Origin of the sequence: Chryseobacterium geocarposphaerae (assembly GCF_002797535.1) — a bacterium.
GTDB classification, from domain to species: Bacteria; Bacteroidota; Bacteroidia; order Flavobacteriales; family Weeksellaceae; genus Chryseobacterium; species Chryseobacterium geocarposphaerae.
On record NZ_PGFD01000001.1, the window covers coordinates 1 to 57,671 of the forward strand.

A 57,671-nucleotide genomic window follows, 5' to 3' on the forward strand; every position below is an offset into this window, starting at 1 on the left:
GGGCTCACCTGTTCCCATTCCGAACACAGAAGTTAAGCCCACCAGCGCCGATGGTACTGCGACAAGCGGGAGAGTAGGTCGCCGCCAGTTTTTTTTAAAGTCTCATTCAATTACATGAATGAGACTTTTTTGTTTTTAGACATTTTCCTTACTTCCATATAAGTAATAAGTAGTGATAAAATTTATAGAAAAGCCTTATACAGTTAGAAGTATAAGGCTTTCAAATATGTGCAAATAGTATTTAAATATTAGCTCCAATGAGGATCAGAAACTGAGGTTTTTCCTGTTTCAATTCTACCTGAAAATTGCCAATCTTGATTTTTCATATTTATCTTTAGATCATACCAACCTTTCATTTTACTAACGTCAATTAATATTTTCTCTTCAGAATGTTTTAAATCAATCTGCTTTTTTGTTTTTTCATAGAGATTCTCTACCATTATAGAAATGTTTTCTTTTTTCTTCTTTTTAAACACCAGCTCCACTTCATTTTTAGATAGAGAATTATTGAGTATTATCTCTATCTCAGAGTTATTCTCTCCTTTAAAATGCCTATAAAAACCATTAGGTCCAAAAACTTCATAATCATATTTTTCATGCTGGATAGCATGTGATAACTCTTGCTTTGAATATAGTGCATAAGAAAAATGGAAATCCTTACTTTGAAATTGATTCCTGTCGTAGATGAGCAAAGGGACTCCTTTTTTATTAAGATTGACCATTTTTATTTTCCCATCCTGAAAATTGACAAGATAGTTATATGGAAGCGCATTGGATGGCTTTAATCCTCTTTCCTGAATATCTAGCAAACTATTATTTAATTCGTTTTCAGAATACCATTTTAAATTCGGAACGGGTTTGTTTTTAGCAGAATTAATGGTTTTAGTATAATCTTTTTGATCCAGATAATCCATTTTTGGGATTTTTGTACTGGCTGCGTTGAATGCTGAAGTCAAATCTCCACAAATTGCTCTTCTCCAGTCGCTAATATTTTCTACGGTAACATTTTTATTAAATTTTTTCTTAATAAATGTTTCCAGAAACTGTAAAACAGAAGTATGATCTGAAACTTCGGAATTTACATAACCGCCTTTTGTCCAGGGAGAAGCGATAATCATCGGAACCCTATATCCCAACCCGACTGTACCTTCTACTTTTTCATGATCTTTCAGCCTTTGAGAGGTCATATATTCCTGATTTTTATTTACGTATTCAACCCCTTCTTTTCCATTCATATCAATACTGGGATTCATCGGAGGTGAAAATGGCAGAACATGATCGAAATATCCATCGTTCTCATCATAATTAATAATGAAAATCGTTTTTTTCCAGGTTTCAGGATCCTGGGTTAAAATATTTAATACTTCAGAAATATACCACGCTCCGTACCAAGGTGAACCAGGGTGGTCGGAAAAATGTTCGGGAGCAATCAGCCAGGATACTAACGGTAATTTTTTTTCATTAACGTCTTTTCTGAACTGGTATAAAACATCACCTTTCGGAATCACTAATCTTTCACCATTTTCATCCTGCCCAATTTCCAAATTCCAATAATCGGGGTCGTTTGAATTGGTGGTAAATGCTTTTTCATGAAGATTTTTTTCAGTTTGAGAAAGTTTGGCAAAATTTTCAGGCTTATATTCTTCCCAATCATTTTGAAGTTCTGTAATTATTTGTTCCAATCTTTCTTTCTGTTTCGGATTTTTTTCAATTTCTTTTTTTAAGGAAGCGATTATATTTGGGATATTTTTATGATAACCATCCGAGAATTTCACATTGAATTTCGTAAACCATTCAATTGGGTTATCAGTAAAATTGCTTAGCCAAGCTTCTTGTTCACCGGACATTCCTTTTGGAAGACTAATTTCATTTTGATAGATTTTCCAGGAAACATCTTGTTCTTCCAGTATTTCCGGGAAGCTTTTCCATCTTGCCTGTCTTGCTTTATCGTAATCTATATTTTCATTGTAGACATTAGCTTTTACTTTGCCGTTTTGCTGTTCACGAAGTGTTCCCGACCAATGGAAAAGCCGGTTGGGCGTCGTGCCCGTTAACGATGAACAAAAATATTGGTCGAAAATTGTAAAAGCATCTGCCAGTTGATAGTAAAATGGTAAATCTTCACGATTGTAATATCCTAATGTAAGCGGAATTTCTTTGTAATCTTTATTTCCCGAAGCTTTTGCCTGTAGCCATTGATCATATTTTCCATTGTTTAAAGCCTTTTGCTGGTTGTCCCAGGAATGCGGAAGAGAGCTCATCCATGTAGATTTTGTGTTTCTTAGATCCAAACGGGCAGGGGCAGCATATTTTCCATCATTATTTTTTTGAAAAAATACGGAATGGCCGTCCGGTTTCCTGAAAGCTCTCTGATCTAAAAATCCTCTTACTCCTTTCATAGTTCCGAAAGCATGGTCAAACGAGCGGTTTTCCTGCATCAGAATTACGATATGTTCTGCATCATAAAAGGTAGACTGGGCATTTGGTTCTATGGTTAAAGCTTTTAAAATAGAAGGATGCAACATGGTGGATGTCCCTAATCCCGCTAAAAGTAAACTAGATTTTTCTAAAAAAGTTCTTCTGTTCATATTCCAATCATTAAATAAAGAAACCGCAAGAAAGTGAATTTCCTGCGATTTTTAAAGTTAGTAAGTTTTTACTGTAACCACCAAGGTTTAGAATTGATATTATCATTTCCTCCGTATTGGGATGCTAATGCAGCTTTAAGGTTTGCACTATTGTAATTGTATTCTGTCTGTGGGTATCTGAATCTGTAAGGTGCTGAAACTCCCGTTTGTAAAGGGTAATTCGGGTAACCGGTTCTCAGATAATCATAATAAGAGGTCCATTGTGACTGGTGAAACATCGTCATGTACTTTTGGGTCATGATTTTTTCCAACTGAGCAGGCAGGGTCGCAGAATTATCATACATCACCAAAGGTGTTGCTAGATACTGATTCACATCAAATCCGGCAAAATACTGATTCGGGTTTTTAACATAGGTCTGATAAAAGGTAAAGCTTGCCTTAATAGCATTGTCATAATGCGTTTTCGTGGAACCAGAAATCCAGCCTCTTGCCGTAGCTTCCGCCAGAATGAATTCTAATTCGGAATAGCTTAAAACGCTGGAAGGCTCATTTGTAGCATCTTTATAGAAACGGTCGTTTACTTTAGAAATATTTTTTGCAGTAATTAAAGCAGCATTGTCAGAATAGGGTGAAGTCGGGTTTCCTCCGTTGTAAGCTGTGAAATCCGTAAGCGGTTTTCCAGCTTCTTTTGCTCCTGTGGTTTGCGCTGCAAAAGTAAATAAACGAGGGTCTTGTCTGTCTTTAAACAAATTGATAAAATAATTGGCCATGTATAAACTTGAACCATAACCGCTGTTATTGAACATCGTATATCTGCTGTCAGCAGCGTCTGCGAATTTCAGTTCTCCGTTGTCTGCAATAGAAGTCATTAATGGCTGGTTTCCTGCTACGGAAGCAAATTCCGTTGCAATATTGTAATTTCCAACAGTAGGCTTTTTAGAAAGCGTAATTAAAATTTTCAGACGGAAGGAGTTGATCAGTTTTTTCCATTTTGAAGCGTCACCTTTATAGATAATGTCGCCTTCAATTTTATCATTCGTATTGATCAAATCATTCGCTTCTTTCAATTCGGATAAGATTCCTGCCATTACAGCTTCCTGGCTGTCATATTTAGGTTGGGTAATTCCCGATTCACCTTTTACAGCTTCTGAGTAAGGAATACTCCCGAATTTTAAACTTAAATTGAAAAAATAATAAGCTCTGTAAAATTTGCCGATCGCCTGATAATTTTTATTGTTAATTTTCTCAGCTTCCTGCATCATTTTTCCTGTATTCAAAAGCCCTTTTGTATATACATCGAAAGAAGCGTCATTCCATTTCATATATTGATACACGTTTTCTCCGTCTGTTCCGATCATCATTCTGGAAGCATACATATTGTCGCCATTTACCTGAAAAGCGTTTTGAGAGACATAGGTTAACAGAAATTTAGGATCTACACTTGCCTGATCGTTGGGGTTTTCATTAATTGTATCAAGATTTGTCTCACAGGAAGCCAAAGCCAATAATCCTGCAACACTTAATAATTTTATAATATTTTTCATTTGATTGAATGTTTTTAGTTAAAATTTAAGGTTAAAACCGATTCCGAACCATCTGCTGGAAGGGTCCTGGATGTCATTTCCTGACTTGATTTTGTAATCAGGATCCGAGTACAGGTTTTTAGATTTTTTCCACATGGCAAGATTGTATCCTGAAATATTAGCTGTAAAACCTTTTACCATTCCTTTCGGGTTCAATAAGGAAGAAAAATCATATTCAAGGATTACTGATCTCAATTTCACGAAAGTCCTGTCGAATACGTTAGCAAATAATCCGCTTTCATCCTCAGTAACTCTTGCCTGATAAGGATAGTTCTGTGCCCAATCCTGGAAACTGATTGCTTTTGTGTGTGGCGTATATGTTCCGGTTGCAGGATTATAATTTACACCATCCGGTACAAAATAATATGTTCCCGGGTTTGCATATTCCAAGTCTCTGAACATGGTGGAATTCGGATGTTTTCCTCCCCACCACATTTTTTCAACGACCTGAGATCTCATGACACCGCCGATGCTTCCGTCGATACCGATACTTAGGGTGAGTTTTTTATATTTGAAGGTATTGTTGAAGCCAAATGTCCAGTCCGGGTTAAAATGCCCTAAATTTGTAGGAGTTGTTGCTCTTGTCGGCATTCCGGTATTGGGATTAAGGATAACTTTCCCGTCCGGAGATTTCTGCCATGTATAATCATAAAAGCTATCCATTCTTTCGCCTAGTGTGATGTTATTATAATTCGGCATATCTCCGTAGATGGAAGTCAGCTTTTGTTCGTAAGTACTCCAGTTAATCAAAGACTTCCAGGTGAAATTATTTGTTTTCACAGGAACAATGCCCAATGAAATTTCAACCCCTTTTGTTGTATACTCATTACCGTTTACATATTGAGAAGTGAATCCTGAAGACGGCGAGCTTGGGAACTGAAGAATATTATTATAATCCAGCGTTCTGAAATAAGTGGCATCTAAGGTAATGCGGTTATTCAAAAAACCTGCGCTTAGTCCAAGTTCATAAGATTTTGTCTGTTCCGGTTTTAATGAATTCTCATAGTTCAATACGGTCGGATAATAATAGGTAGGATTTCCGTTGAAGGTAATGCCGCTGTTATTCAGATAATAATTTCTGATTGAATAAGGCTGGAAGTCATAAGCGACTTTTGCCCAAGAAGCTGATAATTTTAACAGGCTGACTGCTTTAGGCATGTTCACCAGATTAGAAATCACGGCACTTAGTGAAGCAGAAGGGTAGAAGTACGATCTGTTGGCTTTGGGTAATGTTGAAGACCAGTCGTTACGCCCTGAAACGTTGATAAAGAAAGCATTGTATAATCCAACGTCTATGGTTGAATAGACACTGTAGATCAGTTTTTCTTTCAGGTAATCGTAATATTTTACGGAACCGATTGAATTGTCCAGTGAATACACTTCCGGAACTTTTAAACCGTCTGTGGAAGCATTATCAATATCATTTTTATAGTAAAATGTTGAGCCTCCCGCATTGATGGTGAAATCAAAATTATCAGAAATTTTCTTTTTATAAGTTGCTAAAACATCCGAGTTGAGATTCCATGTTTTGGTATCGTTCAAAATATAACCGCCGCTTCTCGGAGCACTGTAGTTAAAATAGGAATAAGGGCTTTGGATTTCCTGCTTGTTATGATTTTCAACCATTGAAATCTTACCTTTTACCGAAAAATCCGGAGTGGCTTTGTATTCCAATCCCGCCTGAGCATTGATGATGTCGGTTCTGTTTTTATTTTTATAATATTCAGCACCGAACCATGGATTGTTATACCAGGCGTAATTCCAGTTGGCTTGTGTTTTCCCTTCCTGTCCCGGAACCCATAAATGATTTTTCAAATCTCTGCCATCTACATCGCCTCCCATCCAGATTAAGATGGTATACATGTGACCACTTGGGTTATAATCATAGTTAGGAATATTGGGTGTGAAAGTTTGGTTGAAATTAAACTTCGTATCAAAAATCAATTTGTCGCTGATATGGTTTTCTGATGAAAAATTGACACCATAGCGTTGAAGGTATGCTCCCGGAATACGGTCATCATAATTCATGAAATTTCCGGAAAGCCGGTAGATATCTTTATTGTTTTTATAGCTTATCGAGAAATTGTTGTTGTTAATTACAGCCGGTTTCATGAATGTTTTTAAATTATCATGATATTTCCAGTCGATAGGAACTCTTTCATATCTCGATTTGTCGTTGTACTGACTTCCTGCAACGGTTCCGTACCAGGGAATAATTTCTCCGGTCTGCTTGTCTCTGATGGGGCTGTTCCACTGGGCAATCTTGGTTCCAGGAACAAATTTAGGCCCCCAAATCATATCTCCGTCATTTACACCACCGTCAGCTCCGTCCCAGAATTCATATTTTCCGTGCGAACCGTTTCCGTATTCCGTTTGTGTTTTCGGAAGGTTGGTAAATCCTGCGGTAATCATTGTATTTTGAGAGAATTCTACGGTAAAGCCTTTCTTTTTGGCACTTTTTGTGGTAATTAAAAGTGCACCGTATCTCCCTCTGGACCCGTAAAGAGCGGAAGCGGTCGCTCCTTTCAGTACGTTGATATTATCAATATTATTCGGATCTAAATTCTGAAAAACTTCTTTCTCAACAATGACTCCGTCAATAACAAAAACCAGATTTGAATTTCCTCTTAACGTAAATTCCGGAGCCTGCTGCATTCCTGTAGGGTTGGAAACGTTTAATCCGGCAACCTGTCCGGAAAATAGATTACCAATACTTGGTGTGGTAATGGTCTCAAACTGTTTGGTTCCTACTTCCTGAGTAGAATATCCTATTTTTTCTTTCTTTTTGGCAATTCCTAAAGCGGTGATCACAACCCCTTCAATTTGTTTTTCGGAGACCTTTTTTAAAACTACCGAATAGTTTTTTCTGTTGGAAACTTCAATGGTATAGGTTGAAAAGTCGGGAGCATAAAACTCTAAAATATCTTTTGGATTTGCTGAAATGGTAAAATTTCCGTTTGCATCAGTGATGGCTGTTTTTCCTGTATTTTTATCGGTAATACTTGCGCCTGAAACACCAGAGCCGTTTTCGGATTTTACATTTCCGGAAATGGTAATTTCTTGGGCAGTAAGATAGAGAGGGAGTAAAAAAATAGCGAAAGTAGCTAATGTTTTTTTCATTTTTTTTGATGCCAAATTTAGCGGAGCATTGTTACAATGATTTTAAGGCTGTATTAAAATAAAAATATGATTTCGGCCTTAAACAGAGGAAAAATTAATACAATGATAAAGCAAAAAATACGGCTTGTTTTGGAAAATTTTACTTTTTTATATTATTATAAGAAAGGCTTTACAGCAGGGAATTGAGACTGATGTAAAGATTTTTTTTAATTGGATATTTTATCTGTTTTTAGATGGACTACTAAAAACGGTTGTTAACTCATATAAAAATAAAAAGACTGCCTAAAAAAGCAGTCTTTATTGTGTATAAAATAATGTGTATTAGGGATTAGAAATAATCAACGTAGAAGGAATATCAGAAAGCCATAAACTTTTGGTATCAATCAGATTTTTCCAGCTTTTACTGCTGATCAACATGAGATCCTGAGAATTTAAAAATTCTTTCTCGATTTTCTTCTCGTTATATAGGGTGATGTGATTGGGTGCAACTTGTTCGATACTTCTTATAATTTCTTTTACCTCAATATTATTCCTTATTTGTCCTGCAACATCTAAAATAATAATTTGAGAATTGTTGTTATTAATCAGTCTTTTTGCATATTCAAGCAGATAAAAGTCACTTAAATTAAAGATCGGAACAAAAACTTTATCAGCTGATTTGAAATCTTTTTCAACTAAAATTCCTACAGGAATATTGGTTTTATCCAGAATTTGCAACGTGAAATCGTCAAAAGGAGAGTTGTTGAAAATGTTTCCTTTACCCTTTACAGTATTGAGAAGTTTTTCAGGATTTATAATTTTTGTGGTAAAACCTAACAATCTCCCCAATAAGCTTCCCTCATACATGGATTTACCCAGCATGATGAGAAGGAGATCATAGTTTCCTTTATTGGAAATACTGGTTAAATCATTTTCAATGTCAGTAGAGGCTTTGAAAAGAGTAGTAACTTTTAATTTTAAATCATGAGAGGTGTCGATCACGTTTTTAAACTGTTCATTCTCGTATTCATTAATATCATAAGCATGCATTTCTTCAACGGGAGCGATGTTCATTGCAGTAATGCTCTTGTTTCCGTTCATTTTGCTGGTAAAATCATGAGCAAGTTTTAATAAGGTACTGCCTGATTCCGGATTATCAAAAGAAAGAAGAACTCTATATTGTGCATCATTATGGTCCGAATTTTCTTCGTGTTCAGATTTTTTAGATTTAAAAATAAAATTAATGAAATCCAATGCGGGACCTGTCATAAAGGTTGTAAATAAAGCCATAATAACCATCATTGCAAAGATTTCAGGGCTTAATACCCCTAAATCGTATCCTATATTTAATACAATGAGCTCCATTAATCCTCTGGTATTCATTAAAGCCCCTATAGTCAGACTTTCTTTCCAGTTAATTCCCAAAAATTTGGCGGTCAATGCACTTCCCGCAAATTTCCCGATTACTGCGGTAAGAATTATAAACCCGGCTGTCATCCATAAATGACTATCATTTAAAAGCCCTATTTGGGTACGGAGTCCGGTAAACACAAAAAATAATGGAAGTAGAAGTACCAAGGCAACATCTTCTACTTTATCAATAAACATGGTACGGAATTTAGTATTTTCAGGCATAATTGCACCTGCCATAAATGCTCCGAATAATGCGTGAATACCAATAACTTCAGTTGCATATGCTGAAAGAATCAGCGTTAAAAAGAAAATAGCAACCATTGGTTTATTGATGGTATTTTTTCCGGCTTGGAGATCACCAATCCTTTTCAGGAATGGTCTTACAATTTTAATCATTAAGAAAACATACCCGATTGCCATTAAGATAACATAAATAGAACTGGTAAAAGATCCTGCTTTTACAATAGCAATTACGGCTGCCAAAATACACCATGCTGTAATATCGTCTGCTGCTGCACATGTAATCACGACGGTTCCCAGCTTTGTTTTTTGAAGGTTTCTTTCCTGAACAATTCTTGCTAAAACAGGAAATGCCGTTATACTCATTGCAATAGCAATGAATAAAGCAAAAGATGTAAACTGAATTCCCTGTGGAGCAAATTCCTGATAGATATAATATGAAAGCCCGATTCCTAAAGCGAAAGGAATGATAATACTCGCATGGCTGATTACAACGGCATCATGAGCTTTCTTTCTTAAAACACTCAGATCCAGTTCCATTCCGACGATGTACATAAACAGAATTAATCCTATCTGGCTCAAAAACTGTAGATTACCTAAAGATTCTTTTGGAAAAAGAAATGCTGAAAATTCAGGAAAGTACATTCCCAAAAGCGAGGGTCCTAAAACAATACCTGCAATCATTTCTCCAATTACAGAAGGCTGTTTTATTTTCATGCAGATCCATCCGAAAAGTCTTGCTACCAATATGATGGTGACAATTTGTGCCAACAGTAGAGCTAATGGATGGTGAAGGTTAGTTTTAAAAGATTCTAAAAAATTATCCCAGGTAGATCCGCTGCTGGTTTTTGCAACAATATTTTCTTTGACTTCCAAAGTCTGCCCTTCCACAATAAAAAAGTACATCAGGCAAGAGAAAACTGCGATGGTAGTGATATAGAAAATAATGTTTTTGTATTTTCCCAAATTCATGATTCCAGATATTTTATGCAAAGTTGATAAGAATATAATTATGATAATTGTTTTTATTTCTAAAATGTAATCAATGTCACAAATAATGTAATGAAAATCTACCTGAAAGCATAGCCAAGTCCTATTCCTGCTTTCCAGGCACCATTTTGAATTAATGTTTTGGAATTGTAGTAAACGGGAAACTGTACTGCCCATTTTTTAAAAACAATTGTTAAACCTGCTCCCAGATTCGGTGTAATGGCACTGTTTCTTGTTCCTGAAGATTTGTCTTCTTTAATTCTAAGAGAAGGAAGCATTCCCAATATTAGTTTTAAATCTTTATTCTTAAAACTGATGTTCGGTCCGGTAAAATTGATGAAAGCTCCGTGATCGACATACCCTGCAACAGCGATTCCGTCAAAAAATGAGGCTTTGATCTTGGAATCTGCTCCCTGTGAAAAACAAAGACTGGAGATAAGCATTCCACCAGTATAGAGAAATTTTTTCATGTATAAAATCATTTAACCGGATGCAAAAGTACACGGGTAAAACAATTTAAAATACAGGATGTAATAAAACGAACAAATTCTGTAATAAAAGTAAAAATGTCTGGAAAATCTACTTACCAAACATTTCCATTAATGAATTTTTATAGGTTTCTCCAATTTGCAATTTCAGGAAGGTTTCTCCTTCTGTTGTGATGGTTGTGATGATTTCGTTGGTAGAAAAAGCTTTAATGGAAGACAGGGCAATAATTTCTTTTTTATTGACTTGGGCAAAATCTTTTGAAGGCAGCATTTCGAGAAGATTTTTAAAATTCAGATTTTTTAAAACAATCGTTGTGCCGTCATGCAGGATGATATCTTTGTCACGGCTATCGATCTCGGAGGTTTTTATATAAGCAATCTGCTCCGTAAAAATAATGGTTTTACCAATGTTGGTATTCCACTCGATTAGGCTTTTCTTTTGGGAATTCTGCAGTAATTCAGCTGCTTTTTCAAATGCCTGTATCAGGCGTTCCTTTTTGATAGGTTTTCTTACATAATCAACAACATTCAGATCAAATGCTTCTGCTGCGTATTCTTTGTAAGCGGTTGTAAAAATGATTTTCTTTGAGTCCGGAATTAATTCAGCGACCTGTAAGCCAGTCATTCCCGGCATTTCGATATCTAAAATACAGATGTTGCAATCCAGTTCATTAATTTCGTTTAAAAATACTTTGGGATCATTAAATGCTTTTACAACTTCTACGTTATCAATTTGCTCGCATAGAAGTTTTAAATAGCTGATTGCCAGTAATTCATCATCAAGAATAACGCATTTTATCATAGAATTCTCCCAGATTAATTTTTAATTCTGCCGTGAAGATACCGTTTTTTGAATGTTTTTGAAGGGAATAATGGTTATTGTAGATCATTTTTAATCGCTGATCCAAAGACTGGCTTCCAAAGCCGCTTTTTTCTTTTTCCAGCACATTTTTTAAAGAAGCCTTATTGCTTACTCTCATGGTGAAAATACGATCTTCAAGCTCCATCTGAATGGAAATAAATGAATCCTGGGCAAGAAAATCAGTATGCTTAAAAGCATTTTCAATCAGATCAACCGAAAGAAGTGGCGCAAAAACTTTCTCTTCATAAATCTCATCAGACTTATTGATTTTAGATTTGATTCTGAAATCAAAAAGAGGATTTATTTTGATTTTATTGATCTCAATGAGACTTAAAGCAAAGTTCAGTTCATCTTTTGGGCTTACAAATTTACTGTTGCTTTCATATAAAATATAATCCAGAACGTTGGCAAGCTTGTCCAGTGACATATATGTCTGATAAGCATGAGACTGAACAGAGTTTAAAATGTTTTTAAAAAGATGCGGATTTAATTTTGTTCCGATATGTTCCAGCTGTACCTCATTCAGTCGTTGCTCAATGATTTTGTTAGCTTCCGAAAGTTTTGCATTCCGGATTTTAAATTTTTGATTCTGGCTGAACAAATAAATACTTACCGTGACAAAAAAGAAAATAGCAAATACTCCGATGAAGATCAGATAATCATGAATCATGTAGTAGTTGCCTTCCATAGTTTATTCTATTAATTTAACAATGTCATGCTGAGCGGAGTCGAAGCATCTCAATAATGAGCCTAGTTTTACCATTAAGAACATTAAGTTATTAAGGTTAATTAAATCAATATCAGAGATATTTTATAAGATTATTGCTGTTATTTGATTAAAGTAAAACTCTTTTGAATGCTTTTAAAATTCTTATTGTTAAAATAATTGTTACTTATTTTAATTTCTTCAAAGAATTCAGTGTCACACTTTCCTCACATTTTTCATAAGTGATTTCATAAGTGGGATTTTTCTCGGGATACACCAAAACATAATCCGGGCAAGGCTCTTTTTGGGCATGACTTCTGTCAAAATCTACTTTTCCAAGAGTAATAATGCTGTCTTTTAAGAATTTTTCATTGATTTTTAGTGTATTCATTTCTGCTTTAAAATTTTCGGAATACTTGAAATCTTTGGATAAGGTTTCGGCAATTACACGACTGTTGGGAAGGTAACCGCTGCAGCTTGCTCCTTTTTTATTTAAGACAAAAAATACAATGGCAAGTCCCGGAATGAGACCTATTAAGTAGAATTTAAGTTTTTTCATACGTAGTTGTTACTTTTTAAAGGCCGTATGGAATCGCGTCAAATGTTTGAAGATTTTGTTTCCTAACCTTGGCGATTTCATTAGAAAATTAAAAGATTGATGTCATGATAAGTAAGTCCGAAACGGTCGCAGATGATTTTTTTCGTATGTCTTCCTTTGTACATATAAAGACTTTGCTTCATTTCATTTTTGCGAACCAGCATGTTTTCGAAACCGCCTTCTTCGTCGTAATTTAAGATATAGGATAGAAAGAAATTAGAGATTGCTTTTGTTGTTGTTCTTGGCATTCTTGAGGTAAGATTCGGAAGTCCGCAATGGATAACGCCATGTTTAATGACATAAGGATCTTCCATAGTAGTAAGTTCAGAAGTTTCGATCACTTTTCCGTTATCAATCGTGATATCAATGATGACACTTCCTTTTTTCATTTTCATCACCATATCTTCCGTTACGATTGGAGTCATATTTAATCTTGGAAGTGCTCCTATAACTACATCGGCACGTCTTAATGCTTTACGGAGCTCTTTAGGATCGATAATGGAAGTGGGAACCCTGCTGTCTACAATGGTATGGAGTCTTCTTAGTTTGGAAAGTGAGTTGTCAAAAACCCTTACACTTGCTCCTAAACCGATGGCTGCTTTTGTAGCAAATTCTCCTACAATTCCTGCTCCTAAAATCACTACTTCGGCAGGTCTTACTCCTGTAATACCTCCCAACATTAAACCGTTTGATAAAGCTAAAAGTTCAGAAGCATACAGGATGGAAACCGTACCTGCAATTTCTCCAACTAATCGTACCAAAGATAGCTGCTTATATTCATCAACAATGAATTCGAAAGCGATGGCATTTACTTTTTTCTCTGCCAGTTTTAGGAAATAATCTTTATCTCTCAGATTAATTTGAAGTGCAGAAACCAAATAGGTATTCGGTCTCATAAATTCAATTTCGTCTTCTGTAGGCGGGTTAACTTTTAAAATTAAATCCTGCCCGAATGCTTCTTTCGGATCGTTTGTAATTCTGGCCCCCGATTCAGCATATTGTAAATCTGTAAAAAACGAACCTTGTCCGGCTCCGGATTCTATAATAATTTCATGACCGTGTTCTACCAAAACCTGCACAGCATCTGGTGTAATGCAGGTCCTCCTTTCATTAAGGCAGGTTTCTTTTGGAACTCCAATACTGAACTGTTTACCTTTTTTAATCACCTCAAGCTTTTCCGCTTTGGGGATCAGTTCCTCCTCAGTAAAAGGGGTGAAAATATTTGTAGTACTCATCTTAAATTATATCTTACAGATAATTATTTGTCAATTGAATTCAATAAGCAAAGATACATAATATTTAATCGAATGAAATTTCTCTGTTTTCACCGGTATTTACAATACTCATTTCGTGGTATTTAAGTCCATAAAGCTCATCTTCATACACTTCCGGCCACTCTATAATACACAGAAAAGCATTATCGAGATATTCTTCAATCCCGATATCGTAAACTTCTTCTATGTTTTTTAAACGATACAGATCAAAATGATATACTTTTCCTTTTGGAGTATTGTATTCATTCACAATAGAGTAGGTTGGAGAATTTACTTCATCAGTACTTCCCAGATTCTTAAGTAAAAATTGCGTAAAAGTGGTTTTTCCGGCACCCAAATTTCCTTTTAAAAGGAAAATATTATGCTGTAACTGAGGAATAATGGTGTCTACTATTTTTTGCCAGTCTTCTATTGTATTGATTGTAAATTCCATTTCAATTATAATTTAATATATGATTTCTTGCCTCTTTTGAAAGCAAGCCATAGTTGTCTATGTAATGATTTAACTGATTTGATATCTGTAAAAGTTCCCTAGGCTGTCTTATCTGGAAAAAACATTTTCTTTCTTGATTATTTAAATCCCGAATCTTTAGAATATTATTACAGCCCTGCGAAAACATTCCGATAAAGCCATTTCTATAAATATATCTACCTTCATGGTTATTTTGTACAATTTCAAGATGTTTTAATTCCTTGATAAAAAAAATCTCGTTATCAATCGTTATTTTTTCATTTTCGAAAATAAGCTTGCCTTCTATTTTACCTTTTAATTCTTCAGGGAAAAATACATTAATGAAACCGCCAATAATACCAATACATAAGGGAGGAGTGATGATCCATGAAAACCATTTTGGAATTTCCTGATCAGGAATTTTTAAAACATACAGAACAAAACCTATAAGTAGTAATGGAAAAACGATTAGAAGATAACATATTCTTGCGCGTGTCCATACAAAACCAGTTGATGGTTTATAAATGTTAAAGGTTTTGTAGTTGTTTTCTGCCAATTTAAAGCCTGATTTTTAATTTTCAAAAATAATTAAAAATTAAATTATTTAAAAATCAAAAAATTACTAAGACTCAGTATTGAGTTGTCTGTAAATGTATCAATTTCAATATAAATTTGTATATTTTTGTCTTATGATTTCCAAGCAGACCATAGATAAAATATTCTCAACAATACGTGTAGAAGAGATTGTTGGGGAATATGTGCAGCTGAAAAGGGCAGGGTCTAATTATAAAGGACTCAGTCCGTTCCATGATGAAAAAACACCGAGTTTTGTAGTTTCTGCAGCCAAGCAGATCTGGAAAGATTTCTCAACCGGAAAAGGAGGGACTGCTATTTCTTTTTTGATGGAAATTGAGAATTTCACCTATCCTGAAGCACTTCGTCACGCTGCTAAAAAGTACGGAATTGAAATTGAAGAAGATCAGAAAGATTTTTCTGAAGAGGCCAAAAATGCACAGTCCGAAAGAGATTTACTATATAAGATTCATGAAGTTGCGAATGATTATTTCCAAAATTTTCTGTGGGAAGTTGAAGAGGGAAAAGCCATAGGACTATCTTATTTCAAAGAACGTGAGCTTCGGGATGATATCATCAAAAAATTTCAGCTCGGATATTCTCCCGAAAAGAAAAATGCTTTTACAACATATGCTTTAGAAAAAGGCTATTCCAAAGAGATCTTAGAAAAGTCCGGACTTTCCATTTTTCCGGAAAATACCCCTGCAGGAGTAGATCGTTTCAGAGAAAGAGTCATTTTCCCGATTCACAGCTTTTCGGGGCGGGTTTTAGGTTTTGGAGCGAGAATTCTTAAAAATAATGTTAAGACCGCAAAATATCTCAATTCCCCGGAGACCGAAATTTATCACAAATCCAATGTTCTTTATGGATTAAACCAAAGTAAGCAGGCGATTTCTAAAAAGAATGTCTGCCTTTTGGTAGAAGGATATATGGATGTGATTTCCCTTCATATGTCGGGAATTGAGAACGTTGTGTCCAGTTCCGGAACATCTTTGACAACAGAGCAGATTAAGCTCATCAAAAGATTAACGGAAAACGTTACGATTCTCTTTGATGGTGATAATGCCGGAATTAAAGCCAGCTTCAGAAGCATTGATATGTTATTGACGGAAGGCATGAACATTCGTGTTCTTCTGTTTCCGGATGGCGATGATCCTGACTCTTTTGCAAGAAAACATCCTCAGGAATATGTAGAAAAATTCATCGAAAATGAGGCGATGGATTTTATTGATTTTAAGGCAGAAATTCTTTTAAAAGAAGTCGGGAATGATCCGATTAAAAAGGCAGAAGCCATCAGAGATATTGTAAAATCAGTTGGTTTTGTTCAAAATGCCTTAAAAAGAGAGGTTTACCTAAAAGAAGTTTCCAATAAATTCGGGCTTTCTGAGCAGAGTTTGTTTAATGAGCTTGATGTTCAGCGCCAAGTGACTCAAAATCAGAATCAGCACGTTCAGCAGCAGAAGGAAAATGCGGCTCCTGTGAAAATGGAGATTGTACCTTTGGATGAAGAAAAGGGGGATCCGTTTCTGTATGACGTTCTATTTATGGAAAACAAGCTGGTAGATCATATGCTGATGTTTGGAGATGTGATTCTGAAAAGAAAAGACGATCACAATGAAGAATATCAGATCACCGTTATAGAAGAAATTCTGCAGCATTTTGAAGAAGAGCAATATGAATTTTTGGTAAAGGGAAATGAAGTGATCATTGATCAGGTAAAGGAAGGGATTCAAAATGATGAACTGAGAAGCGGAAACTTTTTTGTCTCTTTTATGGATGAAGAGATTACTTCAAAAGTTGTGGATGCATTAATTCCGCTAGATGATCTTGAAAACTGGGCTTCCCGAAATATTTATCCGCCCAATTATGGGGATAAAATTGCTGAGCAGGTAAAAGGTGATGTATTGCTTCATAAATACAGATATATAGATTATTTAATAAAACAGACAGCCAGAGAGCTTGATGAACACCGGGATTCTGATCCCGTAAAGTATTTTGAGCTGCTTCAAAAAATAACATTGTTGAAACAGGCTTCCATGCGTTTGAGCGATATTATTGAATATTCTCCGATTAAAGGTATTTACGGGGACAGAAAAAGATAATTTCAGACAAACTGTTTATTAATCATTGATCTTCTGTGACAAAAAGTCCTATATAATTTTAGGAATAAAAGTTGTAATTTAAACTTTGAAAAAAATTTAAAATAATACCAATAGAAATATGGACATTAAAAAAGAATTCAGAGACTTCTCTGTAAAGCATTTAGGAAACAACGGTTTGGTAACCGATCAGTATATGGGAATGTTTGGACCGACAAATCTTACACCATACATTATGGAGGAAAGAAGATTAAATGTTGCCCAAATGGACGTTTTTTCGCGTCTAATGATGGACAGAATTATCTTCTTAGGTACAGGTATTGATGACCAGGTTGCTAATATCGTAACGGCTCAGCTTCTATTCTTAGAAAGTGCAGATCCTTCAAAAGATATTCAAATTTATATCAATTCTCCTGGTGGAAGTGTATATGCAGGATTAGGAATTTATGATACCATGCAAATCATTAAGCCAGATGTAGCAACAATCTGTACAGGAATTGCCGCTTCAATGGGAGCTGTATTATTGGTTGCGGGTGAAAACGGTAAACGTTCTGCTCTTAAGCATTCAAGAGTAATGATTCACCAGCCTTCAGGAGGGGCTCAAGGAGTGGCTTCTGATATGGAGATCAACCTTAGAGAGATGTTGAAGCTTAAAAAAGAATTATATGACATCATTGCTGAACATTCTGGGCAAACATTTGACTGGGTAGAGAAAGCTTCTGACAGAGATTACTGGATGACTTCTGAAGAAGCAAAAGGCTACGGAATGGTAGATGAGGTATTACAGAGATCTAAAGAGAAAAAATAATTTTTCTTTAAAAATATTGAAAACGCATCAAGGTATTTGGTGCGTTTTTTTGTTTGTTGATAATTATGAGGGCTAATAATCATTATAGACAATGAAAGAATAATGAATTTCTATACACCGCCAATTGATTATTTTTACCACCCCGTCAAAAATTCTTTGAATTTTCACCACCCCTCCAAATGAGGGGAATTTGAAATTCTAAAAACCGACCGGTATTTGTTTCCAAATTTGAAATAAAAGTTCAAGACAAAAGAAATTTAATATTCTATTCAACATCAGTTTACAATCATTATTTACTTTCGCATCCAATAAAAAGCGACTCATGAAAAAATTCTTATTACCTGTTTTTGCCTGTATGGCTTTGGCTGCCTGCAACAATGATGATAATGCAATCAATCAGGATATTGACTATTCTAAACTTCCGCAGGAATTTCCTTTTTCAACGCTAAAAACATTGAACGGAGTTAATATCATCAATGGAGGTTTCGGTTCCGGAGCAACAGCGCACCCCACGCAGAAAGGAGAATTTTATGTAATTACCGATCGTGGTCCGAATGTCGCTTATTCGAATGGAATTAAAATTCTTGTCCCGGATTTTACACCGACTATTATGCATTTTAAAATCAATGCAAGCGGCAATATTGAGGTAATTAAATATATCAAGCTTAAAAATCCTTCTGGACAGCCGATTACCGGTCTTCCAAATCCTGTAGGAATGGGAAGTACGGGAGAAATTGCTTATGCTGCAGACGGAAGTGTTTTAGGAACAGATAATTATGGACTGGATAGTGAAAGTATTGTGGCAGCAAAAGATGGTACTTTCTGGGTTTCTGATGAATATGGTCCTCATATTGTTCATTATAGCGCAGATGGAGTAGAACTGGAGAGAATCAGTCCGATTGGCGTAAATACCGGAACAAGAAAACTTCCTGCTGTTTTTGCCAAAAGAAGACCCAACCGCGGAATGGAAGGAATGTGTATGACACCCGACGGAAAAACGTTGGTGGGGACGATGCAGTCTACCATGTATGTTCCTACAAAAGCTCTGGCAACAAATACGACTTTAACCAGAATTGTGACTTTTGATTTAGCAACGGGTCAAACCAAACAATACTTATACAGACAGGATGGAGGTGCTTCTGATTCTGTTTGCGATATTACCCCAATCAGTAATACTGAATTTCTGGTAATCGAAAGAGACGGGAATTTTGGTTCTGTGGGTGGACTTAAAAAAGTGTACAGAATCAATTTGGCCAATGCTTCGGATGTTTCGGGAACAGATTTAACGGCAGTAGACGGAATGAAGATCAATGGAAAAACCCTTGAACAGTCTACCTGGGATGAAATCAACGCTGCAGGATTAAAACCTGCTACGAAAACGTTAGCCGTTGATTTGGTTGCCAAAATTGGGTATGAACACGATAAATTTGAAGGAATTGTGTATTTAGGAAATAATAAACTGGCTGTTTTTAATGATGACGATTTCGGAGTTGCAGACGATGGCAACGGAAACCCTAAAACGAAAACTTTACCTAAAACAGGTAAACAGGATAAAGGTGAAATGTATATAGTCGATATTCAATAATTAGATTTTTTTGAATCGGCGGCATCGAAGATGCCGCCGATTTTGTTTTTCCTACTTAGTAGGAAAAACAAAGATCGCCCTTGGGCGATCTTTTCTATAATATTGTATTTTAAAACTAGTTAAAAGCCTCAATAATTTTAGAGAAATCTTCTAATTTCAAAGCAGCTCCGCCAATAAGACCTCCGTCAATATCAGGCTGAGAGAAAATTTCTTTTGCATTATCCGGTTTCACAGAACCTCCGTAAAGGATAGAAACTTCATCAGCAACTTCCTGTCCGTATTTTGTAGCGATAATTCCTCTGATATGAGCGTGGATTTCCTGAGCTTGTTCAGGTGTTGCTGTTTCGCCTGTCCCAATAGCCCAAACCGGTTCGTAAGCGATTACTACTTTTTTAATTTCCTCAGCAGAAAGCGTGAAAAGAGCAACTTCTGTCTGGTTTTTTACCACTTCAAAATGCTGACCTGCTTTTCTCTGCTCTAGAGTTTCACCGTTACAATACACAGGAATTAGACCTTTGTCTAAGGCCAATTTCACTTTTCTGTTGCAGTGAGAATCTGTTTCACCGTGGTATTGTCTTCTTTCAGAATGTCCGATTAATGAGCCTGTAGCATCAATAGACTCAAGCATATCAGCAGAAATTTCTCCGGTATAAGCTCCACTTTCATGCTCACTCATATCCTGGGAAAATACTCCGATTTCATCCTTTTCGAAGATATCTTTTGCCATCATTAAATATAATGCAGGAGGAGCGATCCAAACTTCACAGTTGGTCGTATTATTGTTTTTATATTCTAATAATTGAGTCATTAATTGTTGAGCATCAATCACGTTTTTGTTCATTTTCCAGTTTCCTGCAACTATTTTTCTTCTCATAGTTTTTTATTTAGAAGTTAGATTGTTAGAGGTTAGAAGTTCGTGTTTTTACTAATTTCTACTTGTAATCTCTAATTTTCAATTAATTAATATTCCACAAATTTTTTAAAAGCTTATAATACGTATGTTCTGCATCAGTCACCACATTATCGGCTTTTATTAAAGACTTTGCGAACTGTACAAATTTTTCACGCTCACTCTCCGTTGAATCTTCATGAAAACAGCGTGCATGAAACTCAAAATGATCTTTCCATTCTTCAGGCTGTAAAAGAGCCAGTGTTTCAAGCTCATTATCAAGATTCATTCTGAAAGGAAATTCATCTGCCAGATATTGCTGAACAAGCAGACCTTCTTCAGGAGCAAATTCTCCGTCTACAGAAGAAAGTATCATTAATAAATGATAACCCGCAATAGGTTTATTTGATTTTTGCATTCTTACAATGTTATATTAAAAGTTTAGTGTTTAAAATGTTTCATTACTTCAGATAATCTTTTGCAGGAAGTTTGTCTGTAATTTTCCCGTTTTCAAGGATCAGAACAAAAGGGTTACTTCTGGCAATCGTTTTAATAGCTGTTCCGTCCATCATTGCATTCGGAATTGTTTTGAAGGTAGTTGCAATGGTTGAAACTCCATAAACTATCGTGGCTCCCTGAGATTTTGCTTTTGCTTCCACCTGTTTTAACAGCTCTGGAGAAACATCTTTAGGAGCATATGAAAATACCAAAATGGCTTTAGGAGCATGAAGGATGCTTTCTGTCAGATCAATTCCGGTAGGATCTTCAATCTTCAACTTGACAATCTCAGATTTATAGCCTTGTTTTACTAAAACAGATTCGTTTTTTCCCTCTTCTATTTTCCATGGAGAACCTTCTGCCCAATATTTGGTTTCTTTGATATAATTATCCTGATTAATCTTTACAATTTCTCCTGTTTTCTCATTTTTAAGGCTGTAAAAAGTCTTGTATACCGAAGGGTTTTTGCTGATTTTCTGTTTTTCGGCCTGTATGTCAGTTCCGATTTTGTAATCACGGAAGTCGATAAGAGGTTCATGGATAATTCCGTGTGCTCCAATTAGGATCATTACTATAGAAAATAGTCCTAAAAGAATATATTTGAATGTATTGGATTCTTTTTTAGGGCTGTAGCTGTAGGAGTCTTTTTTCTTAAACTCTTTTCTGTATAAGATAAATACGACAATTAAGCCGACCAGAAGAACAACATCTTTAATGAAACTTTGCCATGGAGTGAATTTGATTGCATCTCCAAAACATCCGCAATCTGTTACTACGTTGAAATAAGCGGAATAAAAAGTAAGGAATCCGAAGAAAATACAAAGAGCAATTAATGCTGAAAGGGTGAATTTAAGTTTTAACTTAATTAAAAGCATAAATCCTAAAAGCAGCTCCAAGATCACCACAAATATAGAAAGTGGTAATGCAAACTTTTCTAAAAAAGGCATATCAAAGACATTGGGAGCGAAATATTCTTCCATCTTGAAAGAAAAACCTACTAAGTCCACCGCTTTTACAAAGCCCGAAAGAATGAAGATAATTCCAATAATGAAGCGTAATAAAGCTTTTAACATATTAAATAGTTTTTGGTTCGGTTGTTTCTTCTTTTTCAGAGAATTTGATCAGGCAGAAAACAGCATAGTTCAGCATATCAAAATAATTCGCGTCTAAACCTTCAGAAACAATGGTTTTACCCTGATTGTCCTCGATCTGTTTTGTTCTTAATACCTTTTGATAGATTAGATCCGTGATGGAAGAAATTCTCATATCTCTCCATGCTTCACCATAATCATGATTTTTTCTTTCCATCAAAGCTTGGGCTTCATTGGCATATTTATCATAAAGCGCTAAGATTTCGTCCTTATTTTCGCTGAAATCATTGGCAAGACCTTTTTCGAGTTGAATAAGCCCAATAATGGAATAGTTGACAATAGCAATAAATTCATCCTCTTCACTTTCATCCACCATTTTTTTATCGGTCATTTGTAAGGTGCGGATTCTGTTGACTTTAATATAGATCTGATCCGTAATTGAGCTGGGTCTTAGTACTCTCCAGGCTGCTCCGTAGTCCTGAAGTTTTTTACTAAACAAATCACGACACTGACTGATAATTTTTTCGAATTGTATTGATGTCTTTAGCATAAATTCTCTTAATCTTTCAAAGATACAAAATAGGTTTTAGGTAGCAGGAATAAGGATTTAGTTTTTTAGCTGGAAGTTAGGGGATGGAAGCCGGAAGTTAGTATTTTTGTATATGCAAAATATTTCATCATCTATCAATGAGCATTCTTTGAACTGTAATGGAACAATCGTAGATCTGTCTTCTCCCAAAATCATGGGGATACTGAATCTTACTCCAGATTCTTTTTCAGATGGCGGAGAATTCAATAATGAAACCTCAGCAATAAAGCATGCTGAACAATTATTAAAAGAAGGGGCTGAGATTATTGATATTGGACCGCAGTCGACCCGCCCGAATGCAGAGTTTTTAAGCAGTAAAGAGGAAATTGAAAGAATCGGTAAAATAATTTCCTTAATTAAAAAGGAGTTTCCTGAAGCTCTGATTTCTTTAGACACTTTTTACGCCGAAACGGTGAAATTTGGTTATAATGAAGGCATAGACATTATTAATGATATTTCCGGAGGACAATTTGATGAAAATATGTTTAAAACAGCTGCTGAAACAAAGCTTCCGTATATTTTGATGCATGTGAATCCTACCTACGAAACCATGCATGATAAAATAAAATTTCAGGACATTACATTATCTGTTAATCAGTACTTCTCTGAAAAAACAAAGCAATTATTAGAAATGGGAGTTAATGATATCATTTTAGATCCTGGCTTTGGATTTGGAAAAACAGTAGAAGACCAGATGAAGCTGCTTGAAGAGGTAAAATATCTTGGTTTTGGAAAATTTCCGCTGTTGATCGGAATTTCAAGGAAATCTTTTATTTATAAACCATTGGGAAAATCTCCTTTAGATATTAATGAAGAAACTCAGAAGCTTCATCAAAAAGTATTGGAGCAAGGAGCTAAAATCCTTCGTGTACATGATGTAGCTGAAGCAAAGAAAACAGTGGAAGAGTTTTTGAATAAAGGTAGAATAATATCCGGAATGCCATTCTGAGCGAAACAAAGTGAAGTGAAGAATTTTTTGTGTTTAAGAGATTCTTCCTTCGTCAGAATGACATTCTGCGCAATATTTTTTAGTTTAAATTAGCCAGTTTATCAGCAAACTGCTTTGAGAATTCTTTTCTGTCTTCCTCCATTTTTTCTTTTGTGGAAGGAAGAATATAGTTGAAAAGGATTTTATCTTCACCATCAAGAAAAATAATTTCTTTTTCATTTCCATCAATCATTTGGGCGAAAATTTCCCACATGGAGGTGTCCTTTAATTTTAATAATTCGAAAAACTGATCTGCTTTTATTTCTATTTTTTGCATATGCTGATTTTAAAATTCTAATAATTTGAGTTTAAACTGTATCGCAAAATTTTGCTTAAAATTCGGTGTTGTATAATAACCGACCCTGTAAAACAATCCTAAATTAAAATAACTGGAAAGAAAATTGTTCCATTCCAATCCGACTTCCTGATACAATCTGTTTAGTGTTCTATATCTGAAATCATGGTATTCAGGGTGCTCCATATTACCAATGGTTCCACGAAGTACAAAGTCAAAACTTGAAATATTCTGCCCGAAGCTTTTAAAATACCAAGGAAGCTTATGGGTTAAGTAATAAGCTACAAATTTATCATTATAATATTTTCCTCCTTCCAGGGTTGCAAAACCAAGATAGGAGGTAAGGTTGAAGTTGAAGTCATTTCTCGGAGAAGCGAGTCCGTTCATTGTAAAATTTTTCCAGATTGGGGCTGCTCCAAAAACCATTCCTCCGTAAATCCTAAAGCCTGTTGTTCCCAACATGGTTTTTAAATTGTAAAGGAAAAGCAGGTCGAAGCGGGAATAATTAAGATCTCCTCCAAAGATCTTATAGCTTTGCTCATAATTCAGGTAGAACTCAGGAAATTTCTGATCCAGCAACGATTTTCCCTGCGGAGTCATGATATTGGTGGAATTCGGAGAATATTTTAGAGTGATCAAAGTATTAAAGTTATCAAAAGCGTTGCCTTTATCTCTGAAATCGTAATCAAACATTGCTTTTTCTGAATTCCTTCTTATGTTGGAAACCAAGGTCAGTGCATTAGTCAGATCATTCGTATAAGAGACTGAGACCCCTTTAAACTGAAAGTATCTGCTGTTATTAAGATTATTTCCATAGTTGGATGTTCGCATCTTGAAGCTCCAGAGTTTTCGGTAAAATTCTCCGGAAGCCGTGACATCATTATAATGCTCAATACGGAAAAATGAATTTTTTTCTAAAGAGGTTTTAATATCTAACCCGATTCCATATTTCCACTGATCATCTTTGAAACCATAAGCAAAATAATAATCGGGGGAAAAATAGGGATTAAAGTTTTCATTAAGCTTGGTCTTTAATCCGACTCTGAAACCTTCATAGGCATTGTAGTTTACAATTTCATCAATTGCAAAATCTAAGCTTCCTACCCGTATTTGTCCGTTTAGTAACCCGGATAAAACCTGAGCTTTATTGTCAATATTATAAATCTTTCCAAGGCTGTCTATCGTTGCATACGTACTGGTTTCTCTCTCCGTTAAAGGATCTGTTCTGTATTGACTTAATGTTTTGCCGTCTGCATTTTTTACGGTAAAAGTATATCCTTTGAAATCACTTTTATTTTGCTGGATAGGGGACTGAAAATCAAAATATCTGGAAGTGAGAAAAGCATAAGTACCGAAAGTCTTTTTATCTTTTTTCTCGTGTTTTTCCCTATTCTCTTCTTCCATTACCATATTGCTCATTTTCAGCTTTACAGTTTCCTGGGCAAGAAACCATTTATTGCTGTAGAAAACCCATGTACTGGTAATGATTCCGTCGTTTTTATTTTTACTGAAATTTTCAATTTTTTTGATACCATAGGTTTCGGTATCAATATAAATAGCACCGTTATATTTTCTTTTCTTGTCGTTTTTCTTATAATTAACTTCCCGGAAACGGATGACAAAATTTTTTCTTCCGTCCATTTCAACCGTGTCAGTAAGGAAAAAACGATAAAGTCTCCTGTTTTCATACTTTATCTGGTCGGGAACAACATCTCTGTTACTTTGCTGAAGCGCAAGCATTTCATAGATAGGCTGCTTAAGACCGGAAATCCTGTTATCCAGAATATTGATCTTTTCACCATATTTTTTTGAGTATAAAAATTCCTGGGCTCTTTCCCAAAGGAAAAGTTTGCTTTTTGAAAATATCTGCCGTACGGTAATATTATTGAGAGAATCCTGTTCTCTTTTCTTCTTAAAAAGGGTATTGTCGAAAAATTTTTTAAACTGTGAAATACTGTCTTCATCTATGTCTAACGAAACTTTTTCGTAAGATTTATAAGAATAAGAATCCAGGGATTTAGGAGAGTTTTCTTTAAAAAGGGCGTTTACTTTTTTTAGAATTTCCAAGGCTCTCGGATCACTTTTATCTTCAATGATAACGGTTTCAATGGATGTAATTTTTGATTGGGAATAACCAAAAACATACACCAAGAAACATAGAAACAATAAAATCCTTTTCATAAAAAACTTTTCAAAATTAGTAATATTTATGGTTTTAGAAAAGTTTTGTTAATTGATATTAATAGCATGTTTTATAGGAATATTCTTTGACAACTAAAATAAAAGACTCCCGGATTTCCGGGAGTCTTTTATTTAGCGATCTGAGAAACAAAAGTAATGGCTTTCATTTGGAGATCTTCCTTAGATAGTTTATTGTTTTCAAATTCAAGGGAAGTAAACTGTCCGTTTTCTGTTGCCAATATGGCATAGCCATTGTATTTTTTTCCTCCGTACTGATAGGTGTAGCCTACGAATTTGGAGTTGGGATCATCAACCTTCACTTGTATGTTGGCAATATTTTTTTTCTTTTTTAATGCTTTAAAATTATCCATCATGTCGTCTTTAGAAGAATATGCATGGAGAAATATGCTTGTATTATCAGGAAGCTTTACGGCCATTTGTAAAGAGTCATCATGATTTTTCTGGATAAAACTTTTAGGTTCTACACTTATTTTTGAAGTAAGGTCTATAGGAACCAAGGTGTCGCTTTTCACTTTTGCAACATGGAAAATTGCTTTTTCAGCCTCATTAAGTTTATTTATACTGTCATAATTTTCGTAAAATAAATCATTTGATTCATCATTGCTTTGCAAATCCTCATTTCTGTAATTCTGAATAAGAGAGTTTACATTCTCATAGCTGGTATCAGAATATGAAGATCTGTTTGAGGTTTTACTGCACGTGATAGCAAGCTTTATCACCGCAAATAAGCAAACAGCAACACTTAAAATGGTTTTCCAAACCGGTTTTTCATTCATTATTTCAGATCTTCTTTAGTAAGGATGATTTCCTTAATGTTTTTTCCCTGGGAATCTGTGTATTTATAGATAAGATTCTTTACTCCCAATCTTTCGGTCTGGGAAAAAATCTGCTGAATTTGAGGTGATCTCAGCATTTCATCTTTCACAATCTGCTCGGCACCTTCTACCTTAAGCAATTTTTGGAAGCTTTCCGGGACCTGGGCTGTGTAAACAATATTGCTTTCTTCATCTGCTTTGATGCTCATGATTTTTATTCCCGAAGACGGATCTTCCGACGGAAGATTTTTATTAAAAACATCAAGAACAGCATTAAGTTGATCAGGACCGGAACTTCCCGCAGAAATCGATTTGAGGTCGTTTCCGGCATCCCCTTTTATATTTTTGTTATCAAGTACTTCATCTGCTATAAGTCTTGCGCCAACACCATAAATTTTAATATTAAACTTTACTCCTTTGTTAAGAAGCTCTTTTCCTGTAGGTTCACTTTTAATAGCTTGTCCTATAAGTTGCGGAAGTGATGTTTTCATCATATCTGCTTGCATTTCGTCACCCGCTTCATTCGAAGTATTTACTTCGATGGTGATTTCGTCGTTTCCGGAATCGATGGCTTTGGTAGACTTGATCATGTAGTTGCTCATCATAGAAGATGATCTGTTGTACATGTCTATAAAGTTCCTGATTTTATCATTTTTGGATTGACATGCTGTAAGGAGTATTGCTGTGAAACAGACAACGAGTATTTTTTTCATGATTATTTTTTTGAAAGATAATAAAAAAACAGAAACCGGCAAGTTTCTGTTTATAATTTTACTATTTATGAGAGATAAACTTTAATTTAAAAGACTAAATTTAATTTTTATCCCAAAGTTATCTTTAAATTGAGACGTTTGGTAATATCCTAATCTGTAAGAGAATCCGACTCCGAAACTTCTTCCTAAAAATCGGTTCCACATTAATCCGACTTCCTGATAATAATGATCTAAAATCTGAAACTGGAACTGATGATTTTCTCTGTCTTTCAAATTTCCAATAGCAGCTTGGTATTCAAGTTCGATACTGGAATATCTTGCTCCGATAGTTTTGAATCTGAATGGAAGTGACTGGGAAATTTTAAAGGCAGCAAATTTATCGGCAAAAAAAGTTCCTGAAGGCATCGTTGCAAATCCTAAATTGGAAGGTGTGCTGATATTGGAATACCAATGGTCTACATTCGCGTCGTTTTGTCCTGCAATTTCAAAATTTTTCCATATCGGAGCGTTTCCTGAAGAAATTCCTCCGAAAAGCTTGATATTGGTGTATCCTAATTTCGATCTGAACTGGTGGATAATCAAGGCGTCCAATCTGTTATAATCCAAATCTCCGCCTAAAGCTTCAAATCCTTTTTCATAATTCAGGAATATTTGCGGATAAGCTTTTTCGTAGGTATATTTTCCGCTTGGTGTCATGATGTTTTTGTCATTCGGAGCAAATTTTAAAGATAATGTTGCGCTTGTATTATCGAAACTGTTTCCGAGATTTTTATACTGATAATCGAAAAGAGCTTTTTGTTTTTCTTTATTTACAGCAATTTTCATGCTTAGTGAATTGGAAATATCGTATAAGAATGAGGCTCCCCATTTTTGGTTTTTATAAAAAGTACCATTATGAAGATCCAGATTCATATCTGAAACTTTCATCATCATATCCCACATATTGTTGCTGAATCTCCCTGCTGCAAAAACATCATCTACATAATCAAGTCTGAAAACGGAAGTTCTTTTATCAGAAAGCTTCACATCCAAACCTAATCCATATTTCCATGTATGATCTTTGAATCCGTAACCAAAATAACCGTCAGGAGAAAAGGTTTTGTTGAAGTTTTCATTTAATTTCAGGCCTGCTCCCAAACGTATCCCTTGATATTTGTCATAGCTGAAAAGCTTGGTAATATCAAAATCAATCATTTTATAGCGGATATTTCCCCGCATTAACTGGGTTAAAGTGTTCAGTTTTTTCTCAAAATCATTCTTCTGAACGAAGCTGTCAATTTTGGTGTATGTAGCACTTTCTCTTGCGGTAAGGCTGTCTGTTCTGTATTTATCCAGAAGACTTCCGTCGGAATTTTTCATTTCCAGTGAGTAGCCTTTGAATTCAGAGGCTTTTTGTTCAGCATTAATATCGAAATCAAAGAAACGGTTTTTAACATAGAGATAGTTTCCAAATTTCTTTTGATTATACTTAGGCTTCTCTCCAGGCTTTAAACTGTCTTTTTTTGAAGTATCAAAACTCTGGTCACCCATTTTTAACTTAATATCTTCAGAATCTAAAAACCATTTTCCGTTGATAGGTTTCCAGACGGAAACAATATTTCCTTCGTTCTGTTTTTTATTTATACTTTCAAATTTCTTTAGAGCATAGGTTTCAGAATCGATATAGATTTTCCCATTGAATTTTCTTGGGTTTTGTTTCTTTTTGTCTGTAATTTCCTTGAACTTGATGAGATACGTTTTTCTTCCGTCAAGCTGTAATGTGTCGGAAAGATAGAAGTTGAACAACTTTCTGTTTTCAGGTCTCAATTGCCTTGGAATTCGGTCTAAATTGGAAATGTTAATCGCTAAAGCTTCGTAAATTGGGTTTTTAAAACCGGACATTCTGTTGTCGATAATATTCGTTTTTTCACCAAAGCTTTTTGAATATTTGTATTCGGTCGCTTTTTCCCAAAGAAACATCTGGCTTTCTTCCGAAGCACTGATGAAATCTTCTGCAATCAAAGAATCTTTTTTATCCTTTTCTTTTTGTTTCAAATCTTTCTTGTCGACTTTTGAAAGAGAATCTTTTCTGACCGCTAAGAAATTTTTATAGGCATCAATTGAGTCTTTGTCTACATCAATAGAAAATTTTGAATATGATTTAAAATTATATGAATCCAAAGATTTCGGAGAATTCTCTTTGGCTCTTTTATTTACCTCATCCAAAATCCTTAATGCTTTAGGGTCACTTTTGTCACTGATAATCACTTTATCAATATTATCCATTTTTTCAGACAAAGGCTGCATAGAAATTTCCATTGATTTTTTTACATCTGCTGAAACATCTTCATAATTACTGGCCAGAATTTCAACCTTTTTACATTTTGTTTTTAATGATAAATTTCCGTTAAAATCTGTTTTTCCTAAAAGCTCATCATCACAATATACCGCTGCATTATGAATGGGCTGCTTATTGGATTTGTTGATTACTTTGAGCTGAGTCTGCCCAAAAAAGAATACTGTGGAAAATAGAAATAGAGTAGATAAAAGTTTTGACATTAGCTTTTTTATATATAAGACAAAACTATTGATAAGAAAGTTACAAAAGAATGCAAAAAAATATAATCTTTTGTTAAAAATAAAAACCACTGTATTCGAATAGGATACAGTGGTTTTATTTATTTTTTAATTCCCTAGATAATGAGAAATAAAATTTTATTTTATATTTTCTTAAATCTTTTTAACAAGATATTAAATGCTCAATGCCTTCTGATAAGCATTTTCCAAACCATCAAGATTTTTTCCTCCTGCGGTTGCAAAACCTGGGTTTCCACCGCCACCACCTTGGATTTCTTTAGCTAAATCTTTTACAATCGCTCCAGCCTGATAATTGGTAGCCAAATCATCAGAAACTCCAACAGTGATCATTGGTTTTCCGTCTGCATCAGAAAGGATAATCGTTACAGAAGCAGGGATCTCTCTCTTTAACTGGAACACAATATCTTTCACAGAACCTGCGTCAAGAGATGTTTTCTTTACCAAAAGTTGTTTGTCTCCTTTTTGCTCATAAGCATTTTTCCAGTCACCGATTTCGCCTTTAGCTTTTTCTTTTTTAAAGGCTTCAACTTCAGCTTTCAAAGTTGCATTTTCTTCGATTAATTTTTCGATAGAACGAACAACATCTTTAGATTTTAACAACTGAGAAAGTTCAGTGACCTGCTTTTCTAAATTTTTAAAATATTCTTCTGATTTATCCCCCGAAATCGCCTCAATCCTTCTGATTCCTGCAGCCGCAGAACTTTCAGAAACAATTTTGAAATGACCGATTTCACTTGTATTTTTCACGTGAGTTCCACCGCAAAGTTCTTTTGAACTTCCAAACTGGATCATTCTCACGTTGTCACCGTATTTTTCACCGAACAAAGCCATTGCACCTTTATCCAGTGCTTCCTGGATCGGAATATTTCTGAACTCCTGCAATGCAATACTTTCTTTGATCTTTGCATTTACTTTTTCCTCAACCAAAGCCAATTCTTCTTCTGTCATTTTGTTGAAATGAGAGAAGTCGAAACGTAAATAATCAGGACCAACGTAAGAACCTTTTTGTTCAACGTGAGTTCCCAAAACATCTCTTAACGCTTCGTGTAACAAGTGAGTCACAGAGTGGTTGGCCTGGGAATTCTTTCTGTCGGTCGCATTTACTTTAGCGTAGAAAACTGTGCTTGCATCTTTAGGAAGTCCGTTGATTAAAGAAATAATCAATCCGTTTTCTTTTTTCGTTTCCAAAACTTCGAAACTTTCAGCAGCATTTTCAAGAACCCCCTTATCTCCAACTTGTCCACCACCTTCAGGGTAGAAAGGAGTGTTGCTTAACACAACCTGATAAAATTCTCCGTCTTTATTTTCTACTTTTCTGTATTTTGTAATATGAGTTTTCGCTTCAATCTGGTCGTAACCTACGAACTTTGGTTCCTGCTCTTCTAAAACTACCCAGTCATACACTTTCTGAGCAGAATCAGCTTTTGAACGCTGTTTTTGTTCATTTAAAGCAACTTCAAATCCTTTTTCATCAATCGTTAATCCTTTTTCCTCGGCGATAATTCTTGTTAAGTCATCCGGGAAACCGTAAGTGTCATATAATTCGAAAACTTCTTCCGTAGGCAACACTTTAGCATTGTTGGCAATCGTCTGCTGGATTAATTTTTCAACTCTGATTAATCCTGTTTCAATCGTTCTTAAGAAAGATTCCTCTTCACTTTTGATCACTTCAGTCACTAAAACGCCTTGTTTTTCCAATTCAGGGAAGAATTTACCCATTTGTTCCTGAAGCACAGCAACCAATTTATAAAGGAAAGGCTCTTTCATATCCAGGAATCTGTAAGAATAAGAAGTTCCTCTTCTTAAAATTCTTCTGATCACATAACCAGCTCCTCCGTTTGATGGTAATTGTCCGTCTGCAATCGCAAAAGAAACCGCTCTGATGTGGTCTACCACAACACGGATCGCAATATCTTTTTCGTCTTCTAAAACTCCGGTATATTTTTTACCTGAAAGTTCCTCAACTTTAGCAATCAGAGGTGTGAAAACATCGGTGTCGTAGTTTGAAGATTTCCCCTGAAGTGCCATACAAAGACGTTCGAAGCCCATTCCGGTATCAATATGTTTGGCAGGAAGGTTTTCCAAGCTTCCGTCTGCTTTACGGTTGTATTGCATGAAAACCAGATTCCAGATTTCCACAACCTGAGGATGGTCCTTATTCACCAGTTCAAGTCCTGAAACTTTCGCTTTTTCTTCATCACTTCTTAAATCAACATGAATTTCAGAACAAGGTCCGCAAGGTCCGCTTGCGCCCATTTCCCAGAAATTATCTTTTTTGTTTCCATTGATAATTCTATCCTCAGAAATATGAGATTTCCAGAAATCATAAGCATCCTGATCTCTGTCAAGATTTTCAGAGGTATCACCTTCAAAAATAGTTACATAAAGGTTTTCTTTCGGAATTCCATACACTTCCGTCAACAATTCCCAGGCAAAAGCAATAGCATCTTTTTTGAAATAATCACCGAAAGACCAGTTCCCCAACATCTCAAACATGGTGTGGTGATAGGTATCTCTACCCACATCATCCAGATCATTATGCTTTCCTGAAACTCTTAAACATTTTTGAGTATCGGCAATTCTTGAGGCTTTAGGCTCTTTGTATCCTAAAAAATAATCTTTGAACTGCGTCATTCCTGAGTTGGAAAACATAAGGGTAGGGTCGTCTTTCAGCACGATAGGAGCCGAAGGAACGATAAGGTGACCCTTACTTTGAAAATAATCTAAAAATTTTTGACGAATCTCTTGTGATGTCATAATGATATATATTGCTTTGCTTTTTACAATTTTTTGATAAGATGCAAATTTACTATTTTTAGCTGATTTAGTTTCAATTTATTAATACTTTTAGGAAGATTCGTATTAAGAATTTAAAACATTATTGGAAGCTATTTTTTCTTTTAAACTTATTGTTTTTGATTTTCGGCGGCGGCTTAGCCGCCGCCGAAAATCAAAAACAAACTGAAACAATTGTTAAAATCATAGTAGATATGATAATGTTGTAAACCGCCCCGTCAAAAATTCTTCCGAATTTTCGCCACCCCTCCAAGGGAGGAAAATTTTGAGACCGTATATTTTCTTGTTCTTTTCCTTTTAACTTATTATCTTCGTGATTATCTGAAAAGATAAAAGTTGAGTATGACAAAAAACGAAACAATCAAAACCTGGATAGAAGAATATTCAGGACCATTGTTGAGAAGGGCAGTATATCTGCTTTCAGATAAAGTTGAAGCGGAAGATGTGGTTCAGGAAGTTTTTATTTCGGCTTTTTCGTCATATGATTCTTTTGAGGGAAAAAGTCAGCCATTAACTTGGCTGATGACTATTTTAAACAGAAAAGTTGCGGACTTTTATCGAAAAAAATATAAATCCGAACCATCAATAAAACTAGACCATTTTTTTGATGAAACCGGTTCGTGGAAAAATGATGATGTCCTTAATGATTGGGATGCTTCCAACAAAGAGGCCGAGCTTCTCGATGATAAAGATTTTAATAAAACATTGGAAGATTGTATTGAAGATTTACCCTCCAGATGGAAGATTCCGATGAAAATGTATTATCTTGAAGAAAAAAAAGCACCTGAAGTGAGTCAGGAATTGAATATTTCCACGACTAATCTTTGGAAGATTTTACAACGAAGCCGAATGCAGTTGCGAGAGTGTCTGGAGTTTAACTGGTTTGCAAAATCATAAGGATTAAAAAAGATGTTAAAAAAACTAATACATATGATCTTTTTACCATGCAGTGAAGTTACTTTGCTCATGGAAAAACGCAATGCTGAAAACATTTCTTCCTCAGAGAACTGGAAGCTCTCCCTGCATCTTAAAATTTGTAAATGGTGCAGAGCTTACAAACAAAAACTGGAAATTTTAGATGATATTTTAAAAAGAAAACTTTCCCAGGACAAATAAAATCGTTGTCAGGATTTTGAAAATGTTCCGACTATACTTTTGAAAATAAGCAAAGTATTAATTCAAAATCATTAAAATGAACGGAACTGTACTAAAAATCAATAAAGAAAGCCGAACGGGCAGAATCGGATATTATATCTCGCTTTTCGGAGCTGCCTTGGTCTTACTTTGGATCGGAATATTCAAATTTACTCCGACAGAAGCAGAAGGAATAAAACACTTGGTAGAAAACCATTTCCTCACTTTTTTCGTATATGATATTGTAAGTGTCCAGACAGTGTCAGATGCTATCGGAGCGATAGAAATTATCATTGCTTTACTATTACTATTTAGTGTGAAATTTGCATCTCTCAGAAAGTATGCGGCTATCGGAATGATTGTAACTTTTCTTATGACAATAAGTTATTTATTTACGACTCCGGGAATCTGGAGAATGGTAGACGGGGTTCCAGTTACAGACTTCTTTATTTTAAAGGATCTGATGCTTTTAGGATTTGGTTTAATGATTTTAAATGAAAAAAATGATCACAAATAAAAAGATAAAAATGAAAAACATATTAATATTGCTTGGAGTAATTCTGGGTATAGCAGTTTTTGCTGCAAGCTGTGGAGATTCTAAACCGAAATCCACAGAAATTAAAGAAAAAAATGAGACCGTTATGGATAATAAAAACGTAAAAGAAATCTATTTTGCAGGAGGATGTTTTTGGGGAACTGAGCACTTTTTTCAACAAATTCGCGGAGTGGTAGGAACAGAGGTTGGATATGCCAATGGAAATAAAGAAAATCCTACGTATGAAGAAGTGGTAAGTCATACCACGGGCTTTGCGGAAACTGTAAAAGTAAAATATGATCCTGAACAGGTAGATTTAAAACTATTAATTGATTTGTATTTTAAAACCATTGATCCTACGAGTTTAAATAAGCAGGGAAATGACAGAGGAGATCAGTATAGAACAGGGATTTATTCAACAGATGAAGAAACGGAAGCTATTGTAAAAGCTGAGGTTCAAAAATTAGCTAAAAATTATAACAAACCTGTTGTGGTAGAAACGATTCCTTTGAAAAATTTCTACAAGGCAGAAGATTATCATCAGGATTATTTAGACAAAAACCCGGGAGGATATTGCCATATTGAACCTGGATTATTTGAAATGGCGAGAAATGCAAACCCGCTTCCTAAAAAACAAACAAAAGAAATGAAGTATCAAAAAAAAGATAAAGCAGTATTAAAAAAAGAATTAACGGCTGAACAGTATAACGTAACTCAGGAAAACGCTACGGAAAGAGCATTCCAAAATGAATACTGGGATGAAACCCGCGAAGGAATTTATGTGGATATTACAACAGGAGAGCCTTTATTTATTTCAACCGATAAATTTGAATCAGGTTGTGGATGGCCAAGTTTTTCAAAACCAATTTCCAAGCAGCTGATTGATGAGAAATTAGACCGTTCTTACGGAATGACAAGAGTGGAAGTAAGAAGCAAAACGGGAGATGCACATTTGGGGCACGTTTTCAATGACGGACCAGAAGACAAAGGCGGACTCCGTTACTGTATCAATTCCGCTTCTTTAAAGTTTATCCCTAAAGCGGAAATGAAAGACAAAGGATATGGAGACTATATTTCTTTACTTGAAAAAGATAAGAAGTAAATATATAATTAAGTAAGGTGTTTTTAAGACTGTCGAAAGGCAGTCTTTTTTAATTGTAAATCCACATCAGAACCGGTTTAGATGTTGCTTTTAAGATAGGATCAATTTCTCTTAAGGCATTGTTTGAAACTGTCGGACAGCCCCAACCTTCTGGTGAACCTTGCGGATAAATTTCATGGTCGTCCATTTTTTCCCAGGAGTGAAAAACGATAGCTCTTTTCAATGCATTATTATTGGTTTCTTCTAAGCCATGCATCAAATACTTTACTTTAATTCCCCATTCACTTACACCTCTTTCGCCAATTTTATATTTTCCAAGAGACGAAAGATGACTTCCGTCTTCATTACTGAAACCCGGATTGTCTTTTGATTGTGCCCAACTCCAGATGTAGTTTCCGCAGCCATGACCTACAAGATATTTTTTTGTGATTTTCTTTTCCTTAAAATCGTAAATGAAAAAGCGATTTACGCCTGAATGTAAACTCATATCAATCAAAATGCAAAAATCAGTATTGAATTTTTTCTGTTTACAAAATGATAAAGCTTCTTCAGCTTTTTTACGGGTTTTCTCAATGTTTACAGTTGGTTTTTCTTCTTTTGATGAGGTGAAAACTCTGAATGTGTTCTTTCCATCAGAACAGGATAAGCATAGAAAAGTTAATGTTAGAAAGAAGGTTTTTATGATTTTAGAAGGCGAAAGCTGAATCATTTGGTGTTTTATATGTAAAGTTTAAGTAAAATGTTTTTTTCTGAAAATGAAACCGAGCGATAATAAAATCATTGCAACTGAAATCTTTCCTTGATGCTTAGCATAGAGATATTTAAAAATAACAGAAAACCAAAGATAATGTAAGATGATTGTTTTGGAAGATTGGAGACAAGCTTTTCAAAATCTCTAAAGTTTATATGAGTTTTTTTAATGTCTTCAATATAAATTATACAACCTCCAATTATATCATGACCTCTTTCAATATTATTTGGATCTTTATATTCATGAACTGCAAAAAAATGATCGGTTTTCTCAATATCAACACCATAACTTTCTTGCTTTGCCAGTTTCATGGCATCAATTAAAGCAATAAAATCCTGATAATTGTTTTGATCATCAATCACAAATTCAATTCCTGTTTCTTTTTCATTCCTTGCCTGAAGTTTTTTCAATTCTGAAACATAGTATTGTTGATTTTGCAAAGCTGTGTTGGGTTTTACAATAATTTTCTGATAATTCCAGTTGCGAAATTGTTCAAATGTATTATCAAATTTATCTCTGTATTTATGTTTTGCAGGAAGTCCCAAATCTATTACAGTATATTGCGGATGAACTCTCTGGTTCCCATAATACCAAAACAAAATAGGTATCAGTAAAGCACTGATCAATCCCGGAAAGTAGTATATTTTCTTCACAGCAATTATTTTTGTAAAAACCGAATGAAAATTTTAAGCCAAAAAATAAAAAAGTGATCCATTTCGGATCACTATAATCTTTTAATTTTTAAATTCTTAGATCTTTCAATCAAATATTTACCAATCTCTTTTTCTTAAAATCCAGTAGGATCCGAAAATGAAAATGGCACACCACACCAGGCAGACAATGAGACTTTCTGTTGGATAATGAAATTCATATTTTAAGCCCATTGCTTTTGCCATATTCAGCCTCACCATTGGATTGGGAATTAAATTAGACATACTTTCCAGCGGGAAAAGACGAGACAGAAAGAAGTCATTTTGTAAAACTTCATTTCTTTGAGGTCCCTGCAATCCTTTTACTTTCATGAAAACCTCTACGGTTGACAGAATACTTTCGATAATCCATAAAACAAAAAATGCAAGAAAAACGAAAACAGATTTTCTTAACAATACGGAAAGAAACATCAGAAAACAGAAAAAGGTAAACAGCTTTATAAAGTAGTTTCCGATAAAGAAAATTTCTTCAAAAACCTTTGCAGACTCTGTTGTATTAGAATACTGATATCCTAACAACATAGTGATTGCGAATACAATTATTGTTGATATAATCGTAAAAATACTGATCGTTAATAGTTTTGAACCAATAAACTCCTTTCTGCTTAATCCGTCAATTGTATTTTGCTTAAACATTCTGTCGCTGAATTCCTGTGAAATCGAAAAAACAATGATTAATCCTAAAAAGATTTTCAGCAGCCCTACAATCCATGTGGTAAAATTCCAGATTTCCGGGAAGTTGTAAATTCCTTCTTCTTTCAGGTTAATTGTTGCTCCAAAAAGATCAAAATCAACCAACCCAATAAAAAGTAAAGCAATAAGAATGGCAAAATATAAGATCGTAAAAACCTTGAATGGTTTGTAATTAAGGTTTTTGTAGTATTCAAGTTTTAATAGTTTTGTCATGATTAATTTGTGTTTTTTACAAGTTCAAGGAATTGTGATTCTAAAGAGAGCTTCTTCTTGTTCAGATGTGATAGGAAAATTCCTTTTTCTGCAAGCTTCTGATTCAAGGTTGAAGCAGAAATTGAGGCGTCATCACGAATGTAAGCTTTTATCATATCCTCCTCCTGACTGATTGTAGTAAACCACTGAAGCTCATTCAAAGCGCTTAAAAGTTGCGTGTTATTATCAGCTTTTAACTCAAAATAACCATTGTTGGAGGTCATTTCATCCACTCTTCCACAATAAAGAGAAGTCCCTTCCTTTAGTACGATAACATGGCTGCATATTTTTTCGATCTCATCCAAAAGGTGACTTGCAATGATAATGGTGATACCTTGCTTTGCAATATTGCTGATAATTTCTCTGATCTGGATAATTCCTTCCGGATCAAGTCCGTTGGTAGGTTCATCTAAAATGAGAACTTCGGGATTATTCAGCATGGCAGAAGCAATCGCAAGACGCTGTTTCATTCCTAAAGAATAAGTTCTGAAAGTGTCTTTTCGCCTTTCATATAAACCTACGGTTTTTAAAACCTCTTCAATTCTGGCGTAAGGAGTATGTTTGATCTCTGCAACGATTTTAAGATTGGTTTCAGCGCTCAGATAAGGGTAAAAATTCGGCTGTTCAATAATGGCTCCGATTTTCTTCAGGGTATCCGGATCAGTTCCTTTTTTACCAAACCAATACCAGTCTCCGCTTGTAGGATTAATGGTGGAAAGCAGCATCCCGAAAGTAGTAGATTTTCCGCTTCCGTTGGGACCCAGAAGTCCGTAGACATTTCCTCTTTCGACGTCAAAAGAAATATTGTTTACCACAACTCTTTTGAATTTTTTCGTCAGATTTTTTACTGATAAAATTTTTTCCATGTAATTTGTTTTACATAGTAGTAGTCTATATAAATTGAGAAATGTTACAGAATTATCATAAATCAATTTACATTTAATGCTAAATACATTAAATTTGATAGCATTAATCGGTCACTATGAAGTTAATTGAATTAGCAAAAGAATTGAACGTTTCGGCAGAAGCGATAAAACAGTTTATCCAGGATTTTGATCTTGAATTAGGCGTTTGCATCAGTACCAATTTTGAAGTCAAACAAGACTTTGAAAAATTTGCCAGAGAAAATATTGAGTTTTTAAAACTTTACGAAAAAGATTTAGATAAAAATAAAACCTTAGAGCAAATTGCAAAGACCATTAAGCAGCCTAAGGAGAAAGTAGAAAAAGCAATAAAGGAAATCCATCCGAATATCTTTGATAACGGATTTTTTAAATCTTCCATTTCAAGCTATGGAATTGATAATAAACTGGGAGGTAATTACGAATTTGTCTACAATTATTTCGGCCACAAAACGAGTCTCAGACACAGAGATTTTATCGGATATAGAGATTTGTTTTTCTATATTTCAGGTGTTTTAGAGCCTTTTTTAAATCCTCAGCAGATTAAGGATTGGGGAATCAATAAACCGGCAGGAATTATTTTATATGGTCCTCCCGGAAGCGGAAAGATCTTTTGGGCTAATAAAATAGCGGAAATAATAGGCTATAAGTTCAAAGAAGTGAAAAAACATTATCTGGGAACATCCTTTGTAGACGGAAACAAAACCAACTTTAATGATTTTCTTTTAACCATGATGAAAGAAGATAAAGTATTGCTGTTCCTGGAAGATTTTGAAGAAGTGATGATGGAAAGGAGTCCCGAAACCAACGTTGCTTCATGCAATCTTGAAACACAGGAAATTATTCTCCACTATATCAGTAAATTTGAGGAGGAAGACTTATTAATGGTGGGTTCTGCAAATTCCGTATCTGAAATTGATGAAGAAATTTTAGCTCCCGGAAGATTCGATGTTTTGGTTCCTGTATTCCCGCCCAATGCTTCAGAGCGTTCTGAAATCATTTTGTTTGCCATGACCAAAGGATTGGAAAATGATTCTTTGCTGTATAAGATTCTCAAAAACAATAAAGCCGATAAAGTTCCTTTCTGGCACAAGGTTGCCTCTCAGATGAAGGCATTCAGTAATACAATGCTTATTGATTTCACGCAAAGCCTGAAAAAAAGAATTAAAAACCTGTATCAGAGAACCAAAAATGAAAATTTAAAAATAGATCAAAACCTTTTGAATGGTGCATTAAGAGATGCTGCTGGAAAGCTCACCGAAGAATATCTGGATCAGGTTGCCAGATTTTTGAGTGATGTGATTATTAATAATTATGATCAGTTCCAATACAGAGTAGAAGGCTTAAAAGCGGAACTGGATGCCTATAGAGTGGTGGAAGCTCCAACAAGAGCAATCGGTTTTCATCATAATGGAGAAGAAGAGGAAGATAATAAAGAATAATTTGGTGAATGCGCTTCGCTTGTGAGTTGTGCTTCGCAAGTCAATTGTGAATGATTAGACAGATAAGAAAAGGAAAAATTCACAGGTGAAGCGTATTGACGATTCACTATTCATTATTCACAAAAATATTACTCATTACCAATTATTCATTACTTATGATCAGCATTTGGGAACTTGAAACCTTTTACAGAAAACGGAATATCATCATTATCGGAGCTGGTTTTACAGGATTATGGACTGCGATTTCGATCAAAGAAAAATTTCCTGAAAAATCTGTTTTGATTATTGAAAGAAATTCCGTTCCGTTAGGGGCTTCAACAAGAAATGCAGGTTTTGCCTGTTTTGGAAGTCTGACCGAAGTGATTGCCGATTCTGAAAAAATGGGTTGGGAAAAAACACTCGATCTTGTAAAGATGAGGTTTGATGGATTGAAGAAGATTCAGGCCTATTTTAAAAACTCGGAAATCGATTTTGAATTGAGCGGAGGTTTTGAGATTCTTAATCACGATGAACCTTTACAGAGAATTGATGAGGTTAATAAAAAGCTGAAACCCATTACAGGAATTGAAGAAACATATTTTCTGAATCAAAATAAAATTAAAGAATTCGGGCTCGGAAAATCTGAATATTTAATTGAGAACTCATGTGAAGGAAGTCTGCATTCAGGAAAATTACTACAGAAATTAATAGAAAAATGTCATGAATTAAAAGTGGAGTTTCTCTTCGGAAAAGAAGTGAAAAATATTGCTGAGCAGACAAATGAAATTGAAGTTCAGCTATCCGAAGATATTTTGATTATAGCTGATCAGCTGATTCATTGTACCAATGTTTTTGCTTCCCAATTTTTAGAAGACGAAGAAATTATCCCGGCTCGCGGACAGATCATTCTAACCGAACCGATTGAAAATTTACGGTTAAAAGGAACTTTCCATTATGATGAAGGATTTTATTACTTTCGAAATCTCGGAAACAGAATTTTATTAGGAGGTGGAAGAAATCAGGATTTTAAAACGGAAGAAACCACTGCTTTTGAAACTACAGAATTTCTGCAAAACCATCTGGAGAGCTTTTTGAAAGAAGTCATCATACCTAATCAGGATGTTGAAATTTCGATGCGCTGGTCCGGAATTATGGCAATAGGTTCGGAAAAAACACCTATCGTAAAACAGGCTTCTGAGAGACAATTCTGTGCGGTGAGACTTTCCGGAATGGGAGTAGCACTGGCTCCGAAAATTGGAGAGATCGTTGCTGAAATGATTTGATTTAGATTGAAGGATCTAACTTCTGTAATTCATTAAATCAGTATTTATAATATCTGTTGCCTTAAAACAAATATGCTTATTTTTGCAAAAAATAAACAATCGTGATTAACAACGACCAGATAAAAGAAATTCAATCCAGGATTGAAGATTTACATAAATATCTTCAGATCGATAAAAAGAAGATAGAAATTGCCAATGATGATGAGAAAACTGCTGCACCGGAATTTTGGGATAATCCGAAAACGGCTGAGGCATTTTTAAAACAGCTTCGTTCCAAGAAAAAATGGGTGGAAGCTTATGATGAGATCAATACTCAGTTCGAAGATCTACAGGTTTTAATGGACTTTGCTAAAGAAGACCCGGATTCTGAGAAAGAACTGGATGAAGCTTTTCCTCAGTTGGTAGAGAAAGTGGAGGACCTGGAATTCAAAAATATGCTTTCCAATGAAGGAGATGAGCTTTCTGCAGTACTTCAGATCACAGCAGGAGCGGGTGGAACAGAAAGTTGTGACTGGGCTTCTATGCTGATGAGAATGTATACCATGTGGGCGGAAAAACAAGGATATAAAATCCGTGAACTGAACTTCCAGGAAGGAGATGTTGCCGGAGTCAAAACCGTAACGCTGGAAATTGAAGGAGAATTTGCTTTCGGTTATCTGAGAGGAGAAAACGGGGTTCACCGGTTGGTAAGAATTTCCCCTTTCGATTCTAATGCAAAACGTCATACCAGCTTTGTTTCCGTATATGTATATCCTTTGGTAGATGATACGATTGAAATTAACATTAATCCTGCAGATATTTCATTTGAAACGATGAGGTCTTCCGGAGCAGGAGGACAGAACGTTAACAAGGTGGAAACTGCTGTTCGTCTTCGTCACGCACCGACAGGAATTATTATCGAAAACTCAGAATCCCGTTCACAGTTGCAGAATAAAGAAAAAGCAATGCAGTTGCTCCGTTCAAGACTATACGAAATGGAATTGGAAGAGCGTATGAAAGCCCGTAACGAGATTGAAGCCAACAAAATGAAGATCGAGTGGGGAAGCCAGATCAGAAACTACGTAATGCATCCTTATAAACTGGTAAAAGATGTGCGTTCCGGCTACGAAACTTCGGATGTAGATTCTGTGATGAACGGAAATCTTACACCATTCCTGAAAGCATTTCTGATGGCTGATGGAACGGCAGTTTCGGAAGATGATCTGGACCTGTAAAAATCATATCTGAATTTTCGTTAAAATATGCTAATATATTTCCTTTTGAACTTTATTAAGCTTATTTTTGTTATTCATCAATAGTTATGGAAGATTTCAATAGTTGGAAGGATTTATTAAACCCGGAGTTTTATATAAATAATGGGGGATTTTGGCTTATTTTGTTCATTATTTTTGCAGAAACCGGATTATTTATAGGATTTTTCCTTCCGGGTGACTCTCTGCTTTTTGTATCGGGAATTTATGCCGTAAAAATTATTTCGGAAACCTTTGGTTCTACAGGAAGTGATTTTTTAGATACAACTATTTTAGCATCGGCAGTTGCCCTTGCAGCAATTATTGGTAACGAAATCGGATATTATTTCGGACGTAAAACAGGACCTGCTTTATACAAGAAGCAAGATACCATGCTTTTTAAGAAAAAACATTTGTATCAGGCACATGAATTTTTCGAGAAAAATGGAGCGTTAGCCATTATTATGGCGAGATTTTTACCTGTGGTAAGAACTTTTACGCCTATCATTGCAGGAATTGTGAAGATGGATAAAAAAGCATTCCTTAGAGATAATATTATTGGAGCCGTTTTATGGTCTTTCCTGTTGATCTTTGCGGGACATTATCTGGATAAGCTGTTTATGGATCAGTTTGGAATTGATCTTAAAAAGAAACTGGAACTGATCATTATTGTCATTGTTCTGATAACAACAGTACCGGTTATTATTAAGTTCTTATTTGGAAAGAAAGAAGACTTTTCAAAATATGAAAGCCATGATTTTGACGAAGACGTTAAATAGAAATTAATTAAAGATATATAGAAGCCCGTTTTTTACGGGCTATTTTTTTTGATTATAGGAGCCTTCTCTATACGATACATTTGAACTGGAATACATTGTCATTCTGAAAGCAGCGGAGCGAATTGAAGAATCTTTATTTACATTAAAAAGCTATAGACGATAAAAAATCTGAATTGATAAAAAGATTCTTCCTTCGTCAGAATGACAAACGCAAATCTCATTTTCTAATCCATTCCAGAATATTAGGATAAATAATGCTGTCTCTTTTCGTCTTACTGAAAAACCTGGGAGCATGACCTGCATTTTTCATGAATACAAATTTATGGGGAATATTTTGAGCGGTTAAAGCAGAGTCTAAAGCTAGTCCTTGTTTCTGGTTTACTAAAAAATCCTGATTTCCCTGAAAAAGTAGAGTAGGAACGTTTGAGATATTGGCAATCGGGCTTGCTTTTTTAAACTCTTCGGACAGATTTTCACGATGAAATTTTGTTCCCACCATTTTTTGAATCGTCGGAGAAGAATATTTTGAATAAAAAGAATTTAGGTATTCCGGTGAATAAAAATCTGTAGGGCTGCTTAAAGAAATGATCTTTTTGATCTGATCGGGATTTTGATAGCCATACAATAAAGCTAAATGTCCTCCTGCGCTTTCACCCAAAAGGATATAATTGTTAGGTTGAAGTTCTGCTTTTTGAGCTAAAGAATTAAATTTTGTAATTACTAAACCAATATCTTCCAGCTGCTCTCTGTAAGTGATTTTCTTTGATTTGGAAACCAGCCTGTAATTCATATTGATGCTCGGAATATTATTCTTAAAAAGCATTTTCTGAATCTGAATCATATGTTCTTTCTTTCCTAAAGTCCAGGCTCCGCCGTGAACGATCAATACCACAGGAGAAGTTTCAGGATAACCGGAAGGCAGGAAAACATCCATTTTCTGTCGCTGATGTTCCCCGTATTTTAAATTATAGATTTTCTGTTCATTATTGGTTCCCACCCAGACTTTGAATTTTCGTGTGTTGCATGAACTTAGAGCAAAGCCAATTAATCCTAAAACAAAGTAATGGTATTGAAGAATCAGCTTTTTCATAAAATAAAAATACAGAAAATAATGGCTAAATATACATTTCGAGAGATGATTTTTACCATTGTTGAATGATGATTGTTCGTTATTATTTTTTTAGTAAATCAATCTCAAGAATATTATTATCCTTTTTAAACTTTTCCAGTCTCATTTTTTCTATTTCTTTCACTTTCTGTTGCCCACTTATATGATTTCCTTCAGAATCTGTAAAATCTGGAATTTTGCCAATAAGAGATGTCGCCGGATTCGCTCTGTAAGCTCTAAAAAATTTGACGTATTGCGGATATTTAATTTTTATTTCCTTATAATTATTCAAATCAGGATAGATAAATTCTTCTGAGGAGCCTTTTACACCTTTGATTGTAAAACGATGACTTTTCGTACTGTCTTCAATTTCCAGAATTAGTCCGGGAAGTCCAAAAAATTTGTAAGGACCATCCTGAAAAGGAATACTTGTTGTAAACCAAGCCGCCCATTTTCTGCCAGCGAACTCTGTGGTGGCTTTCTGGGCTTTGTAATTCATAATCGTTTTAAAATCATTCTGTAATTTCCAGTTGAGTATCACTTCCTGATCCACAAAATACTTTTCATCAAAGGTCTTTATGTAATTAATGGTATTTGAATTGGGGAATTTGATCACTCTGTCATTGATCATTTCTTTGTTTGGAGGCATGCTGAGAACCCCTTTTTTACTGTCTGCAAGTAAAGTTGAGTCAGATTTAAACTTTTCAAGCCCATAGAATTCTGATTTTTTTGAATTAATTTTCAAAATCATAAGTTCTGTTTTAAAACTGTTTCTTTCCGTAGAATCCGGTATGAATTTATATTCGTAAATAAACTGCTTATTTTGAGAATAAAAGATAGTAAAAGATAGAATTAATAGTAACTGAATGAATCTCATTATTGATTTGGTGAATGGTTGCAACGAATATACAAATTCTCAATACTATTTCTCACAGTCATCTTAATATATCTGATCCGGCGATATTCAGTTTTTGTGTATTGGCCTGCATTTTAAAACTCTTGTCTCGATGAAGCAGCTCTTTTTTATTAATGTAAAAGTTGTTTAAAACCTTTCATAATCATAAAATAAATCGAATTAAATAGTTATTTTTGTTCCTTAACAATTATTAAAAAAATATTAAAATTTTATGGCATCTGGTTTTTTTGCGATTTTGGATGATATCGCGGCTTTGATGGATGATGTGGCGGTCACAAGTAAAATAGCAACCCAAAAAACCGCAGGGATCTTGGGGGACGATTTGGCTGTAAATGCTGAAAAGGCTACGGGATTTCTTTCTTCAAGGGAGTTACCTGTATTGTGGGCAATCACAAAAGGATCATTCATTAATAAATTGATCATTCTGCCAATTGTATTTTTACTCAACTGGCTATATGCTCCGGCGATTAATTACATATTGATTTTAGGAGGACTGTATCTGGCTTTTGAAGGAGTTGAAAAAATTATAGAATTTCTTTTTCACCGTGATAAAAAAGGCCATGAAGTAGTGGAGGAAATTGTCGAAGATGATAAAAGTGATGAAGAAATAGAAAAAACAAAGGTTAAATCGGCGATCACTACAGATTTTATTTTGTCGATTGAGATTGTGATTATTGCTTTGGGAACGGTATTAGAAGAAAGTCATCCTTTTATTACCCAGATTTTGGTAACGAGTTTGGTTGCATTTATTGCAACGGTAGGTGTGTACGGAATCGTTGCTTTAATCGTGAGAATGGATGATGCAGGATTCAAATTAATCAAAAAAAGTAATGATAAAGGTTTCTTCGGAAAATTAGGTCACTTATTGGTAAAAGCTTTACCGCTTGTTATCAAAGCGTTGGGAGTGATCGGTACCATTGCATTGATTATGGTAGCAGGAGGTATTTTTGCCCATAGAATAGAATTTCTTCATCACTTTCTTGAATCTTGGTCTTCAAATGGAATTCTTACGGTTTTAAAGGAAGTTATTTTCGGGCTTGCAGGAGGATTAATTGGGGTTGTACTTTTTACTCTGGGGAAAGGAGCCGTTTCTTTGGTTAAAAGAAAATAGAAATTTGATAAATAATAGAACAGATGGGGCTTCAAGAATTGAAGCCCCCATCTGTTTTTTTCAATCATCTAAAAGAGGCTTAATTTAAGCCTCTTTTATTATGATTAGTTGAATAGATCTTTTACTTTATCAAAGAACGTTTTTTCTTTTCCGGATGGTTCTGCAACCATTTCTCCGCTGTTCATTTGATTTTCGAAAAACTCTTTTTGTTCTTTCGTTAATTTTTGTGGAGTCCATACATTAATGTGGATGAACATATCACCTTTTCCATAGCTGTCGATGCTTGGGAGTCCTTTTCCTGCCAGTCTTAAGATTTTTCCGGACTGAGTTCCCGGATCTACGGTAATTTTCACCTTTCCACCAACGGTTGGAACCTCTTTTTTAGTTCCTAAAGCTGCTTCTGCAAAAGAAACATATAATTCCTGGTGAAGATTATCACCTTCTCTTTTGATTACTTTATCGACTTCTTCCTCTACAATCACCAACAAATCTCCGGGAATACCGCCGAAAGGAGCATCATTACCTTTACCTCTTACATTTAACTGAATCCCGTCTCTTGCTCCTGCAGGAATATTGATTGTAATTTCTTCTTCATCTTTTACCAAACCTTGTGCATTGGCTCCTGCCGGGATTTTATCAGCAACCTTACCGATTCCCTGACAAGTTCCACAAGTAGTCTGGGTCTGCATTTGTCCGAACATGGTATTCATCACTTTCATCTGAACTCCGGAACCACCACAAGTAGGACAGGTTTTTGAAGTAGCACCTTCTGCCAGCTTCATTTTTTTTACTTTAATGGTCTTTTGTGTTCCGTTTACCATTTCTTCAAGATTCAGCTTGATTCTGATTCTTAAATTAGAACCTTTCACTTGCTGACGACCGCCGCCGCCGCCAAAACCACCGAATCCGCCACCGAAAATATCTCCAAACTGACTGAAAATATCTTCCATGTTCATTCCGCCACCGAAACCGCCACCGCCAAAGCCGCCGTTTCCGCCCATTCCTGCGTGGCCGAACTGATCGTATCTTGCACGTTTTTGTTCGTCGCTCAGAACTTCATAAGCCTCTGCAGCTTCTTTAAACTTTTCTTCAGCTTGCTTATCACCCGGATTTTTATCTGGGTGAAATTTGATAGCCATTTTACGGTATGCTTTCTTTATTTCGTCGGCCGATGCAGATTTGCTGATCTCAAGAACCTCGTAATAATCTCTTTTTGACATCTTTATATAAGTAATTAGAATGAGAAATGGGTAATATTCAAAACTGTTTATTACCCATTACTTATTGCTTTATATTTTAATTTCCTGTTACTACTTTTGCAAAACGGATTACTTTATCATTTAAAGTATATCCTGTTTCGATTACATCTACGATTTTTCCTTTTAAATCTTCCGATGGAGCAGGGATCTGAGTAATCGCTTCATGTAAATCTACGTTAAAGCTGTCTCCCGCTTTTACTTCCATTGTTTTTAGCCCTTTTTCAATCAGTTTATTTTTGAATTTATTGTAAATTAATTCAACGCCTTGTAGATCGGCAGGATTTCCGTTTTTAGCAATCTCTTTAATCGCCCTTTCGAAGTCGTCTAAAACACCAAGCATAGAAACCATCATATCCTGATTGGCATACTGGAAGAATTCCATTTTTTCTTTGCTGGTTCTTTTTTTATAGTTTTCAAATTCAGCATACAATCTGATGTAACGATCTTTTTCTACTGCCAAAAGTTCTTCTGCAGTGGGTTGAGCTGTCACATTGTCTTCAGATGTTGCTTCGTGCTGAATCTTCGTATCTTCTTGTTTATTGATGCTTTCTTCGTTAATATCCTGGTTTTCCATAATTCAATCTTTATTTTCCTATTTATTCGCAAAGATTCTGCCAAAGGAAAAAGCGTGACATTTAGTCAGAAAAAGATGGGGTGACAATGGTAAATTTCATAATAAACGATTCAAGCTATTCTCCAAAAAATGTTTGATATAAAAGATAAAGATTTAAAATAATAATGATAAAGGAAATGATCCAGACACCTATTTTCATAAAAGGCTTGTTCACAAATTCTCCCATTTTGGCTTTATCACTCGTAAACATCACCAATGGAACAACAGCAAAGCTTAATTGCATGGATAAAATTACCTGGCTTAAAACCAGTAACTCTGTGGTTCCTTTTTCTCCATACAATATGGTAACAATCAGAGCCGGTATTACGGCAATTAATCTTGTTATTAAGCGTCTCAACCATGGCTTCAGTCTGATATTTAAAAAACCCTCCATTACGATTTGCCCGGCAAGAGTACCTGTAAGTGTTGAGTTTTGCCCCGAAGCCAGTAATGCAATGGCAAAGGCAATACTTGCCATAGAAGCTCCTAAAATCGGAGTTAGCATTTTATAGGCATCATGGATATCTGCAACGTGTTTGTTTCCTGTGATATGGAATGTTGCCGCTGCCAAGATCAGAATAGCTCCATTGATGAAAAAAGCAAGCATTAAAGAAACGGTACTGTCTAACGTTGCAAATTTTATTGCTTCTTTTTTTCCTTCCCTGGTACGGTCATAGTCCCTTGTCTGAACAATGCTGCTATGCAGATATAAATTGTGGGGCATTACAGTAGCTCCTAAAATTCCGATGGCAATATAGAGCATTGCCGGGTTTTGAATAATTTCCGCTTTCGGAACCATACCTCCTAAAACTTCATTGATGGCGGGTTGTGAAATCACTAATTCATAGACAAAACAAGCCAGAATAATAAAGATTAATCCTCCCACAATACTTTCGATCCATCTGAATCCCTTTGACTGAAGCAAAAGAATCAGCAGAACATCGACCGTAGTAATCACAATTCCCCATGTTAAAGGAATTCCGAATAGTAAGTTTAAAGCAATGGCGGAACCTATTACTTCAGCAAGATCACAGGCTGCAATAGCAATTTCACAAAGAATCCAGAGAATAAAATTAGTTGTTGGGCTGAAATGGTCTCGACAAGCCTGGGCCAAATCTCTTTCGGCTACTACACCCAGCTTTACAGATAAATGCTGTAGAACCATTGCAAAAATATTTGAGATCAGAATAACTGAAAGCAGGGTATAGCCAAATTGTGCTCCTCCTGCAATATCGGTTGCCCAGTTTCCCGGATCCATATATCCTACAGCGACCATTAAACCAGGCCCTGCAAAGGCAAGATACTTTCTCCAAAAACTGGCATTTTTAGGGATTTTGACAGAAGAATATACTTCTGATAAAGAATGTGAGGTTTTATCTTTTCGCCAGGCGCTTTTTAAATTAAAATTCATAAAATGTTAGAAATGACTAACAAATTTAATTAAATATATCAAAATGACAAATTTAAGAACATGAAAAAATCCCAAAAATAACTTTTGGGATTTTATTTTTTATGAGTCTAATGATTTTATTTTGCGAATCTTACTGCCATTTTTCTGTCTACAGCTCTGGCTTCATTAGAAGCGCTTGCATCTACGGTTGCAAACTTACTTCCGTATCCGTCTGCAGCGATTACCTGAGCTCCGACTCCTTGTTTACCCAACCAAGTTTTAATAAAATTAGCTCTGTCGGCAGATAGTTTCAAATTTTTGGCTTCATCACCGGTTTTATCTGTATATCCTCCAATTTTGATTTTTGCATCTGGGAAAGCTTTTAAAATAGCTACCAGGTTTTGGAGCTGTCCTTCTGAACCTGCTTCCAGCTGATCGGCACTTCCTATTTTAAAGTTTACATGGTCAAAATCATACCATTTATCTTTCAGTGCATCATCGTTAGCAGCATTTTTATAGCCATCAGATTTCAGGAATGCAATCATCTGATCTTCCATTCCGCCTTTATAACCTTTTAGTGCTGTTCCGTTCAGATCAATGTTTTCATCTACTTTTGTAACCGTTGTTACGGTAGTATCTGAAGAGGCACCAATAGCTGTACTGTCAGTAGTTACGGTTGTGGGATCTGTTGTTGTTGCAGTCGTTGTGTTTTTCTTCTCACACTGTTTCCAGATGAAATATCCTGCAGCAATTAACAATAACAGAGGAAGAAGCCATTTCCAGATAGATCCTCCACCTTCGTTATTTCCCTGAACATAAGTTTCGGTAGGTGTTGTACTTCTGGTAACATCTACTTTAGGTTCTTCTGCAACAGGCGTTTTAATGGCATCATTGTCATTGTCAAACTTATATCCTTTTGCCCAATCTCCTATATTTAATGAAGCTAAGGACAAACCTGCAGGTAAAAGTGAAGAAACGATTCCTTTCTGGTCGTTTAATAAACTTGAAATTCCTGATTGGTCTAAATTATTATCTGCAGCATATTTTCCGATAGAACCCACCGTGGCTCCTGTCACTACATGCAGTAAAGAGTTTGATGAGTTGTTACTGATTCCTGCAAAAGTAGCTATCGAATTGACTAATCCGCTTAATTTATCACCAAAAATAGTAGACAAAAGATTTGAAATAACAGAATTATTAGAAGAATCCCCTAATAAATTTCCCAAAATTCCGCTTGATGAGGCATTGGTAATTGCATCTAGAACCCCGGGATTATCCGAATTGTTTGCCAGTCCACCCACTACAGCAGGCAGTAAACCTCCAATTGCTTTTGAAATACCTGATTCACTTTCTCCAAACTGCGCAGCGGCCTGTGATGCTAAGGCAGGACCTAACTGTCCTTTAATTAAATCAATGACATTTAAAGACATAATAAATTATTTTGAGATTAATGTGTTATAAATTTATAAAAAAATATCTTTAAATGGTGAAATCAAAAAAAAATCTTTAAAAACCGTAATATTTTTAAAGATTTGTTAAATTTATTGGATTAATTTTTAATAGGCTTTGGCGAATAAAACTCGTCTTTTAGATGGTTTTCCAGAGACTAAAGAAACTCCTTCTTCAACATCATCATCTAAAGGAATGCATCTGATAGTAGCTTTCGTTTCGTCTTTGATTTGTTCTTCTTCTTCAGCAGTTCCATCCCAATGTGCATAGATAAACCCTCCTTTTTCTTCAAGAACTTTCTTGAATTCTTCATAAGTATCAACTTTAGTGATGTTATTTTTTCTGAATTCAAATGCCTTATTGTAAATATCCTGCTGAATCGTTTTCAATAGTTCTTCGATGTAAGAATCTAATCCGTCAATAGAACGAACTTCTTTTGTCAAATTATCTCTTCTTGCAATTTCAACAGATCTGTTTTCCAAATCTCTTGGTCCCATTGCAATTCTTACAGGAACACCTTTCAATTCATATTCTGCAAATTTCCATCCCGGTTTGTTTTGAGTGTCGTTGTCGAACTTTACAGAAATTCCTTTTGCTCGCAGTTTAGCCTGAATATCCAACGCTACTTCACTGATTTGCTCCAATTGCTCTTCTCCTTTAAAGATCGGAACAATTACTACCTGAATCGGAGCTAAAGTTGGAGGCAACACCAATCCGAAATCATCAGAGTGAGTCATGATTAAAGCGCCCATCAAACGGGTTGAAGTTCCCCATGATGTAGCCCAAGCGTGTTCGATCTTTCCTTCTTTGTTGGTGAATTTTACGTCAAATGCTTTTGCAAAATTCTGTCCAAGGAAGTGAGAAGTTCCGGCCTGTAAAGCTTTTCCGTCCTGCATTAATGCTTCGATACAATAAGTTTCATCAGCTCCGGCAAATCTTTCAGAAGGTGTTTTTAATCCCTGAATTACAGGAATTGCCATAAAGTTCTCTGCAAAATCTGCGTATACTTTATTCATTTTTTCTGCTTCTTCCACCGCTTCTTCTTTAGTAGCATGAGCAGTGTGACCTTCCTGCCATAAGAACTCTGCAGTTCTTAAGAAAAGACGTGTTCTCATTTCCCAACGAACAACGTTTGCCCATTGGTTAATTAATATCGGTAAATCTCTGTAAGACTGAATCCAGTTTTTATAAGTATTCCAAATGATTGCTTCAGAAGTTGGTCGAACGATCAGTTCTTCTTCCAGTTTTGCATCCGGGTCCACAATCAGTTTTGAAGGGTTATCCGGATCTGTTTTTAATCTGTAGTGAGTAACTACCGCACATTCTTTGGCAAAACCTTCAGCATTTTTTTCTTCAGCCTCAAATAAGCTTTTGGGCACAAAAAGCGGAAAATAAGCATTAACGTGACCTGTTTCTTTGAATTTTTTATCCATTTCATCACGCATTTTTTCCCAGATTGCATAGCCATATGGTTTTATTACCATGCAACCTCTTACTCCTGAGTTTTCAGCTAAGTCAGCTTTCACCACCAACTCATTATACCATTTGCTGTAATCTTCGCTTCTTGAGGTTAATTTTGCCATTATTTTTTTTGATTTTTTTAACTTTTTTTTATTATTGTTATCTAAAAATAAAAATCTATTTTTGATAGATATTTGTACATGGGTTTGGTACATTTTTAGTACAGATTGCAAATATAATTTAAATTAAAAATTTTTACGTTATCATGAAAAGAAATATACATAAAAATTTGCTTGGTATGTTAAAATCAAAAGGAGTTTTAGCAATAGCAGGCGGATTATTACTCGTGTCCTGTGGTGCTCAGATGGGTGGCTACAGCGAGACAGATGGGGTTTACTATGATCCTAATAAAGATACACTACCAGAAGGAGTGATTATAAATGATGGCGGAAACAGAGTAGGTGAATACTACGACTACAATGAAGGTTCCAATATCATCCAAAATGCAGAAGCAAATTCCAAAGAAGGAAAATATGATTCTTGGAATGATTATAACTGGAATACCAATAACAATGCAACAGATTCTGATTGGGGAAACTTTGCAGGTTCTCAAACTAATTACTACGATAATTCCTGGGGATGGGGATATCCTTGGGGATGGGGTGGTTGGTATAGCCCATATTGGGGTATGAATGGCGGCTGGGGCTGGAATTTTGGCCTTTCGTGGGGTTGGGGAAGCTCTTGGGGCTGGAACGGATGGAACTCTTGGGGATACCCGTATTGGGGAGGTTACTATAATCCTTACTGGGGAGGTTATTACGGAAGTCCATATTGGGGCTGGAACGGCGGATACTGGGGTAATTACTACGCAGTACCGTATAAAAGAAGAGGAGCAGACGGAAGATTATATAACAGCTACAATGGTGGATTCGGTAATAAAAATGGTGTAAATTCCGGAGGTTTCAGAAACAATGTTAATTCCAATAACAGCGGCTTTAGAAACTCAAATACAGGCGGTTTCAGAGGGTATAACAACGGTAATAACGGAGGTTTCAGAAACGGAAATAGCAACAATGGAGGTTTCAGAAATCAGGGAGGATTCCGTAATCAGAATTCACAGCCAAGACCAAACTATAACAACTATCCTCAACAGTCTCAGCCAAGAATGAATGACGGAGGCTTCAGAAATAACAGCGGAAGTTTCAATAACTCTGGTGGAGGCGGCTTCAGATCTGGCGGATCTTCAGGCGGTGGTTTCAGATCCGGCGGTGGAGGCGGCGGCTTCAGAGGAGGTAGATAATAAATTAATAACTATTTAAAAAATAATGTTAAAAAAATCTTTAATAGTAATGAGTATTTCTGCAGCATTTTTTGCGCAGGCTCAGGATATTTCGATCTTAAGGAACTCTATCGATGTATATTCCAATACTACGATGTTTGGTTCTTCAAAATTTAACGCAATGGCAGGCTCTAACGGAGCTTTAGGAGGGGATGCAAGTTCTTTGCTTACAAACCCTGCAGGTCTTGGGGTGGCTATTTCGGGAGATGTTTCTGCGACACTTTCTATCAGCAATAACAAAAACAGGAGCTCATTGGCAGGTTCTTCAATAGATTATAATATCAATAAGGTAGATATCGGAAATGTAGGTGGTGTAGCAGCGTTTCAGCTTATGACAGAAAGTGGCTGGAAATTTGTAAACGTTGGGGTTAATTTCTCTAATCAATCTATTGAAAATTATGTTGAAACTCCGGGAAATTCAAATATTGTAATCAAAAAAGATCTTGTTGATTCCAATAACAATCCTGTCGTAGGGAATCTGACTTATTTGGGACATGCCTATAACAGATACGGGACAAAGTCTAAAATGAATATCGGGGTAGGTGCAAACTATGAAAATTATTTATACTTTGGTGCCGGTCTTAATTTCCATTATGCAGATGTTGAGCAATGGGATACTGCAGCTTTTGGTCTGGATCTGGATAATTCAGTTTCCAATTATAATAAACAGTATACGCCTTATACTGAGAAATCAAATGGTTTTTCAGCTTCATTCGGGGTAATTGGAAAAGTAAGTAAGGAATTGAGGTTGGGAGCTACCATTGAAACGCCTACATGGTGGAGAATGGACAGAGTGTATACAGAATACGCTCTTGATAATCAGGGATACATGGGATCTGGAGCCTACAGTGAAACAGTAAACTTCAGAAGCCCTATGAAAGCAACCGTGAGTGGTGCTTATGTTCCGAGTAAAAACCTTTCTTTTAACGTAGATTATACATTAGGAATTACAAAGCCTAAGTATAAGGAGGAAATAGATGCAGATAAAGAGCTTAATAATTTCTTTACCGATAACTACAAAAATCTTTCAGAAGTAAGAGTGGGAGCGGAATACAGAATTAAGTCTTTTAGATTAAGAGGAGGTTATTCTTATGCTTCAAGTCCTTTCGATTCAGGTACAGTGAGTGCTTATTCTAATGCAGGTGTGGCAGGTAATACAAGTTACAATAACTGGACATTAGGTGAAAGAAATACTTTCGGAGCTGGTTTAGGATATGACTTTGGTGCTTTTTATATTGATGCTTCTTACCAAAATGTAAGTTCAAAATATAACAACCCATTCCTATATGGTAAAGTAATCCCGGGAAGTTCTTACTATTCTACAGGATATAGTTCTTCAGATTTTGATGTAGCGAATGAAAGCTATGCAGTATCTGAAGTGAAAAATACTTTTAACAACTTCTTTATTACATTAGGATGGAAATTCTAATTTCCAGATTGTGTAATGAGTGATTAAATTGATGCTCCGGATTTTAATCCGGAGCTTTTTTATTGGTAAAAAAATTTGAAAAATATAAAAGAGGCTTCACTGAAAGCCTCTCTTGTATATTTTAAAATAGATTATTTATTTAATGATGATGCCCTACATGGGAATGATCATGGAAAAGATGCATGACCAAAGCCAATGAAACTCCAAAAATTACCAATCCGATTTTTGTCCAGTCAATATTATGGTTCTTATTGCTTTCAAAGATAATTACAGAAGAAATATGTAAGAAAATTCCACCTACAATAGCTAAGAAATAAGGCTGTAGATCAGGATTGAAATAGTTACCCAGCAACATTCCCATTGGAGAAGCTAATGCAAATAAAGCCACAATTAAAATTGACGGATAAGAAGTTGTAGATTTACCTTCCTTTCTGTTAAACAGGAATGCTCCCAAAATAAAAGAAATAGGCAGATTGTGAAAAACAATTCCTAAAAGATAAGGAGATAATTCATGTTCTTCATTGGCTAAAGGAATTCCTTCGATAAAAGCATGAATGAATAACCCAATCATTAAAGCAACCGGCAGAATATTATGGTCGTTATGATGATGAAAGTGTCCATGTTCAAAACCCTTGGTTAAGGCCTCCAGGATCATCTGCAGCAAAACTCCGGCAATGACAAAAATTCCCAGGCTGCTTCCTGTTTCAGCAGTATAAACCTGCGGAAAAACTTCATTTAAGCAGATCGTGATTAAAAATCCGGCGCTTAAAATCAGTAAATTTTTGGCCAGTTTTTCTTTTTTACCAAAATACTTTCCCAGTAAAACTCCGGCAATGACGCTTAATATCAGTAAAGTAACAGTCATATTAATTTAAAAGTGGTGAGAAACAAAATAAAACAATAACCAGATTCACACTTATAATGATGAGGTGTAATTTATAGTTCGTTTTATTTTTAAATATTATTTTTCTAAAAAAAATTAAAGGTATTCCAATAATTACCAATAAACTGGAAATAACAAATGGCAGAGGAGGAGTGTGACTGTCAAAATACCCGAATTGAATTCCGGAATAAATTGAAGACAGGGTTGCTAATAAAAAAATAATATTAGTATTCATCCTCAAACCAATTTCAGTTTATTTTTTCTTAAACAAATTGATGCAACGGGGCGACTTTTCGGCATTAAATTCTGACAGCTGATAATCTCCCCAGATTTTTATTCTTCCAAAACCACATTCAGTGGCATAAGAATTTATAGTTTCTAATGTATGGAGTTTTACTTTTTCAAAAAAATGAAACGGCTTACCCTCTGTTTCAAAACGGATATCTTTAATGATGTGTCTTCCTTCAATTTTTTTGGTAATATTGAAATCAATTCCTTCTCTGTGCACTACCATTTCAGGAACTAAAGTTTCTCTTACAAATTCCTCACTCAGATAATCAAGTACGAAAAAACCTCCAGGTTTTAAAGCATCATATACCGATTGAAAAACACTTTTGTCATCTTTCTCATTGTCAAAATAACCAAAGCTGGTAAAGAGATTAAAAACAGCATCTACCGGTTTTGAATCAATGGCATTGCGCATGTCATGAACTTTAAAATGCAAAGTTTCATTTTCAAACTGTTTGTTATGCTCTATACTTTGCTTAGAAAGATCCAAACCAAGGACTTCATAGCCTAATTTATTGAGAAAAACAGAGTGTCTTCCTTTTCCGCAGGCAAGATCAATGATAGTGCTTGAGGTTGGGAGCTGAAGCTCTTGTGTAAGTTTTGTGATAAAATTTTCAGCTTCAGTATAGTCTCTGTTACTATAAAGCAAATGATAATAAGGGGTATCAAACCAAGATTCAAACCATTCCATCCTGCAAAAATAGTGTTTTTGATTGATGGTACATACCTGTTGGTTGATGGTTTTTATAATATGCAGTGATTTCTATCAACTATAAACTGACAACCAACCACTAAAAATCGCTATTTTTGCAAAATGGATATAG

50 protein-coding genes and 1 rRNA gene (1 of these 51 running past the window's edge) are annotated in these 57,671 nt (G+C 35.3%); 17 read left to right on the forward strand and 34 right to left on the reverse strand.

Annotated features, from left to right (window positions below):
- A 5S ribosomal RNA gene (gene rrf / locus CLV73_RS00005) occupies positions 1–90 on the forward strand; the annotation flags it as partial.
- Positions 91–248: 158 nt separating this feature from the next.
- Here rrf and CLV73_RS00010 read toward each other — a convergent pair.
- The 11 genes from CLV73_RS00010 to CLV73_RS00060 form a co-directional block, all read right to left on the reverse strand.
- Positions 249–2,588, reverse strand: coding sequence for a phosphocholine-specific phospholipase C (locus tag CLV73_RS00010; protein ID WP_100374861.1), 2,340 nt, complete (start codon positions 2,586–2,588; stop codon positions 249–251).
- A gap of 68 nt (positions 2,589–2,656) precedes the next feature.
- Positions 2,657–4,132 carry a SusD/RagB family nutrient-binding outer membrane lipoprotein gene (locus tag CLV73_RS00015; protein WP_100374862.1) on the reverse strand — a complete coding sequence of 492 codons (1,476 nt, stop codon included), beginning with the start codon at positions 4,130–4,132 and terminating at the stop codon, positions 2,657–2,659.
- Between the two features lie 18 nt (positions 4,133–4,150).
- Positions 4,151–7,291: a SusC/RagA family TonB-linked outer membrane protein gene (locus CLV73_RS00020; RefSeq protein WP_100374863.1), complete on the reverse strand. Its 3,141-nt coding sequence runs from the start codon at positions 7,289–7,291 to the stop codon at positions 4,151–4,153.
- A 321-nt stretch (positions 7,292–7,612) separates the two neighbouring features.
- Positions 7,613–9,889 (reverse strand): cation:proton antiporter domain-containing protein, encoded by a 2,277-nt coding sequence (locus tag CLV73_RS00025; protein ID WP_100376929.1) that lies wholly within the window; start codon positions 9,887–9,889, stop codon positions 7,613–7,615.
- A gap of 104 nt (positions 9,890–9,993) precedes the next feature.
- On the reverse strand, positions 9,994–10,383 hold the full coding sequence (locus CLV73_RS00030; protein ID WP_100374864.1) for a hypothetical protein: 390 nt from the start codon (positions 10,381–10,383) through the stop codon (positions 9,994–9,996).
- A 109-nt stretch (positions 10,384–10,492) separates the two neighbouring features.
- Positions 10,493–11,203: a LytR/AlgR family response regulator transcription factor gene (locus tag CLV73_RS00035; RefSeq protein ID WP_100374865.1), complete on the reverse strand. Its 711-nt coding sequence runs from the start codon at positions 11,201–11,203 to the stop codon at positions 10,493–10,495.
- Entirely contained in the window at positions 11,181–11,951 is a 771-nt protein-coding gene (locus CLV73_RS00040; RefSeq protein WP_100374866.1) for a histidine kinase, read from the reverse strand. Before CLV73_RS00040 ends, CLV73_RS00035 begins: the two co-directional genes overlap by 23 nt.
- 205 nt (positions 11,952–12,156) lie before the next feature.
- The gene (locus tag CLV73_RS00045) at positions 12,157–12,528 is read right to left on the reverse strand and encodes a hypothetical protein (RefSeq protein ID WP_100374867.1); all 372 of its coding nucleotides are present in this window, start codon (positions 12,526–12,528) and stop codon (positions 12,157–12,159) included.
- Positions 12,529–12,608: 80 nt separating this feature from the next.
- Positions 12,609–13,802, reverse strand: a complete 1,194-nt coding sequence (locus tag CLV73_RS00050; protein ID WP_100374868.1) for an alanine dehydrogenase — start codon at positions 13,800–13,802, stop codon at positions 12,609–12,611.
- Positions 13,803–13,866: 64 nt separating this feature from the next.
- On the reverse strand, positions 13,867–14,274 hold the full coding sequence (gene tsaE, locus CLV73_RS00055) for a tRNA (adenosine(37)-N6)-threonylcarbamoyltransferase complex ATPase subunit type 1 TsaE (RefSeq protein ID WP_100374869.1): 408 nt from the start codon (positions 14,272–14,274) through the stop codon (positions 13,867–13,869).
- Between the two features lies 1 nt (position 14,275).
- Positions 14,276–14,848, reverse strand: a complete 573-nt coding sequence (locus tag CLV73_RS00060; RefSeq protein ID WP_100374870.1) for a hypothetical protein — start codon at positions 14,846–14,848, stop codon at positions 14,276–14,278.
- A 133-nt stretch (positions 14,849–14,981) separates the two neighbouring features.
- On the opposite strand from CLV73_RS00060, the gene dnaG reads away from it, so the two are divergent.
- From dnaG to CLV73_RS00075, 3 genes are all read left to right on the forward strand, one after another.
- Positions 14,982–16,967: a DNA primase gene (gene dnaG / locus CLV73_RS00065; RefSeq protein WP_100374871.1), complete on the forward strand. Its 1,986-nt coding sequence runs from the start codon at positions 14,982–14,984 to the stop codon at positions 16,965–16,967.
- Between the two features lie 118 nt (positions 16,968–17,085).
- On the forward strand, positions 17,086–17,772 hold the full coding sequence (gene clpP, locus CLV73_RS00070) for an ATP-dependent Clp endopeptidase proteolytic subunit ClpP (RefSeq protein WP_100374872.1): 687 nt from the start codon (positions 17,086–17,088) through the stop codon (positions 17,770–17,772).
- A 322-nt stretch (positions 17,773–18,094) separates the two neighbouring features.
- The gene (locus CLV73_RS00075; RefSeq protein ID WP_100374873.1) at positions 18,095–19,357 is read left to right on the forward strand and encodes an esterase-like activity of phytase family protein; all 1,263 of its coding nucleotides are present in this window, start codon (positions 18,095–18,097) and stop codon (positions 19,355–19,357) included.
- Between the two features lie 115 nt (positions 19,358–19,472).
- On the opposite strand, the gene tpiA is transcribed toward CLV73_RS00075, so the two are convergent.
- The 4 genes from tpiA to CLV73_RS00095 form a co-directional block, all read right to left on the reverse strand.
- Complete coding sequence (gene tpiA, locus CLV73_RS00080) at positions 19,473–20,231, reverse strand: triose-phosphate isomerase (protein WP_100374874.1); 759 nt, start codon at positions 20,229–20,231, stop codon at positions 19,473–19,475.
- A gap of 82 nt (positions 20,232–20,313) precedes the next feature.
- On the reverse strand, positions 20,314–20,664 hold the full coding sequence (locus CLV73_RS00085; RefSeq protein WP_100374875.1) for a TerB family tellurite resistance protein: 351 nt from the start codon (positions 20,662–20,664) through the stop codon (positions 20,314–20,316).
- Between the two features lie 43 nt (positions 20,665–20,707).
- Positions 20,708–21,817 carry a BT_3928 family protein gene (locus tag CLV73_RS00090; protein WP_100374876.1) on the reverse strand — a complete coding sequence of 370 codons (1,110 nt, stop codon included), beginning with the start codon at positions 21,815–21,817 and terminating at the stop codon, positions 20,708–20,710.
- 1 nt (position 21,818) lies between these two features.
- Complete coding sequence (locus CLV73_RS00095; RefSeq protein ID WP_100374877.1) at positions 21,819–22,385, reverse strand: DUF1599 domain-containing protein; 567 nt, start codon at positions 22,383–22,385, stop codon at positions 21,819–21,821.
- A 112-nt stretch (positions 22,386–22,497) separates the two neighbouring features.
- Here CLV73_RS00095 and folP point away from each other — a divergent pair, with 112 nt between their 5' ends.
- The gene (gene folP / locus CLV73_RS00100; protein WP_169925732.1) at positions 22,498–23,373 is read left to right on the forward strand and encodes a dihydropteroate synthase; all 876 of its coding nucleotides are present in this window, start codon (positions 22,498–22,500) and stop codon (positions 23,371–23,373) included.
- A gap of 79 nt (positions 23,374–23,452) precedes the next feature.
- Here the strand turns inward: folP and CLV73_RS00105 are convergent, their stop codons facing one another.
- The 6 genes from CLV73_RS00105 to alaS all read right to left on the reverse strand — a co-directional run bounded on the left by CLV73_RS00105 (position 23,453) and on the right by alaS (position 32,771).
- Positions 23,453–23,689: a hypothetical protein gene (locus tag CLV73_RS00105; protein ID WP_100374878.1), complete on the reverse strand. Its 237-nt coding sequence runs from the start codon at positions 23,687–23,689 to the stop codon at positions 23,453–23,455.
- A 9-nt stretch (positions 23,690–23,698) separates the two neighbouring features.
- On the reverse strand, positions 23,699–25,888 hold the full coding sequence (locus CLV73_RS00110) for a hypothetical protein (protein ID WP_100374879.1): 2,190 nt from the start codon (positions 25,886–25,888) through the stop codon (positions 23,699–23,701).
- 128 nt (positions 25,889–26,016) lie between these two features.
- Positions 26,017–26,685: a hypothetical protein gene (locus CLV73_RS00115; RefSeq protein ID WP_100374880.1), complete on the reverse strand. Its 669-nt coding sequence runs from the start codon at positions 26,683–26,685 to the stop codon at positions 26,017–26,019.
- Positions 26,685–27,437 (reverse strand): hypothetical protein, encoded by a 753-nt coding sequence (locus CLV73_RS00120; RefSeq protein WP_157798688.1) that lies wholly within the window; start codon positions 27,435–27,437, stop codon positions 26,685–26,687. Before CLV73_RS00120 ends, CLV73_RS00115 begins: the two co-directional genes overlap by 1 nt.
- A gap of 81 nt (positions 27,438–27,518) precedes the next feature.
- Positions 27,519–29,975, reverse strand: a complete 2,457-nt coding sequence (locus CLV73_RS00125) for a DUF5686 family protein (protein WP_100374882.1) — start codon at positions 29,973–29,975, stop codon at positions 27,519–27,521.
- 192 nt (positions 29,976–30,167) lie between these two features.
- Positions 30,168–32,771 carry an alanine--tRNA ligase gene (gene alaS / locus CLV73_RS00130; RefSeq protein ID WP_100374883.1) on the reverse strand — a complete coding sequence of 868 codons (2,604 nt, stop codon included), beginning with the start codon at positions 32,769–32,771 and terminating at the stop codon, positions 30,168–30,170.
- A gap of 381 nt (positions 32,772–33,152) precedes the next feature.
- On the opposite strand from alaS, the gene CLV73_RS00140 reads away from it, so the two are divergent.
- The 4 genes from CLV73_RS00140 (at position 33,153) to msrB (ending at position 35,581) form a co-directional block, all read left to right on the forward strand.
- Positions 33,153–33,707, forward strand: coding sequence for an RNA polymerase sigma factor (locus tag CLV73_RS00140; RefSeq protein WP_100374885.1), 555 nt, complete (start codon positions 33,153–33,155; stop codon positions 33,705–33,707).
- A gap of 12 nt (positions 33,708–33,719) precedes the next feature.
- Complete coding sequence (locus CLV73_RS00145; RefSeq protein WP_185116747.1) at positions 33,720–33,926, forward strand: hypothetical protein; 207 nt, start codon at positions 33,720–33,722, stop codon at positions 33,924–33,926.
- A gap of 76 nt (positions 33,927–34,002) precedes the next feature.
- Complete coding sequence (locus CLV73_RS00150; RefSeq protein ID WP_100374886.1) at positions 34,003–34,461, forward strand: DUF417 family protein; 459 nt, start codon at positions 34,003–34,005, stop codon at positions 34,459–34,461.
- A 10-nt stretch (positions 34,462–34,471) separates the two neighbouring features.
- The gene (gene msrB / locus CLV73_RS00155) at positions 34,472–35,581 is read left to right on the forward strand and encodes a peptide-methionine (R)-S-oxide reductase MsrB (protein ID WP_100376931.1); all 1,110 of its coding nucleotides are present in this window, start codon (positions 34,472–34,474) and stop codon (positions 35,579–35,581) included.
- Positions 35,582–35,630: 49 nt separating this feature from the next.
- Here the strand turns inward: msrB and CLV73_RS00160 are convergent, their stop codons facing one another.
- The 4 genes from CLV73_RS00160 to CLV73_RS00175 form a co-directional block, all read right to left on the reverse strand.
- Positions 35,631–36,290, reverse strand: coding sequence for a murein L,D-transpeptidase catalytic domain-containing protein (locus CLV73_RS00160; protein ID WP_100374887.1), 660 nt, complete (start codon positions 36,288–36,290; stop codon positions 35,631–35,633).
- Between the two features lie 68 nt (positions 36,291–36,358).
- Positions 36,359–36,985 carry a hypothetical protein gene (locus tag CLV73_RS00165; protein WP_100374888.1) on the reverse strand — a complete coding sequence of 209 codons (627 nt, stop codon included), beginning with the start codon at positions 36,983–36,985 and terminating at the stop codon, positions 36,359–36,361.
- Positions 36,986–37,102: 117 nt separating this feature from the next.
- On the reverse strand, positions 37,103–37,948 hold the full coding sequence (locus tag CLV73_RS00170; protein WP_100374889.1) for an ABC transporter permease: 846 nt from the start codon (positions 37,946–37,948) through the stop codon (positions 37,103–37,105).
- Between the two features lie 2 nt (positions 37,949–37,950).
- A complete protein-coding gene (locus CLV73_RS00175) occupies positions 37,951–38,853 on the reverse strand; it encodes an ABC transporter ATP-binding protein (protein ID WP_100374890.1) in 903 nt (300 codons plus the stop codon).
- 116 nt (positions 38,854–38,969) lie between these two features.
- Between CLV73_RS00175 and CLV73_RS00180 the strand changes: the two genes are divergently transcribed.
- The 4 genes from CLV73_RS00180 (at position 38,970) to CLV73_RS00195 (ending at position 43,601) form a co-directional block, all read left to right on the forward strand.
- Entirely contained in the window at positions 38,970–40,331 is a 1,362-nt protein-coding gene (locus CLV73_RS00180) for an AAA family ATPase (RefSeq protein WP_100374891.1), read from the forward strand.
- Between the two features lie 155 nt (positions 40,332–40,486).
- Positions 40,487–41,593, forward strand: a complete 1,107-nt coding sequence (locus tag CLV73_RS00185) for an NAD(P)/FAD-dependent oxidoreductase (protein ID WP_100374892.1) — start codon at positions 40,487–40,489, stop codon at positions 41,591–41,593.
- A gap of 101 nt (positions 41,594–41,694) precedes the next feature.
- Positions 41,695–42,807, forward strand: coding sequence for a peptide chain release factor 2 (prfB, locus tag CLV73_RS00190; protein ID WP_100374893.1), 1,113 nt, complete (start codon positions 41,695–41,697; stop codon positions 42,805–42,807).
- 86 nt (positions 42,808–42,893) lie between these two features.
- The gene (locus CLV73_RS00195) at positions 42,894–43,601 is read left to right on the forward strand and encodes a DedA family protein (RefSeq protein ID WP_100374894.1); all 708 of its coding nucleotides are present in this window, start codon (positions 42,894–42,896) and stop codon (positions 43,599–43,601) included.
- Between the two features lie 217 nt (positions 43,602–43,818).
- On the opposite strand, the gene CLV73_RS00200 is transcribed toward CLV73_RS00195, so the two are convergent.
- Together CLV73_RS00200 and CLV73_RS00205 are read right to left on the reverse strand one after the other, a co-directional pair.
- Positions 43,819–44,691 (reverse strand): alpha/beta hydrolase, encoded by an 873-nt coding sequence (locus CLV73_RS00200; RefSeq protein WP_100374895.1) that lies wholly within the window; start codon positions 44,689–44,691, stop codon positions 43,819–43,821.
- 82 nt (positions 44,692–44,773) lie between these two features.
- Complete coding sequence (locus CLV73_RS00205) at positions 44,774–45,586, reverse strand: GLPGLI family protein (protein ID WP_100374896.1); 813 nt, start codon at positions 45,584–45,586, stop codon at positions 44,774–44,776.
- A 250-nt stretch (positions 45,587–45,836) separates the two neighbouring features.
- On the opposite strand from CLV73_RS00205, the gene CLV73_RS00210 reads away from it, so the two are divergent.
- Positions 45,837–46,736, forward strand: coding sequence for a DUF808 domain-containing protein (locus CLV73_RS00210; protein ID WP_100374897.1), 900 nt, complete (start codon positions 45,837–45,839; stop codon positions 46,734–46,736).
- 104 nt (positions 46,737–46,840) lie between these two features.
- On the opposite strand, the gene dnaJ is transcribed toward CLV73_RS00210, so the two are convergent.
- The 5 genes from dnaJ to proS form a co-directional block, all read right to left on the reverse strand.
- A complete protein-coding gene (gene dnaJ, locus CLV73_RS00215) occupies positions 46,841–47,956 on the reverse strand; it encodes a molecular chaperone DnaJ (RefSeq protein WP_100374898.1) in 1,116 nt (371 codons plus the stop codon).
- Positions 47,957–48,032: 76 nt separating this feature from the next.
- A complete protein-coding gene (locus CLV73_RS00220) occupies positions 48,033–48,569 on the reverse strand; it encodes a nucleotide exchange factor GrpE (RefSeq protein ID WP_100374899.1) in 537 nt (178 codons plus the stop codon).
- 115 nt (positions 48,570–48,684) lie between these two features.
- Positions 48,685–50,019: an Nramp family divalent metal transporter gene (locus tag CLV73_RS00225; RefSeq protein WP_100374900.1), complete on the reverse strand. Its 1,335-nt coding sequence runs from the start codon at positions 50,017–50,019 to the stop codon at positions 48,685–48,687.
- Between the two features lie 116 nt (positions 50,020–50,135).
- The gene (locus CLV73_RS00230; RefSeq protein WP_100374901.1) at positions 50,136–51,428 is read right to left on the reverse strand and encodes an OmpA family protein; all 1,293 of its coding nucleotides are present in this window, start codon (positions 51,426–51,428) and stop codon (positions 50,136–50,138) included.
- Between the two features lie 126 nt (positions 51,429–51,554).
- Positions 51,555–53,030, reverse strand: coding sequence for a proline--tRNA ligase (proS, locus tag CLV73_RS00235; RefSeq protein WP_100376932.1), 1,476 nt, complete (start codon positions 53,028–53,030; stop codon positions 51,555–51,557).
- 176 nt (positions 53,031–53,206) lie between these two features.
- Here proS and CLV73_RS00240 point away from each other — a divergent pair, with 176 nt between their 5' ends.
- Entirely contained in the window at positions 53,207–54,208 is a 1,002-nt protein-coding gene (locus CLV73_RS00240; RefSeq protein ID WP_228424131.1) for a prolyl-tRNA synthetase, read from the forward strand.
- A 25-nt stretch (positions 54,209–54,233) separates the two neighbouring features.
- The gene (locus tag CLV73_RS00245; RefSeq protein ID WP_185116748.1) at positions 54,234–55,676 is read left to right on the forward strand and encodes an OmpP1/FadL family transporter; all 1,443 of its coding nucleotides are present in this window, start codon (positions 54,234–54,236) and stop codon (positions 55,674–55,676) included.
- A gap of 139 nt (positions 55,677–55,815) precedes the next feature.
- Here CLV73_RS00245 and CLV73_RS00250 read toward each other — a convergent pair whose 3' ends face one another.
- Positions 55,816–56,541: a ZIP family metal transporter gene (locus CLV73_RS00250; protein WP_100374903.1), complete on the reverse strand. Its 726-nt coding sequence runs from the start codon at positions 56,539–56,541 to the stop codon at positions 55,816–55,818.
- 271 nt (positions 56,542–56,812) lie between these two features.
- Positions 56,813–57,538 carry a class I SAM-dependent DNA methyltransferase gene (locus CLV73_RS00260; protein ID WP_100374905.1) on the reverse strand — a complete coding sequence of 242 codons (726 nt, stop codon included), beginning with the start codon at positions 57,536–57,538 and terminating at the stop codon, positions 56,813–56,815.
- A 123-nt stretch (positions 57,539–57,661) separates the two neighbouring features.
- On the opposite strand from CLV73_RS00260, the gene CLV73_RS00265 reads away from it, so the two are divergent.
- A protein-coding gene (locus CLV73_RS00265; protein WP_100374906.1) for a THUMP domain-containing class I SAM-dependent RNA methyltransferase crosses the window boundary here: on the forward strand, positions 57,662–57,671 show its beginning. Its footprint extends 1,151 nt past the window's final position; 10 of the gene's 1,161 nt are visible here — the first part of the coding sequence; the start codon lies at positions 57,662–57,664; its stop codon lies beyond the right edge, outside the window.

What these genes read in the sequence shown, in the direction of transcription:
- CLV73_RS00205 (WP_100374896.1), bottom strand. Translation starts at nt 45,586, where the DNA reads ATGAGATTCATTCAGTTACTATTAATTCTATCTTTTACTATCTTTTAT.
- proS (WP_100376932.1), bottom strand. Translation starts at nt 53,030, where the DNA reads ATGGCAAAATTAACCTCAAGAAGCGAAGATTACAGCAAATGGTATAAT.
- CLV73_RS00150 (WP_100374886.1), top strand. Translation starts at nt 34,003, where the DNA reads ATGAACGGAACTGTACTAAAAATCAATAAAGAAAGCCGAACGGGCAGA.
- CLV73_RS00220 (WP_100374899.1), bottom strand. Translation starts at nt 48,569, where the DNA reads ATGGAAAACCAGGATATTAACGAAGAAAGCATCAATAAACAAGAAGAT.
- CLV73_RS00115 (WP_100374880.1), bottom strand. Translation starts at nt 26,685, where the DNA reads ATGAATGAAAAACCGGTTTGGAAAACCATTTTAAGTGTTGCTGTTTGC.
- CLV73_RS00145 (WP_185116747.1), top strand. Translation starts at nt 33,720, where the DNA reads ATGTTAAAAAAACTAATACATATGATCTTTTTACCATGCAGTGAAGTT.
- msrB (WP_100376931.1), top strand. Translation starts at nt 34,472, where the DNA reads ATGAAAAACATATTAATATTGCTTGGAGTAATTCTGGGTATAGCAGTT.
- CLV73_RS00040 (WP_100374866.1), bottom strand. Translation starts at nt 11,951, where the DNA reads ATGGAAGGCAACTACTACATGATTCATGATTATCTGATCTTCATCGGA.
- CLV73_RS00140 (WP_100374885.1), top strand. Translation starts at nt 33,153, where the DNA reads ATGACAAAAAACGAAACAATCAAAACCTGGATAGAAGAATATTCAGGA.
- CLV73_RS00010 (WP_100374861.1), bottom strand. Translation starts at nt 2,588, where the DNA reads ATGAACAGAAGAACTTTTTTAGAAAAATCTAGTTTACTTTTAGCGGGA.
- CLV73_RS00030 (WP_100374864.1), bottom strand. Translation starts at nt 10,383, where the DNA reads ATGAAAAAATTTCTCTATACTGGTGGAATGCTTATCTCCAGTCTTTGT.
- CLV73_RS00045 (WP_100374867.1), bottom strand. Translation starts at nt 12,528, where the DNA reads ATGAAAAAACTTAAATTCTACTTAATAGGTCTCATTCCGGGACTTGCC.
- CLV73_RS00095 (WP_100374877.1), bottom strand. Translation starts at nt 22,385, where the DNA reads ATGCTAAAGACATCAATACAATTCGAAAAAATTATCAGTCAGTGTCGT.
- CLV73_RS00240 (WP_228424131.1), top strand. Translation starts at nt 53,207, where the DNA reads ATGTTAAAATCAAAAGGAGTTTTAGCAATAGCAGGCGGATTATTACTC.
- CLV73_RS00015 (WP_100374862.1), bottom strand. Translation starts at nt 4,132, where the DNA reads ATGAAAAATATTATAAAATTATTAAGTGTTGCAGGATTATTGGCTTTG.
- CLV73_RS00050 (WP_100374868.1), bottom strand. Translation starts at nt 13,802, where the DNA reads ATGAGTACTACAAATATTTTCACCCCTTTTACTGAGGAGGAACTGATC.
- CLV73_RS00245 (WP_185116748.1), top strand. Translation starts at nt 54,234, where the DNA reads ATGTTAAAAAAATCTTTAATAGTAATGAGTATTTCTGCAGCATTTTTT.
- CLV73_RS00225 (WP_100374900.1), bottom strand. Translation starts at nt 50,019, where the DNA reads ATGAATTTTAATTTAAAAAGCGCCTGGCGAAAAGATAAAACCTCACAT.
- dnaG (WP_100374871.1), top strand. Translation starts at nt 14,982, where the DNA reads ATGATTTCCAAGCAGACCATAGATAAAATATTCTCAACAATACGTGTA.
- CLV73_RS00125 (WP_100374882.1), bottom strand. Translation starts at nt 29,975, where the DNA reads ATGTCAAAACTTTTATCTACTCTATTTCTATTTTCCACAGTATTCTTT.
- CLV73_RS00250 (WP_100374903.1), bottom strand. Translation starts at nt 56,541, where the DNA reads ATGACTGTTACTTTACTGATATTAAGCGTCATTGCCGGAGTTTTACTG.
- CLV73_RS00175 (WP_100374890.1), bottom strand. Translation starts at nt 38,853, where the DNA reads ATGGAAAAAATTTTATCAGTAAAAAATCTGACGAAAAAATTCAAAAGA.
- CLV73_RS00180 (WP_100374891.1), top strand. Translation starts at nt 38,970, where the DNA reads ATGAAGTTAATTGAATTAGCAAAAGAATTGAACGTTTCGGCAGAAGCG.
- CLV73_RS00195 (WP_100374894.1), top strand. Translation starts at nt 42,894, where the DNA reads ATGGAAGATTTCAATAGTTGGAAGGATTTATTAAACCCGGAGTTTTAT.
- CLV73_RS00105 (WP_100374878.1), bottom strand. Translation starts at nt 23,689, where the DNA reads ATGCAAAAAATAGAAATAAAAGCAGATCAGTTTTTCGAATTATTAAAA.
- CLV73_RS00170 (WP_100374889.1), bottom strand. Translation starts at nt 37,948, where the DNA reads ATGACAAAACTATTAAAACTTGAATACTACAAAAACCTTAATTACAAA.
- CLV73_RS00210 (WP_100374897.1), top strand. Translation starts at nt 45,837, where the DNA reads ATGGCATCTGGTTTTTTTGCGATTTTGGATGATATCGCGGCTTTGATG.
- CLV73_RS00160 (WP_100374887.1), bottom strand. Translation starts at nt 36,290, where the DNA reads ATGATTCAGCTTTCGCCTTCTAAAATCATAAAAACCTTCTTTCTAACA.
- dnaJ (WP_100374898.1), bottom strand. Translation starts at nt 47,956, where the DNA reads ATGTCAAAAAGAGATTATTACGAGGTTCTTGAGATCAGCAAATCTGCA.
- CLV73_RS00090 (WP_100374876.1), bottom strand. Translation starts at nt 21,817, where the DNA reads ATGTTAAAAGCTTTATTACGCTTCATTATTGGAATTATCTTCATTCTT.
- CLV73_RS00020 (WP_100374863.1), bottom strand. Translation starts at nt 7,291, where the DNA reads ATGAAAAAAACATTAGCTACTTTCGCTATTTTTTTACTCCCTCTCTAT.
- CLV73_RS00035 (WP_100374865.1), bottom strand. Translation starts at nt 11,203, where the DNA reads ATGATAAAATGCGTTATTCTTGATGATGAATTACTGGCAATCAGCTAT.
- CLV73_RS00260 (WP_100374905.1), bottom strand. Translation starts at nt 57,538, where the DNA reads ATGGAATGGTTTGAATCTTGGTTTGATACCCCTTATTATCATTTGCTT.
- CLV73_RS00075 (WP_100374873.1), top strand. Translation starts at nt 18,095, where the DNA reads ATGAAAAAATTCTTATTACCTGTTTTTGCCTGTATGGCTTTGGCTGCC.
- CLV73_RS00185 (WP_100374892.1), top strand. Translation starts at nt 40,487, where the DNA reads ATGATCAGCATTTGGGAACTTGAAACCTTTTACAGAAAACGGAATATC.
- CLV73_RS00120 (WP_157798688.1), bottom strand. Translation starts at nt 27,437, where the DNA reads ATGAAAAAAATACTCGTTGTCTGTTTCACAGCAATACTCCTTACAGCA.
- alaS (WP_100374883.1), bottom strand. Translation starts at nt 32,771, where the DNA reads ATGACATCACAAGAGATTCGTCAAAAATTTTTAGATTATTTTCAAAGT.
- clpP (WP_100374872.1), top strand. Translation starts at nt 17,086, where the DNA reads ATGGACATTAAAAAAGAATTCAGAGACTTCTCTGTAAAGCATTTAGGA.
- CLV73_RS00110 (WP_100374879.1), bottom strand. Translation starts at nt 25,888, where the DNA reads ATGAAAAGGATTTTATTGTTTCTATGTTTCTTGGTGTATGTTTTTGGT.
- CLV73_RS00200 (WP_100374895.1), bottom strand. Translation starts at nt 44,691, where the DNA reads ATGAAAAAGCTGATTCTTCAATACCATTACTTTGTTTTAGGATTAATT.
- CLV73_RS00230 (WP_100374901.1), bottom strand. Translation starts at nt 51,428, where the DNA reads ATGTCTTTAAATGTCATTGATTTAATTAAAGGACAGTTAGGTCCTGCC.
- tpiA (WP_100374874.1), bottom strand. Translation starts at nt 20,231, where the DNA reads ATGAGAAGAAAAATAGTTGCAGGAAACTGGAAAATGAACAAAAACGTG.
- CLV73_RS00085 (WP_100374875.1), bottom strand. Translation starts at nt 20,664, where the DNA reads ATGCAAAAATCAAATAAACCTATTGCGGGTTATCATTTATTAATGATA.
- tsaE (WP_100374869.1), bottom strand. Translation starts at nt 14,274, where the DNA reads ATGGAATTTACAATCAATACAATAGAAGACTGGCAAAAAATAGTAGAC.
- folP (WP_169925732.1), top strand. Translation starts at nt 22,498, where the DNA reads ATGCAAAATATTTCATCATCTATCAATGAGCATTCTTTGAACTGTAAT.